35 protein-coding genes, 1 pseudogene and 1 riboswitch are annotated in these 43,440 nt (G+C 71.5%); of the genes and pseudogenes, 15 read left to right on the top strand and 21 right to left on the bottom strand.

Annotated features, from left to right (window positions below):
- From AB0B40_RS26115 to AB0B40_RS26080, 8 genes are all read right to left on the bottom strand, one after another.
- Positions 1–1,325 (bottom strand): dipeptide ABC transporter ATP-binding protein (locus AB0B40_RS26115; RefSeq protein WP_362265851.1); only part of this gene is annotated, 1,325 nt, incomplete at its 3' end.
- Positions 1,322–2,416, bottom strand: coding sequence for an ABC transporter ATP-binding protein (locus tag AB0B40_RS26110; RefSeq protein ID WP_345047135.1), 1,095 nt, complete (start codon positions 2,414–2,416; stop codon positions 1,322–1,324). The genes AB0B40_RS26115 and AB0B40_RS26110, both read right to left, overlap by 4 nt.
- Positions 2,413–3,420 (bottom strand): ABC transporter permease, encoded by a 1,008-nt coding sequence (locus AB0B40_RS26105; protein ID WP_362265849.1) that lies wholly within the window; start codon positions 3,418–3,420, stop codon positions 2,413–2,415. The genes AB0B40_RS26110 and AB0B40_RS26105 overlap by 4 nt, the downstream gene beginning before the upstream one ends.
- Positions 3,421–3,492: 72 nt before the next feature.
- Positions 3,493–5,265 carry an ABC transporter substrate-binding protein gene (locus AB0B40_RS26100; protein ID WP_362265847.1) on the bottom strand — a complete coding sequence of 591 codons (1,773 nt, stop codon included), beginning with the start codon at positions 5,263–5,265 and terminating at the stop codon, positions 3,493–3,495.
- 34 nt (positions 5,266–5,299) lie between these two features.
- On the bottom strand, positions 5,300–6,298 hold the full coding sequence (locus AB0B40_RS26095) for an ABC transporter permease (protein ID WP_345047141.1): 999 nt from the start codon (positions 6,296–6,298) through the stop codon (positions 5,300–5,302).
- 349 nt (positions 6,299–6,647) lie between these two features.
- Positions 6,648–7,436 (bottom strand): enhanced serine sensitivity protein SseB C-terminal domain-containing protein, encoded by a 789-nt coding sequence (locus AB0B40_RS26090; protein WP_345047187.1) that lies wholly within the window; start codon positions 7,434–7,436, stop codon positions 6,648–6,650.
- A gap of 172 nt (positions 7,437–7,608) precedes the next feature.
- Positions 7,609–8,400: an enhanced serine sensitivity protein SseB gene (locus tag AB0B40_RS26085; RefSeq protein WP_362265845.1), complete on the bottom strand. Its 792-nt coding sequence runs from the start codon at positions 8,398–8,400 to the stop codon at positions 7,609–7,611.
- A 66-nt stretch (positions 8,401–8,466) separates the two neighbouring features.
- Positions 8,467–9,135 carry an AAA family ATPase gene (locus AB0B40_RS26080; protein ID WP_345047144.1) on the bottom strand — a complete coding sequence of 223 codons (669 nt, stop codon included), beginning with the start codon at positions 9,133–9,135 and terminating at the stop codon, positions 8,467–8,469.
- A 177-nt stretch (positions 9,136–9,312) separates the two neighbouring features.
- Positions 9,313–9,409: riboswitch (glycine riboswitch) on the top strand.
- A gap of 161 nt (positions 9,410–9,570) precedes the next feature.
- Between AB0B40_RS26080 and gcvT the strand changes: the two genes are divergently transcribed.
- From gcvT to AB0B40_RS26050, 6 genes are all read left to right on the top strand, one after another.
- Entirely contained in the window at positions 9,571–10,689 is a 1,119-nt protein-coding gene (gcvT, locus tag AB0B40_RS26075; protein ID WP_345047146.1) for a glycine cleavage system aminomethyltransferase GcvT, read from the top strand.
- Positions 10,690–10,827: 138 nt separating this feature from the next.
- Positions 10,828–11,205, top strand: coding sequence for a glycine cleavage system protein GcvH (gcvH, locus tag AB0B40_RS26070; RefSeq protein WP_345047147.1), 378 nt, complete (start codon positions 10,828–10,830; stop codon positions 11,203–11,205).
- A 14-nt stretch (positions 11,206–11,219) separates the two neighbouring features.
- On the top strand, positions 11,220–12,485 hold the full coding sequence (glyA, locus tag AB0B40_RS26065) for a serine hydroxymethyltransferase (protein ID WP_345047149.1): 1,266 nt from the start codon (positions 11,220–11,222) through the stop codon (positions 12,483–12,485).
- A 105-nt stretch (positions 12,486–12,590) separates the two neighbouring features.
- A complete protein-coding gene (locus AB0B40_RS26060) occupies positions 12,591–13,958 on the top strand; it encodes an L-serine ammonia-lyase (RefSeq protein WP_345047151.1) in 1,368 nt (455 codons plus the stop codon).
- A gap of 390 nt (positions 13,959–14,348) precedes the next feature.
- A complete protein-coding gene (locus AB0B40_RS26055; protein WP_362265842.1) occupies positions 14,349–15,332 on the top strand; it encodes a phosphatidylinositol-specific phospholipase C domain-containing protein in 984 nt (327 codons plus the stop codon).
- A 36-nt stretch (positions 15,333–15,368) separates the two neighbouring features.
- Positions 15,369–15,923 carry a glycoside hydrolase family 25 protein gene (locus AB0B40_RS26050; protein ID WP_345047154.1) on the top strand — a complete coding sequence of 185 codons (555 nt, stop codon included), beginning with the start codon at positions 15,369–15,371 and terminating at the stop codon, positions 15,921–15,923.
- A gap of 15 nt (positions 15,924–15,938) precedes the next feature.
- Here AB0B40_RS26050 and AB0B40_RS26045 read toward each other — a convergent pair whose 3' ends face one another.
- The 3 genes from AB0B40_RS26045 to AB0B40_RS26035 all read right to left on the bottom strand — a co-directional run bounded on the left by AB0B40_RS26045 (position 15,939) and on the right by AB0B40_RS26035 (position 18,176).
- A complete protein-coding gene (locus AB0B40_RS26045; protein WP_345047155.1) occupies positions 15,939–16,601 on the bottom strand; it encodes an NAD(P)-binding domain-containing protein in 663 nt (220 codons plus the stop codon).
- Between the two features lie 391 nt (positions 16,602–16,992).
- Positions 16,993–17,205 carry an EF-hand domain-containing protein gene (locus tag AB0B40_RS26040; RefSeq protein WP_345047156.1) on the bottom strand — a complete coding sequence of 71 codons (213 nt, stop codon included), beginning with the start codon at positions 17,203–17,205 and terminating at the stop codon, positions 16,993–16,995.
- Positions 17,206–17,264: 59 nt separating this feature from the next.
- Positions 17,265–18,176: a MerR family transcriptional regulator gene (locus AB0B40_RS26035; RefSeq protein WP_362265840.1), complete on the bottom strand. Its 912-nt coding sequence runs from the start codon at positions 18,174–18,176 to the stop codon at positions 17,265–17,267.
- A 47-nt stretch (positions 18,177–18,223) separates the two neighbouring features.
- Between AB0B40_RS26035 and AB0B40_RS26030 the strand changes: the two genes are divergently transcribed.
- Positions 18,224–18,877 (top strand): GNAT family N-acetyltransferase, encoded by a 654-nt coding sequence (locus AB0B40_RS26030; RefSeq protein ID WP_345047158.1) that lies wholly within the window; start codon positions 18,224–18,226, stop codon positions 18,875–18,877.
- 7 nt (positions 18,878–18,884) lie between these two features.
- Here the strand turns inward: AB0B40_RS26030 and AB0B40_RS26025 are convergent, their stop codons facing one another.
- The 6 genes from AB0B40_RS26025 to AB0B40_RS26000 form a co-directional block, all read right to left on the bottom strand.
- Entirely contained in the window at positions 18,885–20,072 is a 1,188-nt protein-coding gene (locus AB0B40_RS26025) for a hypothetical protein (RefSeq protein WP_345047160.1), read from the bottom strand.
- Positions 20,072–20,878, bottom strand: a complete 807-nt coding sequence (locus AB0B40_RS26020; protein WP_345047161.1) for a polysaccharide deacetylase family protein — start codon at positions 20,876–20,878, stop codon at positions 20,072–20,074. The genes AB0B40_RS26025 and AB0B40_RS26020 overlap by 1 nt, the downstream gene beginning before the upstream one ends.
- Before the next feature lie 92 nt (positions 20,879–20,970).
- A complete protein-coding gene (locus AB0B40_RS26015) occupies positions 20,971–21,474 on the bottom strand; it encodes an ATP-binding protein (protein WP_345047163.1) in 504 nt (167 codons plus the stop codon).
- A 299-nt stretch (positions 21,475–21,773) separates the two neighbouring features.
- Positions 21,774–22,541 (bottom strand): enoyl-CoA hydratase-related protein, encoded by a 768-nt coding sequence (locus tag AB0B40_RS26010; RefSeq protein ID WP_345047164.1) that lies wholly within the window; start codon positions 22,539–22,541, stop codon positions 21,774–21,776.
- 80 nt (positions 22,542–22,621) lie between these two features.
- Complete coding sequence (locus AB0B40_RS26005; protein ID WP_362265837.1) at positions 22,622–23,845, bottom strand: Ig-like domain-containing protein; 1,224 nt, start codon at positions 23,843–23,845, stop codon at positions 22,622–22,624.
- A 157-nt stretch (positions 23,846–24,002) separates the two neighbouring features.
- On the bottom strand, positions 24,003–25,226 hold the full coding sequence (locus tag AB0B40_RS26000) for an Ig-like domain-containing protein (RefSeq protein ID WP_362265835.1): 1,224 nt from the start codon (positions 25,224–25,226) through the stop codon (positions 24,003–24,005).
- 313 nt (positions 25,227–25,539) lie between these two features.
- Between AB0B40_RS26000 and glgX the strand changes: the two genes are divergently transcribed.
- Together glgX and AB0B40_RS25990 are read left to right on the top strand one after the other, a co-directional pair.
- Positions 25,540–27,783 carry a glycogen debranching protein GlgX gene (gene glgX, locus AB0B40_RS25995; protein ID WP_362265833.1) on the top strand — a complete coding sequence of 748 codons (2,244 nt, stop codon included), beginning with the start codon at positions 25,540–25,542 and terminating at the stop codon, positions 27,781–27,783.
- Between the two features lie 148 nt (positions 27,784–27,931).
- Positions 27,932–28,438 (top strand): SigE family RNA polymerase sigma factor, encoded by a 507-nt coding sequence (locus AB0B40_RS25990; RefSeq protein ID WP_345047171.1) that lies wholly within the window; start codon positions 27,932–27,934, stop codon positions 28,436–28,438.
- 42 nt (positions 28,439–28,480) lie between these two features.
- On the opposite strand, the gene AB0B40_RS25985 is transcribed toward AB0B40_RS25990, so the two are convergent.
- Positions 28,481–28,975, bottom strand: a complete 495-nt coding sequence (locus AB0B40_RS25985; RefSeq protein ID WP_362265831.1) for a hypothetical protein — start codon at positions 28,973–28,975, stop codon at positions 28,481–28,483.
- A gap of 53 nt (positions 28,976–29,028) precedes the next feature.
- On the opposite strand from AB0B40_RS25985, the pseudogene AB0B40_RS25980 reads away from it, so the two are divergent.
- Both AB0B40_RS25980 and AB0B40_RS25975 read left to right on the top strand, forming a co-directional pair.
- Positions 29,029–29,826, top strand: a pseudogene (locus AB0B40_RS25980) (dolichyl-phosphate beta-glucosyltransferase); the annotation flags it as partial.
- Positions 29,827–29,867: 41 nt separating this feature from the next.
- A complete protein-coding gene (locus AB0B40_RS25975) occupies positions 29,868–31,106 on the top strand; it encodes a glycosyltransferase family 39 protein (protein WP_345047174.1) in 1,239 nt (412 codons plus the stop codon).
- 25 nt (positions 31,107–31,131) lie between these two features.
- Here the strand turns inward: AB0B40_RS25975 and AB0B40_RS25970 are convergent, their stop codons facing one another.
- Together AB0B40_RS25970 and AB0B40_RS25965 are read right to left on the bottom strand one after the other, a co-directional pair.
- Complete coding sequence (locus AB0B40_RS25970) at positions 31,132–32,988, bottom strand: ABC transporter ATP-binding protein (RefSeq protein WP_362265829.1); 1,857 nt, start codon at positions 32,986–32,988, stop codon at positions 31,132–31,134.
- On the bottom strand, positions 32,985–34,769 hold the full coding sequence (locus AB0B40_RS25965) for an ABC transporter ATP-binding protein (RefSeq protein ID WP_362265827.1): 1,785 nt from the start codon (positions 34,767–34,769) through the stop codon (positions 32,985–32,987). The genes AB0B40_RS25970 and AB0B40_RS25965 overlap by 4 nt, the downstream gene beginning before the upstream one ends.
- A 378-nt stretch (positions 34,770–35,147) precedes the next feature.
- Here AB0B40_RS25965 and AB0B40_RS25960 point away from each other — a divergent pair, with 378 nt between their 5' ends.
- The 3 genes from AB0B40_RS25960 to AB0B40_RS25950 all read left to right on the top strand — a co-directional run bounded on the left by AB0B40_RS25960 (position 35,148) and on the right by AB0B40_RS25950 (position 39,709).
- Positions 35,148–37,187, top strand: coding sequence for a M4 family metallopeptidase (locus AB0B40_RS25960; protein WP_345047179.1), 2,040 nt, complete (start codon positions 35,148–35,150; stop codon positions 37,185–37,187).
- 252 nt (positions 37,188–37,439) lie between these two features.
- Positions 37,440–39,101: a M4 family metallopeptidase gene (locus AB0B40_RS25955; RefSeq protein WP_345047181.1), complete on the top strand. Its 1,662-nt coding sequence runs from the start codon at positions 37,440–37,442 to the stop codon at positions 39,099–39,101.
- An 86-nt stretch (positions 39,102–39,187) separates the two neighbouring features.
- The gene (locus AB0B40_RS25950) at positions 39,188–39,709 is read left to right on the top strand and encodes a DUF1990 domain-containing protein (protein WP_362265825.1); all 522 of its coding nucleotides are present in this window, start codon (positions 39,188–39,190) and stop codon (positions 39,707–39,709) included.
- A gap of 91 nt (positions 39,710–39,800) precedes the next feature.
- On the opposite strand, the gene AB0B40_RS25945 is transcribed toward AB0B40_RS25950, so the two are convergent.
- The gene (locus tag AB0B40_RS25945) at positions 39,801–42,419 is read right to left on the bottom strand and encodes a glycosyltransferase family 1 protein (protein WP_345047185.1); all 2,619 of its coding nucleotides are present in this window, start codon (positions 42,417–42,419) and stop codon (positions 39,801–39,803) included.
- A gap of 331 nt (positions 42,420–42,750) precedes the next feature.
- On the opposite strand from AB0B40_RS25945, the gene AB0B40_RS25940 reads away from it, so the two are divergent.
- Positions 42,751–43,440 (top strand): maltotransferase domain-containing protein (locus tag AB0B40_RS25940; RefSeq protein WP_362265824.1); only part of this gene is annotated, 690 nt, incomplete at its 3' end.

Here is a 43,440-nt window from a genome sequence, read left to right as displayed (position 1 = left end):
GGAGCCTCCGTCTTGGCGGGAGCTTCCGTCTTCGCGGGAGCCTCCGCCTTGGCGGGAGCCTCCGTCTTGGCGGGAGCCTCGGCCTTCGCCGGAGCCTCGGCCTTCGCCGGAGCCTCGGCCGGTTCGGCAGCCGCCGTCTCCTCGACAGCCGCCGGCGTCTTCTCGGGCGTGGTCTCCTTCCCGGCCGGACCGTCGGAGACGACCGCGTCCGGGACCAGCTCCGACGCCTTCTTCGCCGCCGACAGCAGGACCGTGTCCTGCGGAGCCTGGTCGGCGAAGTTCTCCGGGTGGTGGCAGGCGACCCGCTGACCCGGCCTCAGCTCCACGAGCTGAGGCTCGGTCGTCCGGCAGATCTCCGTCGCCTTCCAGCACCGGGTGTGGAACCGGCAGCCGGAGGGCGGGGCGATCGGGGACGGGACGTCACCCCGGAGCAGGATGCGCTCGCTCTTCTGGCCCCGGCGCTTCGTGTCCGGCACCGGCACCGCCGACATCAACGCCTTGGTGTACGGGTGCATCGGCGCCTCGTACAGCGATGTGCGGTCGGCGAGTTCCACGATCTTGCCGAGGTACATCACCGCGATGCGGTCCGAGACGTGCCGGACGACCGAGAGGTCGTGCGCGATGATCACGTAGGTCAGGCCCAGCTCCTGCTGGAGGTCGTCCATGAGGTTGACGACCTGCGCCTGGATCGAGACGTCCAGCGCGGAGACCGGCTCGTCCGCCACGACCAGCTTCGGCTTCAGGGCGAGCGCGCGGGCGATGCCGATGCGCTGGCGCTGGCCGCCGGAGAACTCGTGCGGGTAGCGGTTGTAGTGCTCGGGGCTGAGGCCGACGAGTTCGAGAAGCCGCTGGACCTCCTTCTTGATCCCGCCCTCGGGCTCCACGCCCTGGAGCCGGAAGGGCGCCGAGACGATGGAGCCGATGGTGTGGCGGGGGTTCAGGGAGCCGTACGGGTCCTGGAAGATCATCTGGATGTCGCGGCGCAGCGGACGCATCTGCCCGGTGCTGAGCCGCGTGATGTCCCGGCCCTCGAAGGTGATCTTGCCGCCGGTCGGGTCCTGCAGGCGGGTGATGACCCGGCCCATGGTCGACTTGCCGCAGCCCGACTCGCCGACCACGCCCAGAGTCTCGCCCTTGCGCACCTCGAAGTCGATGCCGTCGACGGCCTTCACGGCGCCGACCTGGCGCTGCAGGACGCCCTTCTTGATCGGGAAGTGCTTGGTCAGGCCCTCGACCCTGAGCAGCACCTCACGCTCGTCGGGAGCCGACGCCTGCTTCGGGACCGCGGCCTCGGCGACGGTGTCCGTCTTCTTGGTCTCACTCACAGCTTCGGCGCAATCTCTTCGGTCCAGATCCGCTCACGGTCCTCCGCCGGGAGGTGGCAGGCGGACCAGTGCCCGGTGCCCACGGGCTCCAGCTCGGGGCGCACGGTGCGGGTGACGTTCCCCTTGGGGATGTCCGCGTACGGGCAGCGCGGGTGGAAGGCGCAGCCCGAGGGGACGTTGATGAGGCTCGGCGGCTGGCCCTTCACCGGGATGAGCCGTTCGGAGGTCTCGCGGTCGATGCGGGGCATCGAGCCGAGCAGGCCCCAGGTGTAGGGGTGCTGCGGCCGTTCGAAGACCTCGTCGGCCGGACCGCGCTCGATGCACCGGCCGCCGTACATCACGAGGACGTCGTCGGCGATCTCGGCGACCACACCCAGGTCGTGGGTGATCATGATGACCGCGGAGCCGAACTCCTTCTGCAGGTCCCGGATCAGGTCGAGGATCTGCGCCTGGACGGTCACGTCGAGGGCGGTGGTCGGCTCGTCCGCGATGAGCAGCTCGGGGTTGTTCACCAGCGCCATGGCGATCATGGCGCGCTGGCGCATACCGCCGGAGAACTCGTGCGGGTAGCCGTCGACGCGCTTGGCCGGCTCCGGGATGCCGACACGGTCGAGCATCTCGATGGCCCGGGCGCGGGCGACCTTCTTGCTGACCTTGTGGTGCACCCGGTACGCCTCGACGATCTGGTCGCCGATCTTGTAGTAGGGGTGCATCGCGGACAGCGGATCCTGGAAGATCATCGCCATCTCCCGGCCGCGGAGCTTGCGCACCTCGTCCGGGGTGGCGGAGACCAGCTCCTGGCCGTCCAGCCAGATCTCGCCGGACATCCGCACGTTCTTGCCACGGGTGCCGAGCCGGTGCAGGCCCATGATGGCCTGCGAGGTGACGGACTTGCCGGAGCCGGACTCGCCGACGACGGCGAGGGTCTTGCCCTTCTCCAGCGAGAAGCTGAGCCCGTCGACGGACTTGACCAGGCCGTCGTCGGTCGGGAAGTGCACCTTGAGGTCGCGGACCTCCAGGAAGGCTTCGGGTGCCTGGCGGCCGGAGGTGGGCTCGCCCACCGCGGCGCCGGTCTTGGAGAGTTCGGTCACGAGAGCCTCACCCGCGGGTCGGCGGCGGCGTAGAGCACGTCCACCAGGAGATTTGCTATGACGACGAAGGCGGCGGCGAGCAGGGTCACGCCGAGGATCTTGGGCAGGTCGTTGTCCGTGATGCCCTGTACCGCGTACTGACCGATGCCGGGCAGCGAGAAGACGCTCTCGGTGATCACGGCGCCGCCGAGCAGCAGACCGATGTCCATGCCGAAGACGGTGATGATCGGGGTGAGGGCGGCGCGCAGTCCGTGCCGGGTGACGACGGTGCGCTCCCGCAGACCCTTGGCGCGGGCCGTGCGGATGAAGTCCTCGTTCATCGTCTCCAGCATGCCCGAGCGGGTGAGCCGCGCGTAGATGGCGGAGTACAGCAGGGCGAGCGAACACCACGCCGGGAAGAGGGTGTTGGCCCACTGCGAGGGGTTCTCGGTGAACGGGACGTAGGTCTTGCCGAAGATCGGCCACTGGTATTCGAAGAGCAGGATCGCCAGGTTGCCCGTGAAGAACATGGGCAGCGAGACGCCGGTGAGCGCGATGCCCATGAAGCCCCGGTCGAGCGCCGAGCGCGGCCTCAGTGCCGAGACGACACCGGCCACCACACCCGAGAGCAGCCACAGGACGGCGGCACCCACGGCCAGCGAGAGGGTGATCGGAAGACGGGAGGTGAGCTCCGGCCAGACCGCCTGGTGGTTCTTGAAGGAGTAACCGAAGCAGGGTGCGTCGCAGTGCACCGTGGTGGGGCCGAGGTCGTAGGTGGCGCCGGCCACGATCCCCTTGATGAAGTGCCAGTACTGGACGTAGACGGGCTGGTCCAGACCGAGGTTGTGCTTGACAGCGGCGATGTCCGCCGGAGACGGGCTCTTGCCGATGTACTGCTGTGCCAGCTGGTCCGCTGTCTGGCCGACGAGCCGTGGCAGCAGGAAGAAGATGGCGAAGGTGACCGCGGAGACGACCAGCAGCAGGATCACTGCCGCGAACGTCCGGCGGAGGATGTACGAGATCACGGGGACCGGCGCTGGTGCCCGCGGACCGTGAAGCCCGCGGGCACCAATGCCTTCACCTGCCTTCCGGGGCTGCTACTTCGACGCGACGCCGATGTTGAGGTAGTCGTACTGACCGCTGAAGGCCGCCGTGGAAACCAGGTTGGTGTAGGTCGTCGGGCGGCCCAGCAGGACCTTGAAGTAGGTCAGCGGGACCAGGACGGCGTCGTCCATGGTCTTCTTGTCGATCTGGGTGTAGAGGCTGTTGCGCTCGCCGGTGTCCTGCGTACCGATCGCCTTGCCCAGCAGGGCGTTGACGTCCTTGTTGTCGTACTGCGACAGGTTGGTGTTACCGGACTGGCTGATCGCCTTGCCGTTCAGGATCTGCTGCAGGAAGCCGTAGCCGGAGGGCCAGTCGGCACCCCACTGCATCATCTCCAGGCCGATGTTCTGCTTCTTGGTGAACTTCGGCACACCCGCGTAGTCGGTGAAGTACTTGCCGGACGGGTACTGCTTGAGGGTGGCGTTGATGCCGACCTTCTTCAGCGAGTTGATGATCGCCGTGGCGGCGTCGATCTCCTGCGGACGGTCCGAGCGGGCCGAGATGTTCGTCGAGATCGACGACTTGCCGCAGGCCTTCAGCTGCGCCTTGGCCTTGGCGACGTCACCCTTGCTGTCCTTGGTGGCGTAGACGTCGGACTTGGCGTAGCCCGGGATGTCCGGCGGCAGGACGGTGGAGGCGACGTCACCGCGGATCGGGCCGCCCTCGGCGGTCTGCACCGAGACCTTGTCGATCGCGTACTGGACGGCCTTGCGGCACTCGAGCTTGTCGAACGGCGCGACCGTGGTGTTGATCGCGACGTAGACCAGACGGCCACCGTAGGTGTTGTCCGTGTTGGCCTTCAGGGCGGTGTCGGTGAGCACCTTGGCCTGCGTGGAGGCCTGGACACCCGTGCCGGCCAGGTCGATCGCGTCGCCGGCCAGGACGTCCTGGTCGATGGTCTCCGGGTTGACCTTCAGCTTGACGACGATCTTGTCCGGCAGCTGCTTGCGCAGCGGGTCGGTCTTCGGGTCCCAGTTCTCGTTGCGCACGAGCACGGCCTGCTTGCCGTCCTCGTAGCTCTGGAACTTGTACGAGCCCGAGGAGACGATGCTCTTGACGTAGTCGACGCCCTTGTCCTTCGCCTGCGGCACGGGAGCCGTCTGCGGGGCGGCGACCAGGTAGTCGAACTCCTGGAAGGCCTGCTTCAGGTGGAAGGTGACGGTGGTGTCGTCCGGCGTCTCGATGGAGGACAGGCCCTTGGCGCTCTTGTCCTTGTACGGGCCCTTGTACTTGTCGCCGTCGGCCAGGAACTGCTGGAAGTAGTTCGGGCCGAGGGAGAGCACGTCACGCGCGAAGTTGGAGCGCTCGACGGCGTACTTGACGTCCTTCGAGGTGATCGGCGTGCCGTCCTCGTACTTCAGGCCCGGACGCAGCTTGTACGTCCAGGTCTTGCCGCCGTCGCTCGGCACGCCCTTGCCCGCCGCGAGGTCCGGGACCAGGGCGTTGCCCTCGGCGCCGGGTCCGGGCTTGAAGGTCATCAGCGGGCGGGCCCACAGCCGGCTGAGGTTGTACATGTACGCGTAGTACGTGTTGCCCGGGTCGAAGGAGTCCGGGACGTCGGACATCTCGTAGGTGAGCGTGCCACCCTTCTTGTCCGACGCGTTCACGACGCCCTTGGTCGCGGCGTTGGCCCCGGCCGACTTGGTGCCGTTCTCGTTCTTGTTGTCATCGGCCTTGCTGCAGCCTGCAAGAAACAGGCTGGCGGTGCCGATGGCCGCGATCGCGGCCAGCGCTGACCTTCGCATGATGGGCGCTTTCCCCTCCATTGTCGGAAACTTTTCGGGCTCTCGGTGGCAGGCGTCAGCGGCTGCGGGGGTCGAGAGCATCGCGGAGACCGTCGCCCAGCAGGTTGAAGGCCAGGACGGTCACGAAGATGGCGAGACCAGGGACGATCATGTACTGAGGGTCGACCTGGTAGTAGGTGACCGCTTCACGGAGCATGCCGCCCCAGGAGGCCTGCGGAGGCTGGATGCCGACGCCGAGGTAGCTCAGGGACGCCTCGAAGAGGATGTTGGTCGGGATGAGCAGCGTCGAGTAGACGATGATCGGGCCGACCAGGTTCGGCATCAGCTCCCGGAACAGGATGTACGGGGCCTTGGCGCCCATGCCGCGTGACGCGTCCACGAACTCACGCTCGCGCAGGGCGAGGGTCTGACCACGCACGATCCGGCCCAGGTACGGCCAGTTGAAGAAGCCGATGACGAAGATCAGCACGCTGAGGTGGAGCGGCAGTCCGTTGAGGCCGAACGCGCCGCCCTGCAGCGTGGCCGAGATGGCGATCGCGAACAGCAGGAGGGGGAAGGCGAGGAAGGTGTCCATCAGCCGGCTGATGACCGAGTCGACCCGGCCGCCGTAGTAGCCGGCGACGACGCCCATGATCGCGCCGATGACGTTGGACAGGATGGTGGCGCCGAAGGCGACCACCAGCGAGACCCAGGAGCCCTCCAGGACCCGGGTGGCGATGTCGCGGCCGAACTTGGGGTCCACACCGAGCGGGTGGTCCATGCTCATACCGCCCCAACTGCCCTGGGGCAGCGAGGTGTCCGGGGTGATCAGGTCCTGGTGGAAGGCGTTGGGGTCGAGCCCGAACATGGCCTGGATGGGGCGCGAGAGGACGGCCAGGAGGATCAGCAGGATCACGATGACGCCGCCGGCGACGGCGACCTTGTCCTTCTTGAACCTGGTCCAGGCGATCTGGCCCAGGGAACGACCCTCGATCTGCCCCTTACCGGCATCCGCCAGCACAGCTTCCGGCTGCACCTCGGCTGCCGCCCCGGTGGTCTCGATCGGTGCGGTCACGGTGAGCGACCCCTCTCGCCGGTGGTGACCGGCCTGCGCCTGCCGCGGATTGCGGCTTTGTCGACTTGCCATCGATCACGAGGTCTCGGCCTCATGTCTGAGTCGGGAGTCTTCAGCGTGGTTGTGATCACCCGCCAGAGCTGACGGTGAAAGTATGCGCAACCGTGATGCAGTCCAGGGGATTCCGTTATCCGAACAGTGGGTAACGACTCTCGGACGTGGGCCAGTTGGGGCAGAACGGCGAATCTACGCGGTTCGGGACGTTCGGTCGATGTCTACGCGCGCAGAAGTGGGCGGCCCGCGCAAATTCTGCGTTCGGCCCAAGAAGCGGCCCGCGCCGACCGGTTGCTCAGTAACCGCCGCGCGCCGGCGGGTAACCGTACCCGCCGGCCGGGGTCTGCGGCGGGGCGGGGACCTGGAGCTGGGGCTGCGGTGGCGCGCCGGCATGGGCCTCGCGGTCGTAGAAGGGGCGCGCCCTGGCCCGCATCCACATCACCACCGGGTCGTAGCCGTCGGTCATCGCGACCGTCGACACCGGCAGCCCCTCCGGGACCGCGCCGACGGACTGCTGCATCATCGCGCGGACCGAGTCGACCGCGGCGGGCGAGGTGTCGTACACCTCGAGGCCGAGGGCGAGGTACGGCGCCCCGAGCGCGGGTTGCACCCAGGCGCGGCGCAGCGAGCGGAGCGCGGGGGTGCGGTGCGCGTTCTGCGCGAGCAGGGCGTAGAACTCCGGGATCTCGATGCCGGGCTCGGACAGGCGGAGGGGGCCGGCGGGCTGTCGCTCCAGGCCGGCGGCGATGCGGCGCAGGTCCAGCCAGGGGATGCCGACGCCGCCGCCCGGGGCGTGCGGGTTGAGCCAGAGGCCGTAGTGGTCCGGATAGAGCGTGCGGGCCACGTCCAGGCCGTCGACCACCTCGTAGGAACGGTTCCAGCCGCTGGCCGACAGCTCCTGGGCGGAGGTCACGCAGGGGGCGTAGTGGAAGCCGTCCACCTCCATGTCCCCGTACTGGGCGTCCGGGGAGCCGGCCTGGCCGTGCCACAGGAGCATCCAGATCTGGCCGGAGGAGGGGGTGGCGAGGGCGCGCAGCAGGGCTTCGTACGCGTCGTAGCGTCCGGGCGTGACCTGGCGCAGCATGTGCTCGACGCTGCCGCTATGGCTCGCGCTCACCTGTCGTACCGGCCCTTCTGGGAGTCGTCCCGCGTTCGGGAACAGCTTAAGCGTCTGCCGGCTCGGGGCCCTGTGTCCGTCCGCGAGTGCGGTTCGTCCGTGGCTGTCCGCGCAGTGCCCCGCGCCCCTTCGGGGCGCTTCAGTGACCGTACTGGTAGAAGGGCCGGACGTTCGTCTTGAGCCAGTCGGCCACCGGGTCCTGGGTCACGTCCAGCAGGACGAGGTTGACCGGCCAGTTGACCGGGACTTTGCCGAGAGCCCTGCCCAGGGCCTCCAGGGGAAGCGCCCGCAGGTCGCCCTCCCACTGGGAGAGTTCCACGCCCACGAACAGCACCGGGTCGGCCGTCTCGATGGCGGCGAGACAGCGGCGGGCGGTGAGGACCACGCCGGTCGCGGCGAACTCGGCGGAGGCGGCGGAGAGGAAGTCGACCGGGTCGTCCTGCCAGTCGGGTTCGAAGAGGCGGACCCGGCCGCCGCTGCCGGGGCCGTCGAGCGGGGTGCGGCCCACCCGGCACAGCTCGGCCACGGCCTCGGGCGCGAGGGGTATGCCGACCACGCCGTCGGGGTTGACGGCGATGCCGATCTGCGGGGGCAGGCCGCGGGCGAACTCCACCGCCGGGGCGATGGTGTACGACATGTGGGAGCCGGCCACCTGGCGCAGCTGTTCCTCGGAGCTGAACACCGGGACGTAGGCCTGGCCGCCGATGTCCAGCGCCGGCAGGTCCAGCGGGCCGCTGTCGGGGCCGCCCCCGTTGGGCAGCGGGACCCACAGCAGGCTCCGGCCGAGGACCTCGATGATCCGGCCGCCCGCCGTGGGGATGCCGAGGGAGGCCGACAGGACCTCCTCCAGTTCGTTGCCGGGCCAACCGCCGTGCGGGTGGGGGTGCGCCTGTGCCGGGAAGTCCGCGGGAAAGTCCGCCGGGAAGTCCATCTGCCTACCGCCTGCTGGTAACCACTGCTGTGAGCGAGAAGGCTATCGGGTGGCTGTGACAACCCCTCACCCCGTGAAGCCGATGCGGGTCAGGACGTCCGCCGCGTCCCTGTCCAGCAGCACCGCCGCGCCGCAGCCGGCGGGCAGTTCGCCGTTCTCCACCGCGCGCAGCAGGCGGGCGGTCGTCCGGCGGTGGCGGCGGAAGGCGTAGCGGGAGACGCCCCGGCCGCGCTCGCGCTGCCCCCGCCGGGCCGTGCCCGGGGGGACGTCGAGGAGGAGCAGGTGCAGGGTGGCGCCGCGCCGCCGGGCCTCCCGGGCCAGCCAGGCGCGCACCCAGGGCTGGGTACCGCAGTCGTGCACGACGACCCCCTCGCCGGTGCGCAGGGCCCTGCGCAGTCCGGCGTAGTGGGCGAGGCGGACCAGCGGGCGGTACAGGGCGTAGGGGAAGCGGCGGGGGACGCGGGCTGCCCAGCGGTCGCGGGCGTCCTGGGAGTCGACGCGGTGGCCGGCGGCCGCGCGGTGCATCAGGGTGGACTTGCCGCTGCCGGGCAGGCCGGTGATCACCACCAGGTCGCGGGGGCCGAAGAGCAGGGCGCGCGGGCTGCGGCCGGCGCGGTCGCGCAGATCGCGGACGACCGGTGCGGGGCGGTCCGCGCAGCGTTCGCGGGCCGGGGCGAAGGGCTGTTCGGGCACCGCGATGCCGGCGTCGGTGGCGTAGGCCGATGTCCTGTTCACCGTGATCGTCCTCCCCTGTGGGCTCGGTCACCCCATGCCCGTTGTACGTAAAGAGAAGGTAATGCGCAACGGTCGGCGGTTCGTGCGCGTAGTGCCACAGGTCGGTTACAGAGACGGGCCCTGACGTGCCGGGGTGCGGCGTGCAATGATGTGCGCGCCAACTGCATACCGGCCGTTTGAATCCGCGCGGGAGAGTCCCCAGCAGTCTCGCTGGGGCGCCGAAGGAGCAAGTCCCTCCCTTGAATCTCTCAGGCCCCGTTACCGCGCGGGCGAGGCACATCTGAAAAGCGGGCCGCCGCGACGGCGGTCCCACCCAAGGTGCAAGCCGTGATCGTCCCCGTGGCGGTCGAGGCGAACCTCTCAGGTTCCGATGACAGATGGGGAGGAACGTTCCTCGCCCGTGCCCTGTGTTCTGTCCTGGGAGACGACCGACCGATGAGCAGTACCGAACTCCGTCACACCGCGCTCGACGCCGTGCACCGCTCCCTGGGCGCGACGATGACCGACTTCGCCGGCTGGGACATGCCCCTGCGCTACGGCTCCGAGCGCGACGAGCACCTCGCCGTGCGCACCAGGGCCGGTCTCTTCGACCTGTCGCACATGGGAGAGATCAGCGTCACCGGCGCCGGGGCCGCCGCCCTGCTGAACTTCGCCCTGGTCGGCAACATCGCCTCCGTCGGTGTCGGCCGCGCCCGCTACACCATGATCTGCCAGGCCGACGGCGGCATCCTGGACGACCTGATCGTCTACCGGCTGGCCGAGACCGAGTACATGGTGGTCGCCAACGCCTCCAACGCCCAGGTGGTGCTGGACGCGCTGACCGAGCGGGCCGCCGGCTTCGACGCCGAGGTGCGGGACGACCGGGACGCCTACGCGCTGATCGCCGTGCAGGGGCCGGAGTCCCCCGGGATCCTGAAGTCCCTGACCGACGCCGACCTGGACGGCCTGAAGTACTACGCCGGCCTGCCCGGCACCGTCGCCGGCGTCCCGGCGCTGATCGCCCGCACCGGCTACACCGGCGAGGACGGCTTCGAGCTGTTCGTGAAGCCGGAGCACGCGGTCGAGCTGTGGCAGGCGCTGACCGGCGCGGGCGAGGGCGTCGGCCTGGTGCCGTGCGGCCTGTCCTGCCGGGACACGCTGCGCCTGGAGGCGGGCATGCCGCTGTACGGGCACGAGCTGACCACCTCCCTGACCCCCTTCGACGCCGGGCTCGGACGCGTGGTGAAGTTCGAGAAGGAGGGCGACTTCGTGGGGCGCGAGGCGCTCACCGAGGCCGCCTCCAGGGCGCAGGAGAACCCGCCCCGGGTCCTGGTCGGCCTGGTCGCCGAGGGCCGCCGGGTGCCGCGCGCCGGGTACGCCGTCGTCTCCGGCGGCCAGGTGATCGGCGAGGTCACCTCCGGCGCCCCCTCCCCCACCCTGGGCAAGCCGGTCGCCATGGCCTACGTGGACGCGGCGCACGCGGCCCCCGGCACCGAGGGTGTCGGTGTGGACATCCGGGGCAGCCACGAACCGTACGAGGTCGTGGCGCTGCCCTTCTACAAGCGCCAGAAGTAGAGACTGGGCGCGGTCGCGCCTCCGTGGGGCCCCGGCCCCGTGGCCGGTACGTGACCCTGCGCACACTCACCCGCTCACCAGCGGTTTCCGCAGTCCCCCCGTCATCAGCGCTCCCGCGCGTACAGGAGAATTCAGGCCATGAGCAACTACCACCAGCTGCGCTACAGCAAGGAGCACGAGTGGCTGTCGGCCGCCGAGGACGGCGTCTCGACGGTCGGCATCACGGAGCATGCCGCCAACGCGCTCGGCGATGTCGTGTTCGTCCAGCTCCCCGAGCCCGGCTCCACGGTGTGCGCGGGCGAGACCTGCGGCGAGCTGGAGTCGACGAAGTCGGTCTCCGACCTGTACTCGCCGGTCACCGGTGAGATCACCGAGGTCAACGAGGACGTCGTGAACGACCCGTCGCTGGTGAACTCCGCGCCCTTCGAGGGCGGCTGGCTGTTCAAGGTACGCGTCGCGGAGGAGCCGGCCGAGCTGCTCTCCCACGACGAGTACACCGCCTACACCGCCGGCTGAGGAGTCGTAGCCCCGTGACTGTCCTGAACACTCCCCTGCACGAGCTGGACCCGGAGATCGCCGCCGCGGTCGACGCCGAGCTGGACCGCCAGCAGTCGACCCTGGAGATGATCGCCTCCGAGAACTTCGCGCCGCTCGCGGTGATGGAGGCCCAGGGCTCGGTCCTCACCAACAAGTACGCCGAGGGGTACCCGGGCCGGCGCTACTACGGCGGCTGCGAGCACGTCGACGTCGCCGAGCAGATCGCCATCGACCGGGTCAAGGAGCTGTTCGGCGCCGAGTACGCCAACGTGCAGCCCCACTCCGGTGCCTCCGCGAACCAGGCGGCCCTGTTCGCGCTGGCCCAGCCCGGGGACACGATCCTCGGCCTGGACCTGGCGCACGGCGGCCACCTGACCCACGGAATGCGGCTGAACTTCTCCGGCAAGCAGTTCGACGTGGTCGCCTACCACGTGGACGCCGAGACCGGACGGGTCGACATGGCCGAGGTCGAACGGCTCGCCAAGGAGCACCGCCCCAAGGTGATCATCGCGGGCTGGTCGGCGTACCCGCGGGAGCTGGACTTCGCCGAGTTCCGCCGGATCGCCGACGAGGTCGAGGCCTACCTGTGGGTCGACATGGCGCACTTCGCGGGCCTGGTCGCCGCCGGTCTCCACCCGAACCCGGTGGAGCACGCGCACGTGGTGACGTCGACCACGCACAAGACGCTCGGCGGCCCGCGCGGCGGCATCATCCTCGCGAAGAAGGAGTTCGCCAAGAAGCTGAACTCCTCCGTCTTCCCGGGCTTCCAGGGCGGCCCCCTGGAGCACGTGATCGCGGCCAAGGCGGTCTCCTTCAAGGTCGCCGCCTCGGCGGACTTCAAGGAGCGCCAGCAGCGTACGGTGGAGGGTGCCCGCATCCTCGCCGAGCGCCTGACCGCCGCCGACGCCCGCGAGGCCGGGGTGAACGTGCTGTCCGGCGGCACGGACGTGCACCTGATCCTGGTCGACCTGCGCGAGTCCGAGCTGGACGGGCAGCAGGCCGAGGACCGGCTCCACGAGGTCGGCATCACGGTCAACCGCAACGCCGTCCCGAACGACCCGCGCCCGCCGATGGTCACCTCGGGTCTGCGCATCGGTACGCCGGCCCTGGCCACCCGCGGTTTCACGGCCGAGGACTTCGCCGAGGTCGCGGACGTGATCGCCGAGACGCTGAAGCCGTCCTACGACGCCGAGGCGCTCAAGGCACGCGTGCGGGCGCTCGCCGGCAAGCACCCGCTGTACCCGGGTCTGAACAAGTAGGTCACCTTTCGCGGGGCACCGCGCACACTGGGAGTACCGGCGTGCGCGGTGCCCGCGCCCTGTACCGCCCCTTTTGCACCACCCCCGTATTTGAGGAGTCACCCCGTGGCCATCTCGGTCTTCGACCTGTTCTCGATCGGCATCGGCCCGTCCAGCTCCCACACCGTCGGCCCGATGCGCGCGGCGCGCATGTTCGCCCGCCGGCTGCGCAACGAGGACCTGCTCGGCTCCGTCGCGTCCCTGCGCTGCGAGCTGTACGGCTCGCTCGGCGCGACCGGCCACGGCCACGGCACCCCGAAGGCGGTGCTGCTCGGCCTGGAGGGCGCCTCCCCGCGCACGGTGGACGTCGAGACGGCCGACGAGCGGGTGGAGACGATCAAGGCGGCGGGCCGCCTGAACGTGCTCGGCGAGCACGAGATCCCCTTCTCCTTCGACGACGACCTCGTCCTGCACCGCCGCAAGGCGCTGCCGTACCACGCCAACGGCATGACCGTCTGGGCGTACGACGCCTCGGGTGCCGAGGTGCTGTCGAAGACGTACTACTCGGTCGGCGGCGGCTTCGTCGTGGACGAGGACGCGGTGGGCGCGGACCGTATCGTGCTGGACGACACGGTGCTGAAGTATCCGTTCCGCACCGGCGACGAGCTGCTCCGCCTGACCAAGGAGACGGGCCTGTCGATCTCCTCCCTGATGCTGGAGAACGAGCGGGCCTGGCGCACCGAGGAGGAGATCCGGGCGGGCCTGCTGGAGATCTGGCGCGTGATGCGTGAGTGCGTGCAGCGCGGCATGTCCCGCGAGGGCATCCTGCCCGGCGGCCTCAAGGTCCGCCGCCGCGCCGCCGTCTCGGCCCGCCAGCTGCGCGCCGAGGGCGACCCGCTGGCGCACGCCATGGAGTGGATCACGCTCTACGCGATGGCGGTGAACGAGGAGAACGCGGCCGGCGGCCGGGTCGTCACCGCCCCGACCAACGGCGCGGCCGGCATCATCCCGGCGGTGCTGCACTACTACATCAACTTCGTCCCCGGCGCCGACGAGGACGGGGTCGTCCGCTTCCTGCTGGCCGCCGGCGCGATCGGCATGCTCTTCAAGGAGAACGCGTCCATCTCCGGTGCCGAGGTCGGCTGCCAGGGCGAGGTCGGTTCCGCCTGCTCCATGGCCGCGGGCGCCCTCGCCGAGGTGCTCGGCGGCTCCCCCGAGCAGGTGGAGAACGCCGCCGAGATCGGCATGGAGCACAACCTGGGCCTCACCTGCGACCCGGTCGGCGGCCTGGTCCAGATCCCGTGCATCGAGCGCAACGGCATGGCCGCGGTGAAGGCGGTCACGGCCGCGAAGATGGCGATGCGCGGCGACGGCTCGCACAAGGTGTCCCTGGACAAGGTCATCAAGACCATGAAGGACACCGGCGCCGACATGAGCGTGAAGTACAAGGAGACGGCCCGGGGCGGGCTGGCGGTGAACATCATCGAGTGCTGAGGGAACGTTCACGCCGGGGGTGAGGCCGGGTCCGGCCCCGCCCCCGGGTGAAGGCCGTCTCGGTGCCGCCCGCGTTGCGCAGCTGGAGTCCCACGGCCCCGTGCCCCGGCGCCGCCGTCGCGGACGGCACGGCGACGTCGCTCTGGTCCGCCCGGGCCACCCTGCCGGAGAAGCGGCGGCACCCGGCTGCCCACGCCGATGGGCTTTGCCGTGCGCGAACTCGTCACAGCAGGCCCCCGCCCGCGGCCACCCGGAGGCTGCTGTTGCCCCCGGGGCCACCACGCGGTAACCACCTCCCCCTAAGCTGTCGTCAACTCAACTGCGACGAAGGGGACTTGACCCATGCGTGGAGTGAGACGAGCGGCGGCGCTCACAGGTGCCGCCGCTCTGTTGGCGGTCTTGCCGGGCAACGCCCACGCGGCCTCGCCGAAGTTCTCCGAGACGACGGCCATCGGCACGCACAACGCCTACGACAAGGCCAAGTACGCGTACTTCGCACAGGCGTTGGACTCGGGCGCCTCGCTGCTGGAGCTGGACGTCTACGTCGACAGCCTCACCCACCGCTGGCGGGTCAGCCACAGCAACCCGCTGGGCAACGACAACAATTGCGAGGCGGCGAAGACCCCGGGCGAGCTGTACGGCAAGAGCCGCAACCAGGACCTCGGCAGCTGCCTGGACAACATGGCCGCCTGGAACCAGCTCCACCCCGACCACCCGCCGATCGTCGTCAAGGTCGAGATGAAGGTCGGCTTCAACAACAACGCCGGTCTCGGGCCGGACGAGTTCGACACGCTCGTCGCGCAGAAGCTCGGCGGCAGCGTCTACAAGCCGGCCGACCTGCTCGGCGGCACGTACAGCACACTGGACGCGGCGGCGAAGGCCAACGCCTGGCCGTCCCGGGACTCCCTCAGGGGCAAGTTCCTCTTCGACCTGATCCCGGGCACGGTGGAGAAGGCCAACCCGTTCGACCACTACTGGACGGACCAGGAGTACGGCGACCACCTGCGCGACCTGTCCGCCGCCGGGAACATCTCCGCGGCCCAGGCGTTCCCGGTCGTGCTGGGCGCGGCGAACGGCGACCCGCGCGTCAGCCGGTACGACGCCTCGATCCGCCCCTGGTTCGTGTTCTTCGACGGTGACGCGGCGACGTACGTCAACAACGGCTACGACACCGCGTTCTACTCCGCGAACCACTACATCCTGATCACGACGGACGCCCACAACGTCTCCCCCGCGATCTCCTCCACCGACCCGACGGACGCCGAAGTCGCCGCGCGGCTCGCTCTGCTGGCCAAGAACCACGCGAGCCTGATCACCTCCGACTGGTCGGCGAAGTCCGCCTCGGTGCTGGGTTCGACGACCACCCGAAGCTGAGGTTCCGGAAAGGCGCGCACGGGGGACAACACCCACATGCTGCATGGCATCGACGTGAGCGCCTTCCAGTCCTCCTCCTACGCCACGGACGGCCTCTCCTTCGTCTTCATCAAGGCGACGGAGGGGCGTTCGTACGTCAATCCCCATCTGGCCGCACAGGCGAAGACCGCCCGCGACGCGGGACTGGTCGTCGGCTTCTACCACTTCCTGTGGCCCGGCAACCTCACCGCACAGGCCGACTACTTCCTCCGCCACGCCCCGGACCGCCCCGGCGACATCCTCGCCGTCGACTGGGAGACCACCGGGGACGGCACCCACGCGAGCAACGCGGAGAAGGACAGCTTCATCCGCAGACTGAAGGCGCTACGGCCGGACAACCGGGTCGTGCTCTACGCGAACCGTGATTTCTGGCTGACGGTCGACACGACGTCCTACGCCGGCGACGGCCTCTGGATCGCCGACTACGTCTCCGCCGGAAAACCCCGCATCAAGGCCAGGTGGCTGTTCCATCAGTACACCAGCGAACCCCACGACAAGGACGTGACCCGCTTCGCGCGGGAGGACGACCTGCGCGCGTGGGCCACGCCCTGATCCCCGGGAAGGCCTTCAGCCCCTGAACTCCGCCGGGCGCTCCGGGGAGGCTTCCGCCAGGGCCTTGCGCACCGCTTCGGCGTCACCGCGCAGTCCGTAGACCGGGGTGCCGGGCTGCTGGTGCCAGGAGTCGGCGATGGAGCCCGCGTCGACCGTGTCGAAGCCCAGTTCGCCGATCAGGTCGCGGACGGTCCGCTTGGCCGCCTCGTCGTCGCCGGCGACCGGCAGGGCCATGCGGTCGGGCGCCCCCGCGGGACGGTGGCGGTCCAGGATGTCCTCGGCGTAGGTGCCGTTGAACGCCTTGATCACCGGGTGCCCGAGGTGCCGCTCGGTCCAGGCGCTCTCGGTGAGGCCCTCGTCCTCGATGCCCGCGATCCGGCCGTCCCGCTGCTGCGGGTAGTAGTTGCCGGTGTCGATGACCGCGGCGCCCTCGGCCGCGCCGTCCAGCAGGCCGGCGGGGAGGTCCGGGACCGCCTTCAGCGGGACGGTGACGACGACGACCTGGGCGCCCTTGGCCGCGTCCTCGGCGCGCACCGCGGTCGCGCCGGTCTCCTCGGCCAGTTCCCGGAGCGTCTCGGGGCCGCGGGAGTTGGCGACGGAGACGTCATGACCGAGGGCGGTGAGCCGCCGGGTGAGGTTGCCGCCGATGTTCCCCGCGCCGATGATGCCGATCTTCATGGCTGACCTTCCGGTGATTCATGCACGCGCATGCTTCTGTCGTCCGGGTCAACCTCGCGGGGCGGCGGCCTATTCCGTCGCTACGCCGCAGGGGTGAGCGACACCCCGGATGGCGCCGGATGGCCGGGTTGCTGGAGCCGTGTACGGTCAGGCGGCCCCGCGTCGGCCGCTTCGCGCCGCTTTCCGGTCCGATCGCCGACCGCCGGCCGTGCGGCACCCGTGGAGGGCCGCCGTTCGGCGACGGCGGGCGCACCGGTGGCGTCGGCCCGGTGAGCGCGGCCCGGCACCTCCACGCCCCGGCGCGAGGCCGTACGCCGGCGGTCCGGGCTGCCGGAACGACGGCAGGGGGTGGCCGGTCCGCGCGGGACCGGCTCCCCCTGCCGTCGTCGGGTCACTTGTCCAGGTAGGACCAGAACTCGTCGAACGACAGCACCTTGTCGCCGTTGAGGTCGCGGGTGCGGATGATGGCCTCCGCGACCGTGTCGGTGACATTCCAGTCACCCTGCTGCGCCAGGGCGGACTTGAACTCCGCTGCGGTGATGAAACCGTCACCGTCCGCGTCGATCCGCTGGAACTGCTTGCGTGCTTCCTCGATGTCCGCCACCGATCCGCCCCTTTTGTTCGTGTTTCTCTTGCCGTGCTGGCGTACTGACGCTGGTCAGATTAACGGCCCGCGCGAGCCCGGAGTGCCGCGACCACCCAGGCGAAGTCCTCGGCGTGCGGCGGAGCGGGCTGCCGGTTGACGATCGCGAGCAGTTCGCGGTAGCGGGCGACCCGCTCGTCGAAGCCGGCGGTCATGCGCTCCAGCACCTCGCCCCGGTCGGCGTCACCGAACAGTGCGCCGAGCACCTCCTCCGCCTCGGGTGCGGTGGGGCCGACACCGCGCTCACGGGCCGGGGCCACCAGTTCCACGAGCCGCTCGGCGAACCACGGCGACCGCCCGCGTGGCTCCGCGGGCCGCCGCTCGCCCGCGTTGAACTCGACGGCCCGGCGCATCCGTTCCCGGAACGCCGGATCCTGGATCAGCTCGGCCAGTTCCACCCAGGCGTCGACCTCCTCGGGCGTGGCGTCCTCCGCCAGGTGCACCGCGGTGCGCCGCATCCGGTCCTGGAGGCCGGGGTCCACGGCGTCGAGCCCGTGCAGGGTCTCCGCCACGAACTCCGCCATGATCCGCTGTCGTTCCGCGGCGGACAGCCGCGCCAGCTTGTTCATCAGGGTCGTCTCCTTTGCGGTCGAGCCGCGTCGCGCCACGGTCGACAGCACCGCCCGGGTCACCTTCAGCGACCGGATCTGCGCGTCCAGGGCCGCCACATGCGTTTCGGCGACCTCGGCCACGGTCCGCTCACCGGCCAGCACCTCACGTACCTGCGCCAGGCCGAGCCCCAGCTCGCGCAGGGTGCGGATCAGCTCCAGGCGGACGACGCCGTCGGGGTCGTAGAGCCGGTAGCCGCCGGAGGACCGGGCGGCCGGGGAGAGCACGCCCTCGTCCGACCAGTAGCGGATGGTGCGCACGCTCAGCCCGCTGGCCCGGGCCAGCTCGCCGATGGTGAGAAGTCCAGTGCCGTCTTCGAACATGTCTGGGATTCTGTGCCTTCCAGCGGGTGGAGACTCAAGGAGCGGCCGTGCGGAGCTTGCGGGACATCCTCGACGCGGCGGCGGCCGGCGTCTTCCCGCCGGCGGACGGCGGTACGACGGTCGTACCGCAGCCCTCGCCGCGGGACGCCGGGGTGGTCGCCTTCACCGCGCACTCGGTGATCTTCACGGACGAGGACCCGGACTGGGTGCGGGAGACCCTGCGCCGGGCGGACTGCGACGCCCTGGCGGCGCCCCTGAACCCGCGCTTCCTGACCGCGCTGCTGGACCGGACCGGCCGCCGGACCGAGACCGTCGACGCGCTCCTGGTGGGCGACCCGCTGCCAGGTGACCCGCTGCCGGGTGAACCACCGCTCTCGCTGCGGGAGATCGAGGACCCCGCCCACCCCCGGATCGCCTACGCCCGCCGCAGGCGGCGGGAGGTCCGCGCCTGGACGGCCGACGGCGGGGTGCTGGTCATGGGGCGCGGGGTCGCCGGCCGGCTGGAGGTGTCGGTCGAGGTGGCCGGGGACGCCCGGTACCGCGGGCTCGGGCGGCGGCTGGTGAGCGCCGCCCGGCAGCTCGCCGCGGAGCCGCTGTGGGCGCAGATCGCCCCGGGGAACGCGCGCAGCCTCCGCGCGTTCCAGGCGGCCGGTTACCGTCCGGTGGGCGCGGAGGCGCTGCTGCTCGCGCCGGCCGGCTGACGGCGTCTCAGCGGAAGATGCCGGTGTGCCCGAGCGAGTAGCGGCCGGGCTGGGGGTAGACGGCGAGGCCGTGCGGGCCGCTGCCGACCTTGATCCGGGCCAGTTGGGCTCCGGTGCGCGTGTCGATGGCGTACACCTCGGAGTTGTACCGGCCCGACAGCCACAGGACCTTGCCGTCGGCGGAGACACCGCCCATGTCGGGGCTGCCGCCGCCGGGCAGGCGCCACTTCGCGGTGAGCCGGTCGCGGGCGAAGTCGAAGAGGGAGATGGTGCCTTCGCCCCGGTTGGAGATGTACATCACGCGGGAGTCACGGCTGACGTAGAGGCCGTGGGCGCCCTTGCCGGTGGCGAGGAAGCGGGGGCGGGTGAACTTGTCGCCGTCGAGGATCCACACCCCGTCCGCCATCATGTCCGCGATGTAGAACAGCCTGCCGTCCGGCGAGATCTTGACGTCCTGCGGCATGGCGCCGTGGAGCGGCAGTTTCTCCTGGCGGACGACCTCCATCCGTGCGGTGTCGACCTTGAGGATCTCGCCGCTGAACTCGCAGGAGACGATGAAGTAACGGCCGTCGATGGAGAAGTCGGCGTGGTTGACGCCGTAGCAGCTGACCGGGACGGTCTTGACGACCTTCATGGTGTGCGCGTCCCGGAAGACCAGCTGGCGGTCCATGGACGCCATGACGACGGCGTACTTGCCGTCGGGCGTGAAGTAGAGGTTGTACGGGTCGTGCACGTCGACCGGCGCGCCCGCCTTGCCGGTGCGCGGATCGATCGGGGTGAGGGTGTTGCCGAGGTCGTTGTTGACCCAGAGGGTCTTCAGGTCCCAGGACGGTACGACGTGCTGGGGCTGGCGGCCGACACGGATGGTCTCGACGACCCGGTACGTCGCCGGGTCGATGACGCTGACGGTGTCGGAGTTGGTGTTGGGGACGTACACCCGGGAGGGGAAGTCCTTGACGACGGGTGAGAGCCGGCCGGGCCGGTCGGCGGAGTACAGGTCGGCCGGGTCCTCGACCGGTGGCATCCCGGGCAGCACGTTCACCCGCGGCTCCCGCACCCGCGGCTGGACCGGCGCCTTGCTGGCGACGGCCTCGCTCTTGGTGCCGTCCGGTCCGCCGCCGCAGGCGGAGAGCAGCGTCAGGGCGGTGACGGCGGCACCGGCGGCCAGCAGGCGGGCGGCTTTGGTGGTTCGCATCAGCTCAGCAGCTCCGTGGTGGTGACCGCGCGCAGTCCGCGGCGGCCGAGTTCGGCCAGGATGTCGGGGAGGGCGGCGACCGTGTCCGCGTATCCGAAGTGCAGGCTCACCACCGACCCGCCCCGCACCTCGGCGAGGACCTTGCGGGTGACGGCGGCGGCGCCGGGGGCGGTGTAGTCGAGCGAGTCGACGTCGTACGACAGCACGTGCGGGTAGCCGGCGGCGCGGGCCAGCCGGGTGACCAGCGGGGTCGCGGCCGGGGCGCGGGAGGGGCGGAACCAGGTGCCGATGGAGCCGGTCAGCCGCTTCAGCCGCTCGGCGCAGTCGGTGATCTCCCGGCGGGCGTCCGCCTCGGCCAGGGTGTTGACGGCGATGTGCCGCTGGGTGTGGTTGCCGAGGTCGTGGCCGCCGTCGAGGATGCGCCGGGCGATGTCCGGGTGCTCGTCCAGCCAGGTGCCGACGGCGAGCACGGTGAGCCGGGCGCCGTGCTTCTCGGCCTCGCCCAGCAGGGAGTGGGCGAGGGCGGTCTCGCCCTGGCCGTGGAAGGTGAGGGCCACCTGGGGGCGGGTGCGCGGCCCGTGGGTGATCTGGGCGGGCAGGCCGGGATAGGCGCGGGCGGCGGGGGCGGTCCGGGCGGTGGCCGCGGACCGGCCGGACGTGTGGGTGGCGGACGGGGACGCGGAGGCCGGGGACGCGGGTGGTGCGGCCGGGCCGGAGCCGCAGCCCGCGGCGAGCGCGCCGCCGGTGACGAGCCCGGCGCCCGCGCGCAGCACCCCGCGTCGGTTGGTGGTGGTCACCCGCACCATTTAAGGGCCGATGGGTAAGAAAACCGCCGATTAGTCGGTTTGAGGGTGTTCTCGGGTCGCGGGGCCGTCGGCACAGCCGCACCCGGGCGCGTCTACCGGTCGGCGACCCGCATCTCGAACCACGTCGTCTTGCCACGCGGGAGCAGATCCACGCCCCACCGGTCGGAGAGCTTGTCCACGAGGAAGAGTCCGCGCCCGCTGACGTCCATCTCCTGGACCGGCATCAGACAGGGCAGGCCGCGCGAGGGGTCGCGCACCTCCACCCGGATCCAGCCGGGCCGGCGGCGCATCCGCAGGCCGAAGACGCGGGCCCCGGTGTGCCGTACGGCGTTGCCGACGAGTTCCGACACCAGCAGGACGGCGTCCTCGGTCAGCTTGGGGGTGAGCCGCCAGGTGCGCAGGACGACGACCTGGGCGAGCCGGCGGGCGGTGGCCGCGGATTCCGGGCGGGACGGCAACGGGACCTCGGCCTCCGTCGGATCTCCGAACAGTTCGAGCGCCTTGAGCGCCTGCTCGTCCTCGGCCGCGGGCGACCAGCGTGCCGCGGCCGCACGGCTGTGTCCCCGCGGCTGTTCCATGCCCTCCAGCCCCGCCATGCCCCCATGATGGCGGCCCGGAGCCGACTTGGGGGCCGTTCCGGAGGAATGCGCCCCTCGCACGCCCCCCTTACGCGCCCGTCTCCCGGCATATGCCCTGGGCAATCCGATATCCCACACAGGCCGTTTGACCTGCGACGACGGCTGCCCTCCGGGCAATCGCCGGACTCCCTCGACGCAACAGATTTAAGGGTGCCTTAAGGCTCCCGTAAACCGCCCCATCGAGGGACCGGAAGAAGACGACACGTCAATTTCCCTGACACCCAGGGGAGTCGCGGGACTTGCACACCGTTGACGGGTCAGAGGAACTTGGCCTTGCCCGGCCCCTCCTCCACGAAGCTGCGCATGCCGCGCTCGCGGTCCTCGGTGGCGAACAGACCGGCGAACCAGTTCCGTTCGACGGCGAGCCCGGTGTCGATGCCGGTCTCCAGACCGGTGTCGACGGACTCCTTCGCCGCGCGCAGGGCGATCGCCGGGCCCTGGGCGAGCCTCGCGGCCCAGGCGTGCGCCTGCTCGTACACCTCGGCCGCCGGGACGACCCGGTCCACCAGGCCGATCGCCAGGGCCTCGTCGGCACGGACCTGACGGCCCGTGAAGATCAGGTCCTTGGCCCTGGAGGGGCCGACCAGCCGGGGCAGCCGCTGGGTGCCGCCGGCGCCGGGGATCAGTCCGAGCAGGATCTCGGGCTGGCCGAGCTTGGCGTTGTCGGCGGCGATCCGGTAGTCGGCGCACAGGGCCAGCTCGCAGCCGCCGCCGAGCGCGTAGCCGGTGACGGCGGCGACGACCGGCTTGGGGATGCGGGCCACGGCGGTGAAGGCGTCCTGCAGGGCGCGGGAGCGCTGGACCATCGCGGCATGGTCCATGTTCTGCATCTCCTTGATGTCCGCGCCCGCCGCGAACACCCGCTCGCCGCCGTAGATGACCACGGCGCGCACGTCGTCGCGGCGCGTGATCTCCTCGGCCAGCTCCTTGAGCCGGTCCTGGGTGGCGATGTCCAGCGCGTTCATCGGCGGCCGGTCCAGCCGCATGGTGCCGACGCCTTCGGCGACTTCCAGAGTGACGGTCATGGGGGTCAGGTTAACGGGGACTAACGGCCGCGGGCCCGGTGCCGTAGGTCACAGCACCGGGCCCGTGGAGCGGACAGGGCTCACTTCTTCCAGTCGGCCCAGGACATGTTCCAGCCGTTGAGGCCGTTGTCCGGTGACACCGTGCGGTCGTGGGAGTTCTTGACGACCACCACGTCGCCGACCATCGAGTGGTTGAAGAACCAGGCCGCCGGGACGGAGCCGTCGTAGCCGCCGCGCACGTCGCGCAGGCCCACGCAGCCGTGGCTGGCGTTGGTGTTGCCGAAGACGCCGCCGCCCCAGTAGTTGCCGTGGATGAAGGTGCCGGAGTTGGTGAGGCGGATGGCGTGCGGCACGTCCTTGATGTCGTACTCGCCGCCGTAGCCGACCGTCTCGCCGTTCATCCGGGTCACGGCGAGCTTCTCGCTCATGACCATCTGGCCGTTCCAGGTGTCGTAGCCGGGCTTGCCGGTGGTGACCGGGATGGTCTTGACGACCTTGCCGTCCTGGGTGACCTTCATCGTGTGCTTCTTGGCGTCCACGACGGACACCTGATTGCGGCCGATGGTGAACTTCACGGTCTTGCGCTGCTTGCCGTAGACGCCGTCGCGGCCCTCGACGCCGTCCAGGTCGAGATCGACGGTGACCTTCGTGCCGGACTTCCAGTACTTCTCGGGACGGAAGTCCAGCCGGTCGTTGCCGAACCAGTGGCCCTCGACGTCGACGGCCGGCTCGGTCCTGATGCGGATGGCCTTCTCGACCGCGTCCGGGCTGGTGATGCCCCGCGTGAAGTGCAGGGAGAACGGCATGCCGACGCCGACGGTGGAGCCGTCCTCCGGGGTGAAGTCGCCGACGAAGGTGTTCTTCGGGGTGAGCGTGGTGAAGGTGGTGTCCTCCGCGGCCTGACGGCCCTCGGAGTCCTTCGCGACGGCGTGCACGGTGTACTTGGTGGCGGCGGCCAGATGCGTCGAGGGCGTCCAGGACGCGCCGCCCCCGGTGATGGCCCCCTCGACCTTCGCACCCTTCCCGTCCTTGACGGTGACCTCCGTCAGCTTGCCCCTGGCGACGCTGACCCTGAGCGCGCCGCTGGTGTCGACGCCGGTGGCACCGGACTTGGGCGCGATGCTGACGGCGGCCGCGGACTGCGTGCCCTGCCCGGCGCCCTTGCCCTTGCCGTTCCCGTCCCCGGCGCCGGAGTCGCCGCCCCCACCGCACGCGGCGAGCGACAGCACCAGGGAGCCGGCTATGAGTGCCAGTCCCCTACGGCCCCGCCGCCCCCGTGCCGACGCCCCCGATACAGGCCGCATGTTCAAGTTGTTCTCCCCTCACCGGACCAGGTCAGGCCCGCTCCCCACCTCTTTGCGCGCATATTAACTGCCAGGATTTGAGTACGGTGTCAGGCGAATGTCACCGTTCCGTCGCAACTTCCGCCTGGCACCCGCACCGCGCGCCCCCCTCCCCCGGTCACTTCACCGCGCTGCCCGCCTTCCACTCCTTCCAGGGCATGTTCCAGCCGCCGAGTCCGTTGTCGGGTGCGACCGTCTTGTCCTTGCTGTGCACCACTTCGATGACGTCACCGACGAGGCTGCGGTCGAAGAACCACCCCGCCGGGGTGTCCGAGCCGCCTCCCTTCACGTCCCTCAGACCCACGCAGCCGTGGCTGACGTTGGCCACCCCGGGGGCGTCCGGGGCCCAGTAGTTGCCGTGCAGGAAGGTGCCGGAGTCGGTGAGCTTCATGGCGTGCGGGACGTCGGGGATGTCGTACTCGCCGCCGAAGCCGACGGTCTGGCTGTTCATGCGGGTGACCTCCAGCATGTCCATCACCACCATCTTCCCGTTGTAGCTCGGGTGTTTGGGGGCGCCGGCCGTGACGGGGACGGTGGCCAGGAGCTGCCCGTCGCGCCGGACGTCCATGCTGTGCTTGGTCACGTCGACCAGGGAGACCTGGCTGCGTCCGACGGTGAAGGAGAAGGTCTTGTCCTGCAGCCCGTAGACGCCGCGCGCGCCCTCGACGTCGCGCAGGTCCAGGTCGACGGTGACCTCGGTGCCGGGCTTCCAGTACTGCTCGGGGCGGAAGTCCAGGCGGTCCTTGCCGAACCAGTGCGGGCGGATCTCGACCGGCGGCCGGGCGGTGACGCGGACGGCCCGCTCGACGGCGGCCCGGTTCGCGATCTCCCGGTTGAAGGCGAGCGAGACGATCATCCCGGTGCCGACGGTGGCACGGTTCTCCGGAGTGACGTAGCCGATGAACCGCTCGTCGGGGACGTAGGTGGTGAAGGTGGTGTGCCGGGCCGAGCGGCGGCCGCGGACGTCCAGCGCGACCACGTCCACGGTGTACTTGGCGGCGAGCGCCAGCCGGTCCTGGTCGGGCAGCCAGGTCAGCCCGTCCTCGCTGATGTGCCCCGGGACCGGGGAGTCCTGCGCGTCCTGCGACCGGACGACGGTCACCTTCTCCAGGCGCCCCCCCGGCACCCGGATGCGCAGCCGTTCGTCCGGGCGTACGCCCTTGCTGTTGTCGTCGGGGGCCACCCGGATGACGTCCTCGGGGGCGGGGGGCTTGCCCAGCCCCCCGCCCATGCCCAGGAGTCCCGGTCCGTCCGCGGAGCAGCCCGTGAGCAGCCCCGCCCATGTCAGTACGGCGGCCAGCGCGGCCCCCGTGCGCCGTGCGCGTCCTTGTACGTGCCTCACGCGGGACTCAACGACCGTGCCCGCTCCGGGGAAACGTGAGTGCGAGCCACGCACTGGGCAGAACACAGGGAAGGACGACACGTTGGGGGGCCGCCGCGCCCGCGTCAGGGGGGTGTTCTTCCGGATCAGGCCGGCTGGGAGGAGCGGGAGCCGGCCGGACCGCGCGGCCGCGCGAGGCCGACAGGATCCGGAGGACACCCCCCGGCCGTCGGGGTGCGGTCGTGCCGGGCGGCCGGGGTGGCCATACGCTCCCCCGGCCGTGCGGCACGGCCGACCGCGCCCCTCGGGCGAGCCACTGAGAAGAGGGCCGACAGTGACGAGCGCAGCCGAGCAGCGGGCACCGGCCGGGGAGCCGGCCGCCGGGAGCGGGGAACCGGCGGCGGTGAACGGCGCCCGGCGGCCCCAACCGCCCACCCCGGCCGTGTGGCCGGGTGCGCCGACCCCGCTGGGGGCCCGGTTCCGGGCCGGGCCGGACGGGGTCGCCGGCACCAACTTCGCGCTGTGGGCGGCCGGGGCCGAGGCGGTCCGGGTGTGCCTGTTCGACGAGGCGGGCCGGGAGACACAGGTCCCGCTGACCGAGCTGACGCACGAGATCTGGCACGGTTTCGTCCCGGGCGTGATGCCCGGGCAGCGGTACGGCTACCGGGTGGACGGCCGCTGGGACCCGTGGACCGGCGCCCGCTGGAACCCGGCCAAGCTGCTGCTCGACCCGTACGCGCGCGCGGTGGACGGTGAGTTCGGGCTGCCGCCGGAGGTGTACGGGCACGTGCGGGACTGGCCGGAGCAGCAGGTCGCCGACACCGTGCGGGACGAGCGGGACTCGGCGCCGTACGTCCCGAAGGGCGTCGTCGTCCACGATGACGACGACTGGTCCGACGACCACCGTCCCAAGACGCCGTGGGCGGACTCGGTCATCTACGAGCTGCACGTCCGCGGCTTCACCATGCTCCACCCCGGCATCCCCGAGGAACTGCGCGGCACCTACGCCGGGCTCGCGCACCCGGCCGCGGTCGAGCACCTGGTGAAGCTGGGCGTCACGGCCGTGGAGCTGCTGCCCGTGCACCAGTTCGCGCACGAGGACCACCTGCTGCGCCGGGGCCTGCGGAACTACTGGGGCTACAACTCCATCGGCTACTTCGCCCCGCACGCGGCCTACGCGGCCTCCGGCACCACCGGGCAGCAGGTCGGCGAGTTCAAGCGGATGGTGCGCGCGCTGCACGCGGCCGGTATCGAGGTCATCCTCGACGTGGTCTACAACCACACCGCGGAGGCGGGCGAGCTGGGGCCGACGCTGTCCCTGAAGGGCATCGACAACCGCGGCTACTACCGGCTCCAGGGGGACGCCCGCCGGTACGCCGACTACACCGGCTGCGGCAACACCCTGCACGTGGTGCAGCCCCAGGTGCTGCGGCTGATCACCGACTCGCTGCGGTACTGGGTGACCGAGATGGGCGTGGACGGCTTCCGCTTCGACCTCGCGGCGGCACTGGCCCGCTCGATGCACGACGTCGACATGCTCTCCCCGTTCCTGGCGGTGATCGCCCAGGACCCGGTGCTGCGCCGGGTGAAGCTGATCGCGGAGCCGTGGGACATCGGCTCCGGCGGCTACCAGGTGGGCGCCTTCCCGCCCCTGTGGACCGAGTGGAACGACCGCTACCGCAACGCCGTCCGGGACTTCTGGCGACACGCCCTGCCCGACGTACGGGAGATGGGCTACCGCCTCTCCGGCTCCAGCGACCTGTACGCCTGGGGCGGCCGGCGCCCCTACGCCTCGGTCAACTTCGTCACCGCGCACGACGGCTTCACCCTGCGCGACCTGGTGTCGTACGAGACCAAGCACAACGAGGCCAACGGTGAGAACAACCGGGACGGCACGGACGACAACCGCTCCTGGAACTGCGGGGCGGAGGGCGAGAGCGACGACGAGCGGGTGCGGGCGCTGCGGCGACGGCAGCTGCGCAACCTGCTCACCACCCTGCTGCTGTCCACCGGCGTGCCCATGCTGGTGGCCGGCGACGAACTCGGCCGCACCCAGCGCGGCAACAACAACGCCTACTGCCAGGACAACGAGATGAGCTGGCTGGACTGGTCCCTGCTCCAGGACCCCGGCTGGCGGTCGCTGTACGAGCTGACGGCGCGGCTGATCGCGCTGCGCCACCGGCATCCCGTGCTGCGCCGGCGCGCCTTCTTCTCCGGCCGGTCCCAGAGCGCGGACGGCCTGCGGGATCTGGCCTGGTTCACCTCGCGGGGCGCGGAGATGACGGAGGGCGACTGGTACGCGCCCGCGGCCACGCTCGGCATGTACCTGTCCGGGCGGGACATCCCGGGCCGGGACGAGCGGGGCGCCCCGGTGGTGGACGACAGCTTCCTCGCGGTGCTGCACGCGGGTGACCGGCCGACCGGCTTCGTGCTGCCGGGGCCGCCGTGGGCGGAGCGGTACGAGGTGCTCGTGGACAGCTCCCGGGAGGAGCAGACGGGGGCGCCGGGCACGGTTCATCCGGCGGGCGCCCGGATCACGGTTCCGGCCCGGGCGGTGCTGCTGCTGCGGGTCGCCTGAACCCCTGGCCAAGGCTGTGCGCGAGAATCCCGTGGGCCTGTGCGCCGGCTGTGCGTGACGCGGATCACGCCCGCCGAGTGCAGCGCGGACCGGGGCCCAGGGCCTTTTCCCTGGTGAGAGACAGCCGGCGAGGACAGGAACCGTGAGGATGGAGCAGGCTCGGGCCGGTGAGTACGACGCGTTCGTGGCGGCCCGCTGGTCGGTGTTGTTCCATCTGGCCCGTCTGCTCACCGGGGGCGATCGGCACCGTGCCGAGGACCTGTTGCAGGAGTCCTTGGTCAAGTTGTGGTTCGTCTGGCCGAAGGTCGCCGACGAGGCACCCGAGGCCTATGTGCGCAAGGTGCTGGCGCGGGCCGCGGCCCGCTCGGCGCGCCGGCGCTGGTGGGGGGAACGGCCCGTGGAGGAGCTGCCCGAGGCGGCGGCGGCCGGCGACCTGTCGGCGACCGTCGCCGAGCGCTCCCGGCTTGAGTCGGCGCTCGCGCAGCTGAGCCCGCGGCAGCGGGCCGCCGTCGTGCTGCGCTACTACCAGGACCTGCCCGACCGGCAGGTCGCCGAGGCCCTGGGCTGCCCGGTGGGCACGGCCCGGTCCCACGCCGCGCGCGGGGTGGCCCGGCTGCGCCGGCTGCTGGCCGACGTCATCGAGCCGGTGGGGTGAGGGAGGACCCATGGACCGCATGGATCAGACGGATCGCATGGATCACTTCGAACGGCAGCTGACGCGGCTCATGCTCCAGGACGGCCCGCCGGCGCCCTTCGAGGCCCGGCACCGGGAGGCGCTGCGGGCGGGTGTGCGGGCCCGGCGCCGCACGCGCGCGGCACGCCGGGCCGCCGGTTCGGTCCTCGCGGTGGCCGGGCTCGCCCTGGGACTGTTCCTGTGGCCGCACGGACACACCGAGGACCGGCCCACCGCCCCGCGTCCGCGGCCGGCGACCAGCCCGACGTTCGCGCCGAGCACGTCACCGTCGCAGTCGCCGAGCGAGCCGGCGTCCTCGTCGTCCTCGACGTCCTCGTCGTCCTCGACACCGACGTACTCCCCGACGTGGGGCGTCACGACCGGACCACCGGCCGAGGCCGGGAGTTCGGCCACCTCCTCGTACAGTCCGCCGTCGGCCACGGCCACCGCCCCGGACGACAGCACCACCGCACCGGCGACCACGACCGGCGAGCCGCGTGACGAACCCTCGTCGGTCATCAGCCCCAGCGGCTGACGCCCGCCACTGCGCCTTGTCCGCACAGACCCTCACCATGACCGTCACACCAGAACAAACGGGGAACAACGTGACATACATCCGACCGAGCCAGCCGCCGGCCTCGGCTCCCGCGCCCCGGCGCGCACCCCTGCGGACGCCCCAGGACGAGCCCGTCCTGGACGTGACCGTGCCCGTGTTCAACGAGGAGAAGGACCTGGAGCCCAACGTCCGGCGGCTGCACACGCATCTGCGGGACACCTTCCCCTACCCCTTCGGGATCACCATCGCCGACAACGCGAGCACCGACAGCACCCCGGCCATCGCCTCCCGGCTCGCCGCCGAACTCCCCGAGGTGACCTCGCTGCGGCTGCCCGAGAAGGGCCGCGGCCGGGCGCTGCGGGCCGCCTGGTCGGGGTCCCGGGCGCCGGTGCTCGCGTACCTCGACGTGGACCTGTCCACCGGGCTCACCGCGCTGCTGCCGCTCGTCGCCCCGCTGATCTCCGGTCACTCCGACCTGGCCATCGGCACCCGGCTCGCCCCCGGGGCGCGGGTGGTGCGCGGGACCAAGCGTGAGGTCATATCCCGCTGTTACAACGTGCTGCTGCGCTGCACGCTCGCGGTCGGCTTCTCCGACGCGCAGTGCGGTTTCAAGGCGGTCCGGCGCGAGACCGCCGAGCGGCTGCTGCCGCTGGTGCGCGACGGGGAGTGGTTCTTCGACACCGAGCTGCTGGTCCTCGCCGAGCGGGCGGGCCTGAGGATCCACGAGGTCCCGGTGGACTGGGTCGACGACCCGGACAGCAGCGTCGACATCCTCGCCACCGCGCTGGCGGACCTGCGCGGGATCGCACGGATGCGGCGCAGCCGGGCCGGCCGCCGTCCCGGGCCGGTGGCCCGGTGACCGCGACGCTGCCCCACATAGGCACCTCGGCCCCCCGCGCCGCGCCCGGCACCCGGCTGCGGGCCGCCGCCCGCCGCCATGGGCCGGTTCTCGCCCTGTTCGGCGCGCTGAAGCTGGCCGGTTTCTGCTCCTTCATGTATCTGCTGTCCTCCGCCGGGGACTTCCGCACCCGGCACCCCCGGTTCGGCGGCGGCGCGCACGCCTGGGACGTGCTGGCCACCTGGGACGGCTGGTGGTACCAGCAGATCGCGCTGCACGGCTACGACCCGAAGCTGGTCCCGGTCCCGGGCGCCACCGGTCTGATCACGCTGGAGGGCAACTCGGCGGCGTTCTTCCCGCTGTACCCGGCCCTGATGCGGCTGACCTCGGCGGTCACCGGCCTCGGCTCGTACGGCGCCGGGCTGCTGGTGTCCATCGTCGCCTCCTTCGCCGCCGCCCTCGGTGTCTACGCCGTCGCCGAGCGGTTCGGCGGCCGGCGGGCCGGGCTCGCGGCGGCCGGGCTGTGGGCGGTGTGGCCGGGCTCGGGCGTGGAGTGGGCGGTCTACTCCGACTCCCTCTACGTGGCGCTGGCCGCCTGGGCCTGCCACGCCGTCCTGACCCGCCGCTGGCTCACCGCCGGGGTGCTCACCTTCGCGGCCGGCCTCAACCGGCCCACGGCCGCCGCGCTGATCGCCGCGCTCGGCGTGGCCGCGCTGCTCTCCCTGCGCCGCCGTGAGGACGGCGTGCTGCGCCCGGTCCTCGCCATGGCCCTGGCCCCGCTCGGCCTGTTCGGCTATCTGCTGTGGGTCGGCGACCGCATGGGCGACCTGGGCGGCTACTTCAAGCTCCAGTCGGGCGCCTGGGCGCACAGCTTCGACTACGGCAAGCAGACCTGGGACGTGCTGACGTCCGTGCCCGTGGGCAAGTTCGACTATCTCTTCGCCTACCCCTTCGCGGACGTCATCTCGGTCGGCGTCATCCTGCTCGCCTGCGCGCTGCTGCCGCTGCTGCTGAGGCTGCGCCCGCCGGCGGTACTCATCGTGTACACGGTCCTCACCCTGGCCCTGGTGCTGGGCAGCCAGCAGATCGTCGCCAACATCTCCCGCTACCTGCTGCCCTGCTTCCCGCTGTTCCTGCCGCTGGCCGTCGCGATGCGCCGGCTGAGCCTGCCCGTGCAGTGCACGCTGCTGGGCATCGCGGCCCTGGCCTCCGGCTCGTACGCCGGCTACGCCCTCTTCGAACTGGGGGTGCCCTGATCCCGCCCGCCGGGCGCCGGGGTGGTCAGGCCAGACTGTCCCGCCACGCCCTGTGCAGGTCGGCGAAGCGGCCCGTGCCCGCGATCAGGTCGGCCGGGCGGCCGTCCTCGACGACCCGGCCGTGCTCCATCACCAGCACCCGGTCCGCGATCTCCACGGTGGACAGCCGGTGCGCGATCACCACGGCGGTACGGCCGCGCAGCACCGTCGACATCGCCCGCTGCACCGCCCGCTCGCCGGGGACGTCCAGCGAACTGGTCGCCTCGTCCAGGATCAGCACCGCCGGATCGGCGAGCAGCGCCCGCGCGAAGGCGACCAGCTGGCGCTGGCCGGCGGAGATGCGCCCACCGCGCTTGCGGACGTCGGTGTCGTAGCCGTCGGGCAGGGCGCTGATGAACTCGTCCGCGCCGATCGCCTTGGCGGCCCGCTCGATCTCCTCCCTGGTGGCGTCCGGCCGGCCGATGGCGATGTTCTCGGCGACCGTGCCGGAGAACAGGAACGCCTCCTGCGTCACCATGACCACCGCGCGCCGCAGTTCGGGCGTCGCCAGCTCGCGCAGGTCCACGCCGTCCAGCAGCACCCGCCCGGCGGAGGGGTCGTAGAAGCGGGCGAGCAGCTTGGCCAGGGTGGACTTGCCGGCGCCGGTGGAGCCGACGACGGCGACCGTCTGCCCGGCGGGGAGGGTGAGGTCGAAGCGGGGCAGCACCTCGCCCCCGGTGCGGTAGCCGAACCGCACTCCGTCGAAGACGACCTCGCGCCCGGGTGAGGCACCCTCGAGCGGCGGGAGTCCGCGCGGCCGGGCCGGTTCCGGCACCGACGGTGTGCGGGCCAGCAGCCCGGCGATCTTCTCCAGGGAGGCGGCGGCCGACTGGTAGGAGTTGAGGAACATGCCGAGCCGGTCGATCGGGTCGTACAGCCGGCGCAAGTACAGCACCGCCGCCGCCAGCACGCCCAGTTCCAGCGAGCCGGACGCCACCCGGGAGGCGCCCCAGAGCACGATCGCCGCGACCGCCGTGTTGGCCACCAGCCGTGAGCCGACCACATAGCGGGCCATCTCCAGCAGCGCGTCCCCGTTCGTGCGCTCGTGCCGCTCGTTCAGCACCGCGAACTCGGCGTCGTTGGCGGCCTCCCGGCGGAAGGCGCGCACCGGCCGGATGCCGTTCATCGTCTCCACGAACTTCACGATCACCGCGGCGATCGCCGTGGACCGCGCCCGGAACACCCGCCCCGCGCGCCGCTGGTAGGAGCGGACGAGCAGGTACAGCGGCACGAAGGAGGCCACCGCGACCGCGCCGAGGCCGAGATCCAGCCAGAGCAGCAGCGCCGAGATGTAGACGAAGGACAGGACGACGGTCACCAGTTCCTGGAGCCCCTCGTCGAGGAGTTCGCGCAGCGACTCGACGTCCGTGGTGGACCGGGAGATCAGCCGGCCCGAGGTGTACCGCTCGTGGAAGTCGACGCTCAGCGACTGCGCGTGCCGGAAGATCCTGCCCCTGAGGTCCAGCAGCACGTCCTGGCTGACCCGCGCGGAGGTCTCGATGAACGCGAACTGCAGCGCACCCGCGGCCAGGGCGCACAGCAGACAGCCGGCGGCGACCGCGACGAGCGGACCGTGCCGGTCGTCCCGGAAGGCCGGTACGGCGGTGTCGATGGCGTACGCCACGAGCAGCGGGCCCGCCTGCGTCACCGCCTGCTGGAGCAGCAGCAGGAGCGCGGTGAGCGCGGCCCGGCCCTTCCTCGGCGCGAGGAGTGAGCGCAGCAGGGCGGCGGTGGCGCCGGGCGGGGCGGGCAGGACGTCCCGGTCGAAGGGGTCGCCCGGGTCCTGGGTGCGGGCGTGTTCGTCGTCGGCGGCGGCCGGGGTGGAGGCGGTCGTGGCGGTCAACGGGAGTCCTCCTGTTCCCCGGACATCAGACGGGCGTACTCGGCGTTGTGGCGCAGCAGTTCCTGGTGGGTGCCGACGGCGGCGATCCGGCCGCCCGAGAGCAGGGCGACCCGGTCGGCGAGCAGCACCGTGGACGGGCGGTGGGCCACGATCAGCGCGGTGGTGTCGGCGAGGACCTGGCGCAGCGCGGCCTCCACGGCGGCCTCCGTGTGCACGTCCAGGGCGGACAGCGGGTCGTCCAGCACGAGGAACTCGGGCCGGCCGACCACCGCGCGGGCCAGCGCGAGCCGCTGGCGCTGCCCGCCGGAGAGGCTGAGGCCCTGCTCGCCGACGCGGGTGCCGGTGCCCTGCGGGAGCGCGTGCGCGAAGTCGGCCTGGGCGAGGGCGAGGGCCCGGTCGAGCTCCGGCTCCCCGGCGCCGTCCGGGGCGCCCATGAGCACGTTCTCGCCGACGCTCGCCGAGAAGAGGGTGGGTTCCTCGAAGGCGACGGCGACCCTGGTGCGCAGGTCCTCGCGGGTCATCGCCCGGATGTCCACGCCGCCCAGCGTGATCCGGCCGGAGGTGACCTCGTGCAGGCGGGGGACGAGGGCGGTCAGGGTGGTCTTGCCACTGCCGGTGGCCCCGACGAGGGCCATGGACTCACCGGGCCGGATGTGCAGGTCGACGTGGGTGAGCAGGGGCGGGGAGCCGGGGGGAGCGTCGGGGTAGCGGAAGGAGACGTCCTCGAAGCGCAGCCCGGTCTCACCCGCCCGCGCCGCCCCGGCGGTACGGCCGGCCTCGGCACCGGTCGCCTCCGGCTCCTCGTCCATCACCTCGAAGTACCGCTCGGTCGCCGTGGCCGCCTCCTGGCTCATCGCCAGCAGGAACCCGATGGAGTCCACGGGCCAGCGCAGGGCGAGCGCGGTGCTCAGGAAGGCCACCAGCGTCCCCGCCGACAGGTCGCCGTCGGCCACCCGCACCGCGCCGAGCACGAGCGCCGCCCCGATCGCCACCTCCGGCAGCGTCACGATGACGGCCCAGATGGTGGCCAGCAGCCGCGCCTTGCGCAGTTCCGTGCCCCGGAGCCGGCCGGCGAGTTCGCGGAAGGCGCGCGCCTGGCCGCGGTGGCGGCCGAAGCCCTTGATCACCCGGATGCCGAGCACGCTCTCCTCGACCAGCGTCGTCAGGTCCCCGATCTGGTCCTGGGCGCGCCGCGCCACCCGCGCGTACCGCCGTTCGAAGACCATGCAGGTCCACATGACGGGGACGGCGGGGCCGAGGATGACCAGTCCCAGCGCCCAGTCCTGCATCAGCATGATCACCAGGCCGACGAGGATCGTCACGCCGTTGACCAAGAGGAACGTCAACGGGAAGGCCAGGAACTGGCGGAGCAGCATCAGGTCGGTGGTGGCGCGCGAGAGCAGCTGGCCGGACGCCCACCGGTCGTGGAAGGCCACGGGCAGGCGTTGCAGACGGCGGTAGAGGCCGGCCCGCAGCTCCGCCTCGACGTGTGACAGCGGCCGGGCCACGAGCCGGCGCCGGATGCCGAACAGGACCGCCTCGGCGATGCCGAGCAGCAGCAGGTACAGGGCGCCGAGCCGGACGCCCGCGGGGTCGCGGTCGGCGACCGGCCCGTCGACCATCCACTTCAGGATAAGCGGGATCACCAGTCCCGTGCAGGAGGCGATCACCGCGACGAACGCGGCGGTGAACAGCCGCGCGCGCACGGGGCGGACGTACGGCCACAGCCGGAGCAGGGTGCGTACGGCGGGGCGGTCGGTGGTTGCACGTGTGGTCGGCATCAATCGCGAGCGTACGGACCGCCGCTGACATCGCCCACTGAGTTTCGGCCGGGCCGGGCTCGGCCGCCGGCCCTGGGACCGGTGCGCGCGGGGCGCGGCGCGCGGCCTTCCAACAGTTCGCATATCGAACATGAACATCCGGTCAACGGACCATTTCCGGCCAAATTCATGACGCGGTCCTGACAGGTAGTGAGATCTCCTGCCACTCTTCCCTGGCCGACTCACAGCAACCCCACAGCTTCTGCACACCTGTGTGGGCCGGCTCAGCACCCGCACCTGCACCTGGTTCCGCGTAACGCCCTGTTCTGCCCGGACGTCCCAACCCACCGTCCGGCTCCCCTGGCCGCGCGACCCGCGGTCCCGCAGAAGGAGTCAGTGTTGAGAAGCAGTTCCTCTCGCGGACGCACCTCCCACACGCCGCACCGCCGCACCGCCGCCCTCGCCCTCGCCGGCGTCGCCGCCCTGATCGCCGCCGCCGTGCAGTCCGGCGCGGCCAGCGCCGCCCCGGCGCAGCCGCAGGCCGGCAAGGCCGACCCGGCCCACGCGGCGCTCAGGCTCACCCCCTCGCAGCGCGCCGAGCTGATCCGCCACGCGGACGCCGGCAGAGCCGCCACCGCCCGCCAGATCGGCCTGGGCGGGCAGGAGAAGCTGGTCGTCAAGGACGTCGTCAAGGACGCCGACGGCACGCTGCACACCCGGTACGAGCGGACCTACGCGGGCCTGCCGGTGCTCGGCGGCGACCTGGTCGTGACCACCGCCAAGTCGGGCAAGACCATGGACGTGGTCAAGGCCACGAGCGCGACGGTGAAGGTCGCCGGCCTCACCCCGGCCGTGGCGAAGGCCACGGCGGAGAAGCAGGCCGTGCAGCGGGCGAAGGCCCTCGGCGGGACCAGGTCGGCCGCGGACAGCGTCCGCAAGGTGATCTGGGCGGCGACGGGCAAGCCCGTGCTGGCGTACGAGACGGTCGTCGGCGGCCTCCAGGACGACGGCACCCCCAACCAGCTGCACGTCATCACCGACGCCGCCACGGGCAAGAAGCTCTTCGAGTACCAGGGCATCAAGAACGGCATCGGCAACACCCAGTACAGCGGGCAGGTCACGCTGACCACGACCCAGTCGGGCTCGAACTTCACGCTCACCGACGGGGCGCGCGGCGGCCACAAGACGTACAACCTGAACCACGGCTCCTCCGGCACCGGCACCCTGTTCTCCCAGACCAACGACACCTGGGGCAACGGCACCAACTCCAACGCCGCCACCGCGGGCGCGGACGCCCACTACGGCGCCGCGGTCACGTGGGACTTCTACAAGAACACCTTCGGCCGCAGCGGCATCAAGAACAACGGCGTCGGCGCCTACTCCCGCGTCCACTACGGCAACGCGTACGTGAACGCCTTCTGGGACGACAGCTGCTTCTGCATGACCTACGGTGACGGCACCGGCAACGCCAAGCCGCTGACCGCGATCGACGTCGCGGGCCACGAGATGAGCCACGGCGTCACCGCCAACACCGCGAACCTCAACTACAGCGGTGAGTCCGGCGGCCTGAACGAGGCGACCAGCGACATCATGGGCACCGGCGTGGAGTTCTACGCCAACAACTCCTCCGATGTCGGTGACTACCTCATCGGCGAGAAGATCGACATCAACGGCGACGGCTCCCCGCTGCGCTACATGGACAAGCCCAGCAAGGACGGCGCGTCCAAGGACAGCTGGTACTCGGGCATCGGCGGCGTGGACGTGCACTACTCGTCCGGCCCGGCGAACCACTTCTTCTACCTGCTCAGCGAGGGCAGCGGCACCAAGGTCATCAACGGCGTCAGCTACAACTCGCCCACGGCGGACGGCCTTCCGGTCACCGGCATCGGCCGGGACAAGGCGCTGCAGATCTGGTACCGGGCGCTCACCACCAAGTGGACGTCCACCACCAACTACGCGGGCGCCCGCACCGGCACCCTCGCGGCGGCCGGCGAGCTGTACGGCACCTCCAGCGCCGAGTACAAGGCGGTGCAGGACGCCTGGGCGGGCGTGGCGGTCGGCTCGCGTTCCGGCGGCGGGGGCGGCGGCGGTACGTCGTACGAGAACACCACGCCGGTGGCCGTCCCGGACAACGGGCCGGCCGTCACCTCGAACATCACCGTCTCCGGCCGGACCGGGAACGCGCCGAGCAACCTCCAGGTGGCCGTCGACATCACGCACACCTGGCGGGGTGACCTGGTGATCGACCTCGTCGGCCCGTCGGGCACCGCGTACCGCCTGAAGAACTTCAGCAGTTCCGACTCCGCGGACAACGTGAACGAGACCTACACGGTCAACGCCTCGGCGGAACCGGCCAACGGGACCTGGAAGTTGCGGGTACAGGATCAGGCCACGTACGACACGGGAACGATCAACGGCTGGAAGCTGACATTCCCGTAAACCGCCTCACGCGGGCCCGGAATCACGGCGTCGCCCGAGGGTGGAGCACCCTCGGGCGGCGCCCGTTCACATAGCGGAAACGTTTATCGGACAGTCGATTTTTCGCCAACATCACTTCAGGGTCCTGACATGTACGCGCCCTTGATGTCACTCTCTCTCCACCCGCCGCAGCAGCACAGCAACTTCTCAACCCCCATAGCAGCCGGCCAGTAACCCCACGCTGACCGGACTCCCCACAAGAAGGAGCTTTGAGTGAGCCCCCTCTACGCGCGTCACAAGCGCACCACTCTGGCCGTCGCCACCGCTGTCGCCGCCGGAGCCCTCATCTCCACCGGTGTGACGACCAGCGCCAGCGCCCAGACCCCGGCCGGAGCCGCCGCCGCCAAGCCCCTGGCCGCCGCCCCGACCACGCTGTCCGCCGCTGCCCGCACCACCCTGGTCCGGCAGGCCCAGGCCGGCGCCGCCGACACCGCGCGGCAGATAGGCCTCGGCGCCAAGGAGAAGCTGGTCGTCAAGGACGTCGTCAAGGACGTCGACGGCACCGTCCACACCCGCTACGAGCGCACCTACGGCGGCCTCCCGGTCCTCGGCGGCGACCTGGTCGTGCACACCGCCAAGTCCGGCAGGACCGAGGGCGTGACCAGAGCGACCAAGTCCGCCATCAAGGTGGCCTCGCTCAAGCCGCAGATCACCGCCGCCAAGGCGGAGAAGCAGGCGGTGTCCGCCGCCAGGACCCTCGGCTCCGCCAAGACCACCTCGGACGGCGCCCGCAAGGTGATCTGGGCCGGCTCCGGCAAGCCCGTCCTCGCCTACGAGACGGTCGTCGGCGGTCTCCAGGACGACGGCACCCCCAACCGGCTGCACGTCATCACCGACGCCGCCACGGGCAAGAAGCTCTTCGAGTACCAGGGCATCGAGAACGCGACCGGCACCGGCAAGACGCTGTACTCCGGCACGGTCAGCCTCAACACCGTGCAGTCGGGCTCGACCTACCAGCTCACCGACAGCGCGCGGGGCAACCACAAGACCTACAACCTGGCCCGCAGGACGTCCGGCACGGGCACCCTGGTGGCCAGCTCGAGCAACGTCTTCGGCACCGGCACCGCCTCCAGCTCCTCCTCCGACCAGACCGCGGCCGCGGACGCCGCCTACGGCGCGGCGGAGACCTGGGACTTCTACAAGAGCACCTTCGGCCGCAGCGGCATCAAGAACAACGGCGTCGGCGCCTACTCCCGCGTCCACTACGGCAACGCGTACGTGAACGCCTTCTGGGACGACAGCTGCTTCTGCATGACGTACGGCGACGGCTCCGGCAACGTCGACCCGCTGACCTCGCTGGACGTGGCCGGCCACGAGATGAGCCACGGCGTCACCGCCAACACCGCGGGCCTCAACTACTCGGGCGAGTCCGGCGGCCTGAACGAGGCGACCAGCGACATCTTCGGCACCGGCGTGGAGTTCTTCGCCAACAACGCGTCCGACAAGGGCGACTACCTCATCGGCGAGAAGATCGACATCAACGGCGACGGTACCCCGCTGCGCTACATGGACAAGCCCAGCAAGGACGGCGGCTCGGCGGACTCCTGGTCCTCCTCCGTCGGCAACCTGGACGTCCACTACTCGTCCGGTGTCGCCAACCACTTCTTCTACCTGCTGTCCGAGGGCAGCGGCGCGAAGACGATCAACGGCGTGTCGTACAACTCCCCGACGTCCAACGGCTCCACGGTCACCGGCATCGGCCGGGACAAGGCGCTGCAGATCTGGTACAAGGCGCTGACGACGTACTTCACGTCGACGACCAACTACAAGTCGGCCCGCGCCGGCACCCTGTCGGCGGCGTCGGCCCTGTACGGCTCCACCAGCGCCGAGTACAAGGCGGTGGCGGCGGCCTGGTCGGCGGTCAACGTCAACTAGGGTCTTCCGGCCGGACCAGGCCGGACCAGGCATCGGGCGGCACCCGGGAGGACGACCCCCCGGGTGCCGCCCTACGCTTGGGACCCATGTCCTCGGCGCCCTTCACCTATGAGCCGGTCGGTGCGACCCGCGACGACCCGACCTTCTGCCCGCCCGGCTTCCACCCCATGCTCGTCCGCACCCGGCTCGGCGAGGGCCGGGAGGTGTTCCAGCGGGCCGCCGAGGCGGTCCTGAGCTGGGAGATGCACCGCGCGCTGGGCGTCGGTATCGATGCCACGGCCGACCGCGCGGCCCCCGGAGTCGATGTCACGGTCACCCTGGCCGGCGTCGTCAAGGCCCCCTGCCGCATCATCTGGACGGTGGAGGAACCCCGGCACGCCGGCTGGGCCTACGGCACCCTCGAAGGCCACCCCGAGTGCGGCGAGGAGGCCTTCGTGGTCGACCGGACCGGCGACGGCACGGTCTGGCTGACCGTCGCGGCGTTCAGCAGGGCGGCCAAGTGGTACGCCCGCGCGGGCGGCCCGGCGACCCGGGGGCTGCAGCACGCCTACGCGCGCCGGTGCGGGGTGGTCCTGCGCAGACTCTGCGCGGACGTGACGGAAGCCTGAACCGGCGCGCCCGTGCCCCGGCCGGGCCGGCCCCCGTCCGTGCCGTGAGCGGTGCGGGACCCCCGGACCCGGGGATCCCGCACGCCACACGTCACCTCAGCAGCATCCCCGCCCCCTCCACCACCTCCTGCGACGGCACCGCCAGCACGCCCAGTTCCGCGCCGGAGGCGAGGAGGGGGTGGGTGGGAAGGATGCGGACCGTGTAGCCGTAGGGGCCGGTGCGGTCCAGGGAGAGGGGGCCCTCGTACAGCAGGCGGCCGTCCAGGTCGGGGGCGCCGGCCGGCTTCAGCGGGACGATCGCGGCGTCGGTGATGCGGTCCTCCGCGTCCACCCGGCCGGACACCGCCTGCACCTCCACGTCGTCCGGGCTCAGCTCGCCCAGGTCCACCCGGACCCGCAGCCCCACCGTGCTGCCCAGCTCCGCCGTGGCCGTCGTCGCCGTCGTCTCGACGTGGTCGACGCTCACCCCCGGCCAGGCGCCCCGCACCCGGGCCTTCCACCGGGCCAGGTCCCGGGCGGTGTCCGGGGTCAGCGCGCGGTGCGCCTGGGCGGCGGGGGCGTAGAGCCGGTCGACGTACTCGCGGACCATACGGCCGGCCAGCACCTTCGGGCCGAGCAGCGACAGGGTCTGGCGGACCATCGCGATCCAGCGGTCGGGCAGCCCGGCCCGCCCGCGCTCGTAGAAGCGCGGCGCGATCCGCTGTTCGAGGAGGTCGTACAGGGCCGCCGCCTCGATGTCGTCGCGCCGGTCGGCGTCCGTGCCCGCCCCGTCCGCGGTCGGGATGGCCCAGCCGAAGTCCGGCTGGAACCATTCGTCCCACCAGCCGTCCAGCACCGAGAGGTTGAGGCAGCCGTTGAGGGCGGCCTTCATCCCGCTCGTGCCGCACGCCTCCAGGGGCCGCAGCGGGTTGTTCAGCCAGATGTCACAGCCGGGATAGAGCTTCTGCGCCATCGCCATGCCGTAGTCGGGCAGGAAGACGATCCGGTGCCGCACCCGCGGGTCGTCGGCGAACCGGACCAGCTCCTGCACCAGCCGCTTGCCGCCGTCGTCCGCGGGGTGCGCCTTGCCCGCGACCACGATCTGCACGGGGTGGTCGGGATGCAGCAGCATTTCCATCAGACGGTCGCGGTCGCGCAGCATCAGCGTCAGCCGCTTGTACGACGGCACCCGGCGCGCGAACCCGATCGTCAGCACGTCCGGGTCCAGGACCCCGTCGATCCAGCCCAACTCGGCGTTCCCGGCGCCGCGTTGCCGCCAGGACACGCGCAGCCGCTCGCGCACCTCCAGCACCAGCTGCTCGCGCAGCGTACGGCGCAGCTCCCAGATCTCCTGGTCCGGGATGTCCGCGACCGAGTCCCAGCGCTCGGAACCGCCGACGGCCAGCGCGTCCTCGGCCCGCTGGGCGCCGATCTGCCGGGCGCCGAGCCGGAGCACCTCCGGCGCCACCCAGGTCGGCGCGTGCACCCCGTTGGTCACCGAGGTGATCGGCACCTCCTCGGCGTCGAATCCCGGCCACAGGCCCGCGAACATGCCCCGGCTGACCTGCCCGTGCAGCAGGGACACCCCGTTGGCCCGCTGGGCCAGCCGCAGCCCCATCACGGCCATGTTGAACAGGTTCGGCTCGCCGCCCGGGTAGGTCTCCATGCCCAGCGCGAGGATCCGCTGCACGTCGATGCCCGGCAGTTCGGCGTCCGGGCCGAAGTGCCGGCCGACCAGCTCCCGGTCGAAGCGGTCGATGCCGGCCGGGACCGGCGTGTGCGTGGTGAACACCGTCCCGCCCCGCACGGCCTCCAGCGCGGAGTCGAAGTCCATGCCGTCGGCGGACAGTTCGGCGATCCGCTCCAGGCCGAGGAACCCGGCGTGCCCCTCGTTGGTGTGGAAGACCTCCGGCACCGGGTGCCCGGTGAGCCGGCAGTACGTCCGTACGGCCCGCACACCTCCTATGCCGAGCAGCATCTCCTGGAGCAGCCGGTGCTCGCTGCCGCCGCCGTAGAGCCGGTCGGTCACCCCGCGTTCGCCGAGGTCGTTCTCCTCCACGTCGGAGTCGAGCAGCAGCAGGGGCACCCGGCCCACCTGCGCCAGCCAGATCCGGGCGCGCAGCGCCCTGCCGCCGGGCAGCGCGAGGGACACCTGGGCCGGGGTGCCGTCGGGCTCGTCCAGCTGGGTGAGCGGCAGCTCGTTGGGGTCGAGGACCGGGTAGTGCTCCTGCTGCCAGCCGTCCCGGGAGAGGGTCTGCCGGAAGTACCCGTGCCGGTACAGAAGACCGACCCCGATCAGGGGCACCCCGAGGTCGCTGGCCGCCTTCAGGTGGTCGCCGGCGAGGATGCCGAGGCCGCCGGAGTACTGCGGGAGCGCGGCCGTGATGCCGAACTCCGGGGAGAAGTAGGCGACTGCGGCGGGCAGGCCGTCGGACTGGGCCTGGTACCAGCGGTCGCCGGTCAGATAGTCGTCGAGATCGTCGGCGGCGGCGGTGAGGCGGCGCAGGAACCGCCGGTCCCCGGCCAGCTCGGCCAGCCGGGCCGGACGCACGCTGCCCAGCAGCCGTACCGGGTCGCCGCCGGCCGCGGCCCATGCCTCGGCGTCGACGGACTGGAACAGATCACGTGTTTCCGCATGCCAGGACCAGCGCAGATTGCGCGCCAGGTCGCTGAGCGGCCGGAGGGGGTCGGGGAGAACGGGACGGACGGTGAACCGGCGGATCGCCTTCACATTCCTACCTCGGGACGCGTTGCGGTGAGACGCACCGAGCTGTACGTCTCGTCGTCACCTTCGACGGTAGTGGTTACCGCACGGTCGGTGGGGACGTACCGGCCGGGTGTCGGGGAGGCGTCAACACCCGGACACCGGGCACCTGGAGAAAGGGACCGGTCTTGTGCGTAGACATACGCGTGAGTAGTTAACAAAGTGCCGGATTGCCCACCCGAACCGGGTGGGAAGGCTCCTCCGGTACACACCCCACGGCAGCACCACAGCACGTCCGCAGGACCCACCTCCCCATATCCATCCGCCCACACCCACGTTGAAGCGGACAGGAGCGGTCATGCCCGCCACGCACCACTCGTCAGCACCCCAGACAAGCAGCAGGAACAAGGCAGCAGGAACGAAGACGACGGGCAGGAAGGGTGTGCCGCCGACCGGCGCCGCCCCTCCGCCCGCCGCCGGCCCGCCCGGCGCCGGGGAGCGGTCCTCCCCGGACGCGGCCACCACCACGGGCCGCATCCCCGTCCTCGACGTACGCCCCGTGGTCCAGCACGGCCGCAGGCCCGCCAAGGCCGTGACCGGGGAGTCCTTCGAGGTGTCGGCCACCGTGTTCCGGGAGGGCCATGACGCCGTCGCGGCGAACGTGGTGCTGCGGGACCCGGCGGGCAGGGCCGGCCCCTGGACGCCGATGCGGGAACTCGCCCCGGGCACCGACCGCTGGGGCGCCACCGTCACCGCGGGTGAACCCGGCCGCTGGACCTACACGGTGGAGGCATGGTCGGACCCGCTCGCCACCTGGCGGCACCACGCCCGGATCAAGATCCCGGCCGGGATCGACAGCGATCTGGTCCTGGCGGAGGGCGCACAGCTGTACGAGCGTGCCGCCGCCGGAGTCCCGGAAGCGGAGCGGCAGCGCGTCCTGGACGCGGTGGCGGCCCTGCGGGACGAGAGCCGGCCGCCCTCCTGGCGCCTGGCGGCGGCGCTGTCGCCGGAGGTGGGGGCGGTGCTGGCCCGTCATCCGCTGCGGGAG

Origin of the sequence: Streptomyces sp. NPDC042638, from assembly GCF_040647235.1 — a bacterium.
In the GTDB taxonomy this organism is placed as follows: domain Bacteria; phylum Actinomycetota; class Actinomycetes; order Streptomycetales; family Streptomycetaceae; genus Streptomyces; species Streptomyces rameus.
This window is presented reverse-complemented; position numbering and strand designations above follow the sequence as displayed.

What these genes read in the sequence shown, in the direction of transcription:
- AB0B40_RS26035 (WP_362265840.1), bottom strand. Translation starts at nt 18,176, where the DNA reads ATGTTCGAAGACGGCACTGGACTTCTCACCATCGGCGAGCTGGCCCGG.
- AB0B40_RS26100 (WP_362265847.1), bottom strand. Translation starts at nt 5,265, where the DNA reads ATGGAGGGGAAAGCGCCCATCATGCGAAGGTCAGCGCTGGCCGCGATC.
- AB0B40_RS26010 (WP_345047164.1), bottom strand. Translation starts at nt 22,541, where the DNA reads ATGACCGTCACTCTGGAAGTCGCCGAAGGCGTCGGCACCATGCGGCTG.
- AB0B40_RS26050 (WP_345047154.1), top strand. Translation starts at nt 15,369, where the DNA reads ATGCTGCATGGCATCGACGTGAGCGCCTTCCAGTCCTCCTCCTACGCC.
- AB0B40_RS26025 (WP_345047160.1), bottom strand. Translation starts at nt 20,072, where the DNA reads ATGCGAACCACCAAAGCCGCCCGCCTGCTGGCCGCCGGTGCCGCCGTC.
- AB0B40_RS26085 (WP_362265845.1), bottom strand. Translation starts at nt 8,400, where the DNA reads ATGGACTTCCCGGCGGACTTTCCCGCGGACTTCCCGGCACAGGCGCAC.
- AB0B40_RS25950 (WP_362265825.1), top strand. Translation starts at nt 39,188, where the DNA reads ATGTCCTCGGCGCCCTTCACCTATGAGCCGGTCGGTGCGACCCGCGAC.
- AB0B40_RS26090 (WP_345047187.1), bottom strand. Translation starts at nt 7,436, where the DNA reads ATGCTGCGCCAGGTCACGCCCGGACGCTACGACGCGTACGAAGCCCTG.
- AB0B40_RS25990 (WP_345047171.1), top strand. Translation starts at nt 27,932, where the DNA reads ATGGAGCAGGCTCGGGCCGGTGAGTACGACGCGTTCGTGGCGGCCCGC.
- AB0B40_RS26005 (WP_362265837.1), bottom strand. Translation starts at nt 23,845, where the DNA reads ATGCGGCCTGTATCGGGGGCGTCGGCACGGGGGCGGCGGGGCCGTAGG.
- AB0B40_RS26020 (WP_345047161.1), bottom strand. Translation starts at nt 20,878, where the DNA reads ATGGTGCGGGTGACCACCACCAACCGACGCGGGGTGCTGCGCGCGGGC.
- AB0B40_RS26045 (WP_345047155.1), bottom strand. Translation starts at nt 16,601, where the DNA reads ATGAAGATCGGCATCATCGGCGCGGGGAACATCGGCGGCAACCTCACC.
- AB0B40_RS25965 (WP_362265827.1), bottom strand. Translation starts at nt 34,769, where the DNA reads ATGCCGACCACACGTGCAACCACCGACCGCCCCGCCGTACGCACCCTG.
- gcvH (WP_345047147.1), top strand. Translation starts at nt 10,828, where the DNA reads ATGAGCAACTACCACCAGCTGCGCTACAGCAAGGAGCACGAGTGGCTG.
- AB0B40_RS25985 (WP_362265831.1), bottom strand. Translation starts at nt 28,975, where the DNA reads ATGACCGACGAGGGTTCGTCACGCGGCTCGCCGGTCGTGGTCGCCGGT.
- gcvT (WP_345047146.1), top strand. Translation starts at nt 9,571, where the DNA reads ATGAGCAGTACCGAACTCCGTCACACCGCGCTCGACGCCGTGCACCGC.
- AB0B40_RS26015 (WP_345047163.1), bottom strand. Translation starts at nt 21,474, where the DNA reads ATGGCGGGGCTGGAGGGCATGGAACAGCCGCGGGGACACAGCCGTGCG.